The sequence below is a fragment of the Nonomuraea spiralis genome (assembly GCF_014648435.1).
In the GTDB taxonomy this organism is placed as follows: Bacteria; Actinomycetota; Actinomycetes; order Streptosporangiales; family Streptosporangiaceae; genus Nonomuraea; species Nonomuraea spiralis.
On the sequence record NZ_BMRC01000036.1, the window covers coordinates 1 to 54656 of the forward strand.

Here is a 54656-nt window from a genome sequence, read left to right on the forward strand (position 1 = left end):
CAGCATCGGAATGCACAGCCCCGTCACGTTCGAGGGCCTCTACAGGCCGTCAGACACCGTGGAGTGACCTCACCTCAGGTGTCCGTGCTACAGGGGGAAGCTCAAACTGTGCGTCGGCTTGCTAGTCGCCGGTTCCCCTCAGCCTTGCTGCCATGTCCAAATACTCCGCCACTTTCGGGTATTCGGCCTGAAGCCGTTGTTCGTCCTTCAGCAGCGCGGTGAGTTCATCCCATCGTCGTGATGTCATGGTCAGCTTGGCCATGGTGCGAGTTTCTCGCACTACACGCGCCCATGCCCCGCTTCGCGGGGTGTTGCCTGACTGTGCGGCCCCGCCGGGAGGCTGGGGCCGCACTGCATTCGTCAGACGCGGGTCGAGGGGCTGTAGCCGTGGTAGCGGATGGTGTTGTTGAGGAACGCCCACACATGGGACCTGACCAGCGTGCCCACGGGGATGTTCGCGTAGCAGGTCGTCGAGTAGGTGTCCTTCGCCGTGCACGCGATGACCTGGACCCACTCGCCGCGGTAGTACTTCTCAATGCTGCCGCTGATGCGCCAGTTGCCGAGGTCGGTGAAGTCCTGGACCTTCAGGTACGTCCGCCCGCCGCTCGGGCCGAGGTGGGCCTCGCCGTACACGCTTCCGCCGCCCACGGTGACGGCGACCACGTAACCTGTCGCGGCTGACGCCTGCGCCGGGGCGCTGGTCAGAGACAGGGCAAGGACAGACGCCGCGAGGGCGGGGAGCAGTTTCTTGATCTTCATGGAGGAATCATCCAGGGGTAACTGCCCATATGTCCATGGGTGGGCGGTTAGTCCGGGGCGAGGTCCATCCTGAGGAACTCAGTGGTACTCATCAACTTCGGCGGGCGGGAACTGTGAGCATTACGCGCCTGAGAGCGCCTATCACGAGACCAATTTGGCTTTGACGTCAGGACATAGCATCTCTAAACAGGCTTCTATGGCCGTTTCGGCGGCCCGGCATCCCCTGATCATTCGCTGGCTTGCTCTCGTGGCAGATCCGCCCCTGACAGAGCGCGAAGCGTGCCTGAGTGACCAAATGCGTGACAACGGCCAGAGCTGAACATGGACGTCGGTGGACGGTGGTAGACGACCAGGCCCAGTGAAGCCCCCCATGCCTGGATCGCGACACGTCAGGCTCTGCCGGTCGGGACGCGAGTGACCTGACGCGATCGGACTCGTGGAGATCGTCGGAATGCCTGCCGGCTACGAGCTTCCCGAGATCGGTGCCGTGGTCGAAGGCATCACCGAGTTCGCCGGGGCCTCGGCTGTGGCATTGCGTCTGACCAGGGATCCGGTGCTGAATGGCCCGAAGCAATGACAAAATGCGCAAGGCCGAATTAACCCCAGAGGCAACGTGAGGGGGAGGCGTGGAGCTGCGCGACATTGAGATCTTTCTGGCGCTGGCCGAAGAGCTCCACTTCGCCCGTACGGCCGATCGGCTGCACGTCACCCCGGCCCGGATCACCAAGGCGATTCAGAAACAGGAACGCCAGATCGGCGCCCAGCTTTCGAACGCACCCCGCGGTCGGGTATGCCTGACGCCACTCGGCCAGCAGCTCTACCGGGAGCTCAGCGCCGGGTACTGCCAGATCACGGACGGGATCGCGTCCGTGTCGGCCGCAGCCCGCGGTGTCTCGGGGACCTTGCGGCTCGGTTCCATGGGGGCGCGGAGGCGTCGATGGAGGAGGTCTTCCAGGCTTTCCGTACGCCTTCCGGGCGCCCGATCCCCCGGGGGCCCATGGTCTACAGCTGGGAGGACATCCTCAAGGTCGTCGGCGCTGGTCAGGGTGTGATCGCCACGGTGGAGGAGGTCACCCGCTTCTACCCATGACCCGACCTCGCCTACGTGCCCATCCGGGACGCCCCGCCGGTCTCCTGGGCATTCGCCTGGCGTACCGCGGCGGAGAACGACCTCATCCGCCGCTTCGCCGAGGCGGCCCGTGATGATGCCGAGTGTGAATCCGTCCCTGAGGTATGAGAGCGGGGGGCGGCTGTCGGGCTGGCCCCGCGGGGTGACCGGGTTCGTGGGTTCGTGTCCGCTGGTTCGACGGGCATGGGTCAGGCGGGCCAGCGGCCGGTGGTCTTGGCGCTCTCGATCGCGGCGTGGCCCGCCGGGCGCATCCGGCCGGCGGCCGTCAGCGCCTCGGCCTTGGCGACGTTGATCCTGGACCACGGGCTCTGGCGGGTGCGGGGCGAGTAGCGCTGCAGGTAGTAGTCGCCGTCGTATGCCCTGCGGTGGCTGTCGATCCAGCCGTGGCACAGTGCCTCGTCCAGGGCCTCGTCGAGGGTGACGGTGGTCGCGTTGCCGTTCTTCTTGGCGATCTTCAGCCAGACGTCGCGGGCGGATTCGTGGTGCTCGGTGAGCCATGCCTTCCAAGCGGCGGCGTCGTCCAGGATCAGGGTGTCGTCGGTCATCGTGGTCAGCCCTTCCGGCCCGCGAGGACGTTCATGTAGTGGTCGTTGATCATGATGCCGAGGATGTTGCCGAACGGGTCGCGTACCGAGGCGGTGACGAACCCGGGGCCGCGCTCGGTCGGCTTGTCGAACGGGCTGGCCCCCATCTCCAGCAGCCGTTCCCAGGTCGCCTCCAGGTCGTCGACGGCCCAGTAGGCGATCGCTCCGCCGTCCTCGGCGCTCCAGCCCTCCGGGGCGAAGCGCGCGTCGATGATGCCGAGCTCGTGCTGGTAGTCGCCGACGCGGAACTCCACGTAGACCGGGTCGCCCTGCTCGGGGCGCTGGAAGTAGGCCCCCATGCCGAGGAACTCGGCGTACCAGTCGCGGGCGGCGGCGACGTCCTGGGCGTAGAAGCTGATGGTGGTGAGTCCGCGGAGCATGTCTTTCGGCCTTTCGGTCGGTGGCTTGTGAGATCGATACTTCCAGGCAAAGTGCTCATCGAATGAGCACTTTTTGTGGCATCGTCGACATGTGAGAGCGGATCGTCTGGTGGCCGTCCTGCTGCTGATGCAGTCGCGCGGCCGGGTGACGGCGGCGGAGATCGCCGCCGAGATGGAGATTTCGGTCGCCACGGCCCGTCGTGACCTGGAGGCCCTGTCGGCCGCGGGCATCCCGGTGTACCCGCAGGCCGGGCGCGGTGGTGGCTGGGCGCTGCTCGGCGGTGCCCGTACTGACCTGTCGGGGCTCAAGGCGTCCGAGGCCAGGGCGCTGTTCCTGCTGCTCGGTCCGGCCGCTGCGATCGCGCCGGAGGCCAAGGCGGCGCTGCGCAAGCTCGTACGCGCCCTGCCGGCGACGTTCCGGCAGGAGGCCGAGGCGGCGGCGGACGCGGTCGTGGTCGATCCGGCGCGGTGGGGTGAGCACCGCCGTACGCGGCCCGTGTTCGTCGACCTGCTGGAGGACGCGGTGGTCCGGCGCCGGAAGGTCCGCCTCACCTACTCCGGACGGGAGCGCGTCGTCGCGCCGTACGGTCTCGTCGACAAGGACGACACCTGGTACCTGATCGCCGGAACCCCCGACGGACAGCGGACCTTCCGCGTCGACCGGGTCGACGACGTCGAGGTCATGGAGGAGCCGGCCGCGCGTCCGGCGCGCTTCGACCTGGCGGCGGCCTGGGACGAGGTCGTCATCGCGATGGAGGCGCGGCGTGCGACGACCACCGCCACCGCGACCGTCGAGGCCCGCTACCTGCCCGTCCTGCGCGACCGCTTCGGCCGCCACTGCGAGGTGATCCCCCAAGGCGGGCAGGGCGGGCAGGGCGAGCCCGGCGAGCGGGTTCGTGTCGCGCTCACCGCGCCGACCGCGCGGGACATCGCCCGCCAGCTCGCGGGCTGGGGCGATCTCGTCGTCGTGGAAGGGCCGCAGAGCGTCCGGGACGAGCTCACGAAGCTGGCCGTCCAGATCACCACCTTGTACGACCGCCAGAACCAGTAGCCCGTGAGGCGTTCGGGGCGATGACCGGAATCGGGCGGCAGGTCCGGTGCGCCGCGGGTCAGGAGTCCGGGTCCCACCAGCCGCGGGTCAGGAGTCCGGGTCCCACCAGCCGCGGCGGGCCGCGAGGAGGCCGGCCTGGAAGCGGGTACGGGCGCCGAGCCGGTCCATCAGCTCGCTGACCCTCCGATGTACGGTCCGCAGGCTCACCCCGAGCTGACGCGCGACCGACTCGTCCTTGAGCCCGGCCGCGAGCAGCGCGAACAGCTCGGGATCCGGCATGTCGGCCGGGCGGGAGTCCGCGTCGGAGATCGGCAGCGGCAGCGCCGACCGCCACAGGACCTCGAACAGGGTGACCAGCGCGTCGAGCAGCGACGAGGAGTGCACGATGACCGCGCTGTCCGAGTGGGCGGACGCGTCGGCGCTGAGCGGCAGGATGGCGGTCCTGCGGTCGGCGATGGCCAGCTTCATGGGCACTTCGGGGCTGACCCTGGCCTGCTCTCCGGCCGCCGCCGACTCCTGCGCGAGGCGCAGCTTGCCGGGGATCTCCAGGGCCGAGGCGTCGTAGATGCCGCGTACCAGGATGCCGTGCGCGAGACGTTCCATCTCGGGGGCGTTCTGCTGGGAGGGATCCTGCGCGTACGGCGGCCGGTCGAGCACCAGAAGTTCCTCGGTCGCCGTCTGCTGCAACTGCGTGAACCGCTGCACCACGGCCGCCTGTCCCTGCACGACCTCGACCAGTTCCTCGGGGGCCAGGTGCTCCGTTCGCGGTGTCTCGGCCAGCAGCGCGAGGGCGGCCAGCCTGGCCTGGGCCAGTCCCTCCTCGCGGCGGGAGATGAGGGCGGCCACCGCCACGTCGGGCCTGGTGGGGACGTACCGGATCGGGCGGCCGGCCATGCGGCTGACCAGGCCGAGCGACTCAAGCCGGGTGCACGCCCGGCGCAGGGCCACGGCGGTGCGGCCGGTGTGCGCGGCCAGTTCGGGCAGTGTCGCGCGCGGCCGGCGCAGCAGGTCGCGGTAGATCTGCTCGTCCTCGGCGTCGACGCCGACTGCCGCTAATGCGTTGTCCTCCGGTTTCATGATCAAACAGTGTGTCAGATACCTGCATTGGCGTATATCTGCCGCCCGGCAGACCTAGCCTGAGCATCGCGCTCACCGATAGGAACGAACCCGTAAGGCAATACCTGTCGGGGAGGCAGTCTTGAAGAAGGCGTTCACCATCGGACTTGCGACCGCGTTGACGGTCCTGTCGGCCGCCACGCCCGCCGTAGCGAGGGACCAGCCCTCCGGCGACGGTTTCGACGGCTCCGGTTGGAGCCGGCCGTCCTGTGAGACGGTCGCCGGTGACGGTTCGATGACGTACGGATGGAACGACGGCAAGAAGATCGCGCCCACCACCAAGCCGGTACGGCCGGTCGTCTACACCACCGGTCTCGTCGCGCTGGACCGGCCGAACCAGTTGCTGGCCATGTCCAACAGGCAGCTCCAGGCCTCGAACGACGCGGGCTGCACCTGGACCGTGGTCGACGAGGTGAAGGGCAATTACATCGAGCTGGTCGCGGCTCAGGGCGGCAAGGCCTATGCCTGGGACCGTGACGGCAACCTCTCGCTGGCCACGCCCGAGGGCGCCACGCCGCTCACCGGGCCGGGCGGCGACCTGATCGGGCTCGGCGTGGACCGGGGCAACGGCGACCGCCTGCGTACGTCCGACCTCGAAGGCCAGCTGCACGAGTCGCAGGACGGCGGGCGCACGTGGCAGCCCGTCGGGGTGCCGGCCTGGACGCCGAGCAAGACCCGTATGTCCTACACCGCGGTGTTCGACCCGCGCGACCTGGACCACGTGGTGCTGGGCGCCTCGGACATCGGCGCCCGCGTCACCTTCGACGGCGGCCGCACCTGGACCTCGGCCGCGGGGCTGACCGACAACGGCGACAAGGTCAGCGTGTTCACCGCCGCGGTCTCCCCGGCGGCCGGGAACGTCGTCTGGGCGATGGGGCTCAACCTGACGGAGCTGGAGGCCGGCGTGCCGTCCGGCGGCCGGCACATCTACCGTTCGGACGACGGCGGCAGGAAGTTCACCCCGGTCGTGGACCAGGACCAGGCGATCACCATTCCCAACGGGCCGCTGCTCGCCCCGCACCCGAAGAACTCGGACGTCCTCTACTTCGACTTCGGGACCGGATGGTCGGGGATCGGTACGGACATCTACAAGTACGACTTCCGTAAGAACCGCGTCATCATCAACCACAACCCCTACGACCGGGTGCCGTCCATCGCCTTCAACCCCGCGCACCCGAACGTGATGTACCTGGGCGTGGCCGAAGAGGTCTAGCGGTCACCGTCCCGTCGGCCGGTCGTCCGCGTGGCGCGAGCTCCCGTGAAGTGCGGAGCCGGGCCCGCGGACGGCTCGCGGCCGAGAGCCCGCCCCGCTCCGCTCGGGGCGGGCTTTTTTGCATCCGCCGCCGTGGTCCCGGCCTCAGAACGGGCTGACCTCAGAAAGCGGCCGGTTTCAGAAGGGACCGGCCCCAGAAAGGATCGGCCTCAGAAGGGACCGGCCCCAGAAAGGATGGCCCCAGAAAGGATCGGCCTCAGAAGGGGCCGGATTCCGGGTAGCCGGCCTTGATGACGGCCTTGCGGGTCTTCGTGTCGAGTTTCTTCTCGTTGATGACCTTGCCGGCCGCCGGTACGGCGATTTTCGCACTGGTTCCCCAGCCCGAATACCTGGTGTCGGTGTGGAAGGCCATTGTGTCGTAGGCCGTGCTGTCGTCGTCCGGGCTGGTCGTGCTGTCGACGACCGTACGGGTGAGCAGGTTGTTCTTGTCGAAGTACAGGTGAAACTCGACGTCGCCCGAGCCGACGGACTTGTCGTGCCGGAATTCGGCCAGTGTGGCGGTGCCCTGATATTCGCCGGTGGTCACTTCGGACGACTTGCCGAGCATGAACTTCAGATCCGCCGGCGTGATGGCCGACCCGAAGAGCGGGTTTCTGCGCTCACTGGTCCGCGACCCGATCCAGGAACGACCGGACGGCAGAGCCTTGGCGATGCCGGCGTTGGTCACGTAGGCGTTCTTGCCCTCGGCGACGACCCGGTAGGGAGGGTTGTCCCCCTTAGGGCGGGAGGACATGCGGACACGGAAGTCGGCCGCCGCCACGCCGCCCTTGCCGAAAGCCAGGGTGCCGGTCATGGAGGTGTTCACCTTCACCTGCATCGCCTGGTCGTTGACGGTGAAATCCAGGGTGATGCTGCTTAATTCGTTGATCTTCACACCTTTGCCGGGGAGCAGCTGGGCCTTCAGGGCTTTCACCGGATCCGCCGGAGCGGCCTGCACGGAAGTCGCGGACGCCGCCTGAGCCGGTACGGCCACCGCGCACACGACCGAGGCCGTCGCCGCGAGACCTGCGAAGAAGAGCTTCATCAGTTTCCTTACTCGGGAAGATACAGCCGGGAAAAGAGTAGGAGCCTGATGCCGACGGGATAGGGGAAATCTCGTAACGATCCGATGCAGGCCGGTAATCGCGGGCGACGGATAAGTGCTCGTGCGTGCTTTCGTATTTACGTTCAGTGGTGGAAGAGGGCGTTGAGTTCGCCGAAGTCCATGGAGTCGTCCAGGGTTTCGAGGGTTCCGGTGCCGAGCAGTTCGGCGGCGGCTCTGCGGGCGGCGGTGTAGGCGGTCTGGGCCAGGGCGGTGCCGAGGCTGATGCGGCGTACTCCGGCTCGGGCCAGCTCGGGGACGGTCGGGCCGCCGGCGACGGCCATCGCGTTGACCGGGAGCGGGGACTCGGCGCAGAGGGTGCTGAGTGTGTCCAGGTCGAGGAGGCCGGGGACGAAGATGCCGTCGGCTCCCGCCTCGGCATAGGCGGCCGTACGTGCGAGCACCTCGTCCAGCCGGGCCTCGGACGGGCCGACGGCGAACAGGTAGACGTCGGTGCGGGCGTTCACGAACAGTTCCGGCAGACCGGCCGCGGCTGCGGCGTCCCTGGCGGCGCGCAGTCTGGCGCTCTGCTCGGCGAGGTCGAACAGCGGGCCGCCGACGGCCCGGGAGTCCTCCAGGTTGACGCCCACGGCGCCGGCCTCGGCCACCGCGCGGACGGTCGCGGCGACGTCCTCGGGAGTGGGGCCGTAGCCGCCCTCAACGTCGACCGTCACCGGCAGGTCGACCGCGTTCACGATGCGCCGGGCGGCCCGCGTCATCTCGTCCCGGTCGAGGTGCTGCCCGTCGCCGCGGCCCAGCGACCAGGACACGCCGCCGCTGGTCGTGGCGATCGCCGTGGCGCCGGCGGCGGCGATCACCGCCGCGCTGGCGGCGTCCCAGGCATTGGGCAGGACCAGTACGGAATCGTCGCTGAGCGAGCGGAACAGACGGGCCTTTTCCGTCACCGCGGCCTCGGCGGCGGGGAAGTTGTCCACAGACATGTGCGTGACCGCCTTCGGGTTGTTCTGGTTCGGGCATCCTGGCTCGCGGACGCCTGCTCCGGGGATGTTGCCGGGCGGGAAACGCAGGCGTCCACTGATTAAGCTCATACCGAATCGTCTGGAGGTGGCATGAAGACGCGGCTGGCCTTTTCGGTGAACGATCTGGCCGAGACCCGGTTCGCCGTCTCACCCATGTGGGAGGTCGTCACCAGCCGGAGGGTGCTGGCGGGCGCCACGGTGCCGGATCCCCATCGCGGGTGGGCCGAGCAGGTGCGGCCCCGGCTCGCGGCGGCGGGGCTCGATCGCGGCTGGCTGGCCGAGATGATCCCGTCCGCCGGGCATCTTCCCGATTTCCTCAACCCGACGACCACGTCCCACGAGCTGCCCGACGAGCTGGCCGCCGTCGAGGCCACCGACCCCGAACAGGTACGGCGGGACCTCGACCTCCTGGCCGCCGATTCGGACGGCCGGCTGTCGCCCCGGTTGCGGAGTCTGCGTCGCAACCCCCAGGCGCACCTGCCGCGGATCGTCGCGGAGATCGAGGCCTACTGGCAGCTCGCGATCGCGCCGTACTGGGCGCGGATCCGTTCGGTGCTGGAGGCGGACGTCTTCCACCGGGGCCGTCAGGTGGCCGAGCACGGCACGGCCCGGACGCTCGGCCGGCTCCACGACACCGTGCGCTGGGACGGCGGCGCTCTTCACCTGGTCGAGCGACACTGTCCCATCACCAGGATCGAGACCGGCGCGGGGTTGCTCCTGGTGCCGTCGGTCTTCGCGTGGCCGCGGGTGCTGACCCGGTCCGTACCGTCCGAACCGCCGCAGCTCGCCTATCCGGCCCGGGGCATCGGCACGTTGTGGGAGTCCCGCGGGCACGCGCCCATGGACGCGCTCGCCGCCGTGATCGGCCGGTCCCGGGCGCTGCTCCTGGCCGAACTGGACACGCCCGCCTCGACGACCGAGCTGGCCCAGCGGTCGGGGCTCTCCGCGGCGGGCGTCTCGCAACATCTCACCGCGTTGAGGGCGGCCGGGCTGACCAGTACGCACCGCGCGGGCCGTACGGTGTTCTACGCCCGTACCGGCCTCGCCGACGCGCTGCTCACGGCGCAGGCGCAGGTCTGAGCGGCCGGTGTGGTGGCGGTGGGACGAGGTTGACGGCGCACCGGGTTCCGGGCCGGGGCGCTGACCTTCCTCGTCCGGATCTTTCCTGACTATTGTGATGCCCATTGTTCGACGGGGGAGGGCGGGCGATGGACGCGGGCGGGTCCGAGGCGTTCCTGGGCAGCCGGTACGTGCTGCTCGACGAGATCGGCGCCGGGGCGATGGGGACCGTCTGGCGCGCGCGGCACCGGGAGACCGGGGAGACCGTGGCGGTGAAGATGTTGCGCAGCAATCTCACCGGTGACCAGGATCTGGTGCTGCGGTTCGTACAGGAACGCAACGTGCTGCGTACCCTCACCCATCCCAACATCGTCACGATGCGCGACTTCGTCATCGAGGGCGAGCGGCTCGCCCTGGTGATGGACCTCGTCGAGGGCGGAGACCTGCGCGGCCTGCTCCGGCGGCACGGCACGCTCCCGCCGGCGACGGCCGCCGAGCTGATGGCCCAGGTCGCCGACGCGCTGGCGGCGGCGCACGCGGTGGGGGTCGTGCACCGCGACGTCAAGCCGGGGAACGTCCTGATCGACGGGCCCACGGGGCAGGTGCGGCTGACGGACTTCGGGGTGGCCCGGATCGTGCTCGGCCCCGGGCTGACTCAGACCACCTCGATCATCGGCACGCCCACGTACCTGTCGCCGGAGGTGGCCGACGGCGGCGCCCCGACCCCGGCCGTCGACGTGTACGCCGCCGGGTTGATCCTCTACGAGTTGCTGGCCGGGCGTCCGCCGTTCGTCGGCGACCATCCGATGGCCCTGCTGCGGCAGCACGCGATGGCCATGCCCCGGCGGTTGCCCGGGATGCCTGACGCGTTGTGGGCCCTGGTCGTGGCCTGTACCGCGAAGGATCCGGCCGGGCGTCCCGCGGCGGGGCAGGTGGCGGCGGCCTTACGGGAGGCGGTGCCGTCGCTCAGGGGGCTGGCCGCCTTGCCGCCGGTCGCCAAGGGGGAGGCGCCGGCGGCCACCTCGGAGCCGCTGCCCGCGCGGCCCGTACCAGCGGGTGGGGCGCAGGGTCCGGCTTCTCCCGATGCGAGGCTCCCGTCCGGCGCGGGACCGGCTCCCGGTGACGGCGGGCCCCGCGCGGAGGCGGGGACGGTTCCCGGCGCGGGTGGGGCCTTGGGAGAGCGTGGTGCGGGGCCTGGTACGGGTGGAGGGCCCGGCCGTGCGGGGGCGGTGGCGTCGGGGCGAGGTGGACGGGATGGGCGGGGGCGTCGGAGAACGGTCGTCGTCGCGAGTACCGCCGCGGCCGTCGTGCTCACCGCGGTCGCGGTGGCCGTCGTGGCGCCGTGGCGCACACCGGATGCCGGCGCCGTGAACGACGCGGCCGGGTTGCCCGCGGCCAAGCCGGTCGAGGTGGCCGGGACGGCGACACCCGTGACACCCGTGACGCCCGTTCCGTCCGCCAGTGAGGGGGAGGCGCTCAAGTCCTCGCCGAAGAAGACGTCGAAGCCGTCGAAGGAGCCGACCCGGACCCCGGAGCCGGCCGTCTCGAAACGGTCGACGCCGCCGAGCGCGACGGCGAAACCCTCGACAGGACGTACCGCCGACCCGAGTCGATCGCCCACCGGCCGCAAGACGGAGACGCCGCACACCGTGGACCCGGGGACGGACAAGCAGACCGCTCCGCCGCGGAGTTCGGAGCCGGTCTGGAAGTGCCGTTCGTGGATCTCCACGGGCAACGGCACCGGGACCGAGATGTCGCCCTGCATGGCCATGGTGGGGGACGTCTTCTACCTGATGGGCCGGATCAGAGGGGCGAGTTCGGTGCGGTCGGACGTGCACGTACAGCTTTTCGACACCGACGCCGACCGGAACGTCTCCCAGCCCTTCGTCTGCTCGGGGATGTCGCCGCGGAAGGACGGGGAGGTCGCCACGTGCGGCCCGTTCACCACCACGGCGCCGCACACGCAGACCAAGCACGACGTGCGCCAGCGGTGGCGACGGGCGGGCGCACCGGCGTTCGGCGGCGGCGCGGAAAGCCCCTGGATCCTCTGGTGACCCCCGCCCTGACCGCCCGCCCCTGACCGCCCGCCCCACCCCGGCCCCTGACGGGCCACCCAGATGGCGGCCCGGGGCGGAGGGGGCGTTCGGCGCGGGGGCGGTGTGTAGGGGCCGTCGGGGGAGGACGGCCCCCTGCGTTAGTTCCTGGTTGTGCAGGTTGTGCCGTTCAGGGTGAAGGTGGTGGGGAGCAGGTTGGGGCCGGTGTAGTTGGCGACGAAGCCGATCGTGGCCGACGCGCCCGTCGCCAGCGTGCCGTTGCCGGGTTCGTTCACGGCCTTGACGTTCGAGCCGGTCTGGGTCCAGACGGCGCTCCAGCCGCTGCCCAGGCTCTGCCACGGACGCGGCCAGGCGAAGTTCAGGGTCCAGCCGTTGAGCGGGGCGCCGTTGTTGGTGATCTCGACGGCGCCGACGTACCCGCTGGCCCAGTCGGTCTGGTCGGTGAAGCGGACGGCGCACGAGCTGGTGGCGGGGGTGCCGGTGGTGAAGGTCAGGGGCGGCGAGGCCCAGGAGACGCCGCCGCCGCTGTCGCGGGCGATCACGTTCATGGTGTAGGCGGTGCCGGGCCTGAGGTTGCCCACCGTGTACGACGTGCCGGCGCTCTCGCCCAGTTGCTCGCTGACGGCGCCGTTCTGGCGGTGGAGCTCGTACTTGACGATGGGACGCGCGCCGGGGGCGGCGGCGGGCCAGGAGACGGTGGCGGACCTGTCGGTCACGTTCGAGGCCACGGGCCTTCCGGGCGCGCCCGGAAGGCCCGTCTGTGCCGCGGCGGGGTGCAGGACGACGGTGGTCAGCGACAGCGGCGGGAGCGTCTGGCCGGTGGCGGTGCCGGTGGTCGCGGTGGTGATGGCGGTCGCGCCGTTGGTGTGGGTCAGTACGGTCGGCGCGCCCGCGGCCGGCGTGAAGCCCGCGTAGTCGACGGCGACCGGGTACGACGTGTCCGACGAGGTGTTGATCAGCATGACGGCCAGGTCGCCGTCCGGCCGCCGGACGGCGTGGGCGCTCACCTTGGGCTGGTCGGTCGCGGCCCTGACGAACTGGTCCCCGGGACGGGCGAACCTGCTGACCATCTGCAACGCGTGGTACGGCGCGAACGGCGTGTTCAGCGGCGGCTCGCAGACGTTGCCGCCGGAGTCGCAGACCCCGCTGGACAGCAGGCCGAAGTCGCCGTAGTCGGTGTGTCCCTCGACCTGGGTGACGTTGCCGATGCCGTTGTGCACGTTCCACCAGTCGACGGTGAACACGCCGCCGGCCAGCAGGCTCGCGTAGGCGTCGGCGGCGGCCAGGGCGCCGGGCTGGGTGTTCGTGCCGTTGCTGCTGGAGCCGGTGTTGAACTCGGTCATCGCGAGACCGATCCGGTCGGAGCCGGGCCCGGCGTACGCGGCGATCTGCTGCCGGGTGAGCTGGAGCATGTCGGGGATCTGCCCGGCCTTGTCCAAGGCGCCGGGGTACCAGTGGAGGATGACGAAGTCGATCTTCGGTCCGGCCAGGGACAGGACGACCTTGTTCCAGCTCCCGTCGTCGCCTTCGGCGGTGATGGCGTCGGGCCAGTTGGCAGGGGTGGTCAGCACCGCGCCGATCTTGATGGTCGGGTCGGCCGCCTTCATGGCGTCGGCGTACGCGACGACGTTGCGCGCGTACTCGGCCGGGCTCTTGTCGGCGTGGTCGTCGGCCTCCCAGGCGCTGCCGTAGTGGCCGTTGCCGTAGTTCTCGTTGCCGATCTCCCAGTACTTGACGCCGTAGCCCTTGGTGACGTTGGCGTGCCGGACCCAGGCCGCGGCCTCCTCGGCGGTGCCGGTGCCGTAGTTGGCGGTCACCATGGCCTGCGCGCCGGTCCGCCGTACGCCGCGCATGAAGGTGTCGAAGTCGGTGTCGGGCGCGACGTACCCGCCAGGGGCGGTGTGGGTGGCCCAGTGGTAGATGTCGGAGTAGGAGCCGCCGGGGTAGCGCAGCAGCTTGACGCCCGCGTCCTTGAGCAGGTCGGCGGTCTGGTCGGTGCCCAGGTTCGAGTCCCAGATGGCATGGTTGGAACCGATGCCGGTCTCGGGGGCGGTGGCCAGGGCGGCGCGGGCGTTGACGGTCACCGCGACGGGGGTGACGTCGGCGGCGTGCGCCGGGGGAGCGATCAGCGCGGTCAGGGTCAGCAGGGCCGCGCACGCGGCCCGGGGCAGGATCTTGCCAGGCATCGGAGGTACCTCGCCGTGGGTAGCGGTATGACTCGACGCCCCCTCCTGACCAGGAGGCAAGCATGATCATGCGGCGTGCCGTCCGGCCCGTCAACCGGCGCTGAAACTTTCATCCGGCCGGGCCCGCTAGGCGGGCTTGAGCAGGCCCTTGTCGTACGCCGCCGCGACGGCCGCCGCCCGGTCCTTGACCTCCAGCTTGGCGAAGACGTGCAGCAGGTGCGTCTTCACGGTGGCCTCCGTGATGAACAGCCTCCTGGCCACCTCGCGGTTGGTCGCACCGCGCGCGATGAGCCCGAGCACTTCGAGCTCGCGTGGGCTCAGCGGGCTCAGCGCGCGCTGCTCCGGCGGTTGCGCGCGGCGTGTCAGCGCCCCGGCCACGGCCGGCGACAGGACGGTCTCGCCGCGGGCCGCCGCCAGCACGGCCTGCCGCAGCTCGGCGCGCGGCGTGTCCTTGAGCAGGTAGCCGGTGGCGCCCTGCTCGATCGCGGGCACCACGTCGGCGTCGTCGCCGAAGGTGGTCAGCACGAGCACGTACGAGCCGGGGCACTGCTCGCGCAGCCGGCGGATGAGCTCGGCGCCGCTCGGCCCCGGCATGCGCAGGTCGAGGAGCACGACGTCGGGGCCGGTGCGCAGGGCCACCGCGAGCGCCTCGGCGCCGTCGGCCGCCTCGCCGACCACCTCGAAGCCGTCGGTCTCGAAGATCCCGCGCAGCCCGTCGCGGACGACGGGGTGGTCGTCGACGATGATCAGGCGTACCGGCATGGCTCACGTTCCCGGGTCGGCGGGGATGGCCGGAACGGTAGCGGAGATCCCCGTACCCTGGCCAGGGGCGCTCTCGACGGCGAGGTCGCCGGCCAGGCGGGTGACCCGCTGCCGCATCGCCATCAGGCCGAACCCGCCTTCGGGGCCGGCGCCGCCTTCCGAGCCGGTGGTGAAACCGGACCCGTCGTCACGTACGTCGAGTGCCACCACGTCCTCCATGTACGACAGCGTGAGCCCCACCCGCGCGGCCCGCGCGTGCTTGGCGACGTTGGCCAGCGCCTCCTGTGCCACCCGCAGCAGCGTGTTCTCCACCTCGGCGTGCAGCGGCCGGGCGTCGCCCGTGATCGACACCGAGGCCGGCACCCCCGAGGCCCGCGACCAGGCCGCCGCCACCTCCGACAGCGCGCTCCCGAGTTGCGCCGCCGCCAGCGGCGCCGGGCGCAGCGCCTGCACGGAACGGCGGGCCTCGGTCAGGCTCTCCCTGGCCAGCTCACGTACGGTCGCCAGCCGCGCGCGCACCGCCGGTACGTCGTCGGCGGCCTCGTCGGCGGCCTCCACCTGGGTGAGGATGCCGGTCAGCCCTTGGGCCACGGTGTCGTGGATCTCCCTGGCCATCCGCTGCCGCTCGCCGAGCACGCCCGCCTCGCGGGCCTGGACCAGGAGCCGGGCCTGAAGGTCGGCGTTCTCCTGCGCGAGCGCGGCCAGCCTGGCGCTCTTCTCCTTGAGCTGGGCGTTCTGCTCGGAGACGGTCTGGAAGACGAACCCGGTCATGGACGCGACCAGCACCCCGACCACGACCGAGGCCAGCAGCTCGACCGGGGTGCGACCGGCCGGAGGACGGGCGGCGACCAGCGTCCCGACCGTCACCGCCACCCCCGCGTACGCCCACAACCCCGGCAGCAGCGCGAAGCACTGGACGAACACCCCGACCCCGGTCACGGTGAACACCGTGTCGATCCGCACCAGCGCCGCGACCACCGCCAGCAGCACCACGAAGTAGCCGGCCACCACCCACGCCCGCGCGGTCCAGCCGGGCCGGCGGTCCACCGCGAACCAGTGCCAGCCCGCCGCGAACAGGGCCAGGGCCAGCACCTCCACCCGCCACGTCCGCAGCAGCGAGAACAGCGCGGGCAACAACACCAGCAGGTACGGCAGCGCCGCCGTGACCCGGTCCCACCGGCTCACCACCGCAGGGCCTTCACCGCGACGCCGCCCGCGACGGCGCCGACCGCCAGCATGATCCCGAGGGCGAGCGGCGGCAGCGTGCCGGTCGACCACCCGTCGCGGATGGCCTGGACCACGGGCGCCATGGGCGTCAGGTCGCCGATCGCCCGCATCGAGCCCGACATGCTCTCGCGCGGGATCATCGCCCCGGACAGGAACACCATCGGGAAGAACAGCGCGAGCCCGATCACCGTCGCCGCCCGGCCGCTGGGGGCCAGCGCGCCCAGGAGCAGTCCGACGGCGCCGAGGCTGAGCGCGCCGAGCAACCAGGCCAGGAGCACGCCGGGGAGGCTCGCGGGCGCGCTCAGCCCGCAGCCGGCCACACCGAGGACGATCAGCAGCACGCTCCCGAGCACGGCCAGCAACATGTGCGCGGCCCACTGGGCGCCGCACAACATGAACGGCGTGGCCGGGGTGGCCCGCAGCCGCTTGAGCACCCGGCGTTCCCGGTACTGGGCCAGCGTGGCGGGCAGGACGACCAGCCCGGCCAGCCCGACGACGAAGACGGTCAGCATCGGCACGGTGGCGTCGACGAGCCGGACGCCACCCGGCAGCGGCCGGTCGCCGCCGCGCAGCTTGACCCAGAGCATGACGAGCGGGAAGGCCAGTGCGAAGTAGGCCGACATCGGGTCGCGCAACCCCAGCCTGAGCTCGACGGCGATGACGCGGGAGAAACCCTTCATGTTTCGCGTGAAACCGTTCATGCCCGCGCCCTCCCGGTCAGTGTGAAGTAGGCCTCGTCCAGGGAGGTGGCCCGCGCCGCGCCGATGAGCTCGCGGGGGCTGCCCTCGGCCACGACCCGGCCGCGGTCGATGATCGCGATGCGGTCGCACAAAGCCTCGGCCTCGTCCATGAAGTGGGTGACCAGGACGACGGTCACCCCGCGGTCGCGCATGGCCCGGATCAGGCCCCAGGTGGTGCGGCGGGCGTCGGGGTCGAGGCCGGTGGTCAGCTCGTCGAGCAGGACCACCTCCGGGTTGCCGACCAGCGCCAGCGCGATGAACAATCGCTGCTTCCAGCCGCCGGACAGGCCGCCGAAGCGGCTGTCCTTCCGCTCGGTCAGACCCCATTCGTCCATGATGGTCCGCCAGTCGGCCGGATGGTCGTACAGGGAGGCGTAGAGCCGCAGGGCCTCGCCGACCTTGATGCCGTCGGGGAGTGCGGCCTCCTGTAACTGGGCGCCGACGCGCTGCAGCAGCGCGCGCCGGTCGCCCTGCGGGTCGAGGCCCAGTACGCGCACCCTGCCGCCGTCGGGACGCCGCAGCCCGGACACACACTCCACGACCGTCGTCTTCCCCGCGCCGTTGGGCCCGGCGAGCCCGAAGATCTCGCCGCGTGCCACGGTCAGGGAGACGCCGTCGAGCGCCCGGTTGTTCTTGTAGGTCTTGCGCAGGTCGTCGATCTCGATGACTGTCATGATCTGAGGATCACGGCAGAGCGGCGCCCGCGATATCCACCGATCGGTGGATGGATCCCCCCGGGTACGGGCGCCGCCCGAAGCGTCACTTCGACAGGTAGAGAACCTTCCAGGTGCCCGCGTACAGGCAGTTCAGGGACGGCTTGGAGCCCCGGCCCTCGGCGCAGACCTTGAGCTCGACCTGGTAGACGTCGTGGGACTCGAAGGAGAACTTCTTGGTCGAGCCGAAGGAGCAGTTCCGGACGCTGCGCTCCTTGAAGGGCAGGTTGCTCCCGTCGCGGTAGGTGATCCGGAACACCGCCCAGCCGCAGGCCGAGTCCTTGCGGGTGCGGTCGGTCAGCTTGCCGGTGATCCGTACCGAGCCGGCGGTGGGCAGGTCGGCGTGGTCCTCGCCGGTCGCGGTCAGCGAGCCCACCGCCTTGGCGGCCTGCCCGGGGGCGTAGTAGGGGCCCCAGGAAGCGGCCGAGGCCGCCTGGGCGGGGGAGGAGACGAGCGCGACGAGGGCGGCGGCGGCGACACCGGTCAGTACGGCCGCGGTACGGGAGGTGGTCATCGAGGGGTTCCTTCCTCTCTGGCGATGACCAGAACTGTGCATTGGACCGATTTCAACCGCCTTGCGAGCCCGCTTGCAAACTAGTTGTACTTGTACTGCCGCGTAGCGACCCGATGGGTGCCGTTGTAGACCGAGGCGCGGAACATGCTTATCGTCTGGTCGCCGTGCTCGGCCTTGCCGCAGGTGTTGAGGCCGGCGAGCTGGTGGATCTCGTACCGGGCGGTCGGGTCGCCGGCCACGAAGTACTCGGCGCGCGCCTGGTACTCGTCGGCCCTGGTGTCGCAGGCGAAGACGTACGTGCCGCGCTCGCGGAAGCACAGGCTGGCCCCGCCCCCGGTGTACGTGCACAACGTCGAACGGGCCCGCGCGCCGGCCGGCGTGACGCGGGTGTCGCGCTTGACGGGGTATTTGGTGAGGTTGCGGACGGTCTTCCAGCGGCCCACCCGGACGCGGTGGTTGCCTTCGTACACGGCGGCCCGGAAGGTCACGGTCCGGCCGATCTCGCGGTTGCCGCGGATCTCGCCCTTGCCGCCGAGGTTGTGGATGACGTACTTGGTGCCGAGGTATTCGTTCAGGTGGTACTCGACGACGGCGTGCAGCTTGTCGTTGCGGGTGTCCTCGATCCAGATCCCCGGCCGGTCGCTGCCGTCCGGGCCCACGCACGCCTCGGCGCCCTTGACGCGCATGCAGGTGGGCTCGGCGGTGGCGGCGACGGCCGCGGGCGTGACGGCGGCGGGCGGAGCCGGCACCGGCTCCGTGACGGCGGCGGCCTGGCGGGTCTCGCCCTGAGCCACGGCCCCTTCTGTGGTGAGCACGGCGGCCGCCAGCACGACCATGGTCACGAGTTTCCGACCTAAAGCCACTTCGGTCTCTCCAGTCTCGGGGGTCACACACCCGGGTGGTGCATGAGTGTGACGCGAAAAATGTCGGAGTAGTTCAGAAATATGCAAGATGAGGTTGGCGGCCGTTCATCGGTAGGGTGGCCGGATGGTTGCCCGGATACGGTTTGGGCTCGACGAGGCGGCCTTGGAGCCGTACGTGAAGAGGGCCGCAGATGCGTGACGAGCGGCTGCGGGAGATCGCCGGGCGGCTGGCCGGAGTGTCCGGGGTGGTGGCCGTCGTCCTCGGCGGAAGCCGGGCGCGCGGCACCCACCGGCCCGATTCCGACTACGACCTCGGCCTGTACTACCGGGGCCCGCTCGCCGTCGGCGACCTGCGCGCGCTGGCCCTGGAGATGACGGGCGAGCCGACCGAGGTGACCGAGCCCGGCGGCTGGGGCCCGTGGGTCGACGGCGGCGGCTGGCTCACCGTGGACGGCCGGCGGGTCGACTGGATCTACCGCGACCTCGACCGCGTCCACCGCGTCTGGCACGACTGCCGCGCCGGACGCTACGAGATCGGCATCCAGCCGGGCCACCCGCTGGGCTTCTACTCCCACGCCTACGCCGGCGAGGTGGCGCTGTGCAAGGTGCTGGCCGACGGCTCCGGCGAGCTGGCGGCCCTGCGCGCCGAGACCGCCGAATACCCGCCCGCGTTGCGCGAGGCGCTGGTCCAGGGCCTGTGGGAGGCCGGCTTCTCGCTCATGACCGCCGGGTACGGCGCCGTCGGCGAGGACCCCGTCTACGCGGCCGGCGCGCTGTTCCGCGCGATCGGCGTCGCCTGCCACGCCCTGCACGCGGCCGACGGAGCCTGGCTGATCAACGAGAAGGGCATGGTCGCCGCCACCGGCCGGCTGCCCTCGGCGCCGGACGGGTTCGCCGAACGGGCCCAGGCGCTGCTCGCGTCCGTCGGCGGCACCCGGGAGGAGATCACCCGTACGGTGGCCGCCGCCGAACGGCTCCTGGCCGACGTACGGGCGGTCTGCGGCGGTTGATCAGGCGGCTGATCAGGCGTTCTCCTTGGCCCTGGCGGGGGCCAGGGAGGTCAGCAGGAGGAGCAGCGCGCTCTGGGCGAGCATGCCGGGCGCGAGCGGCGGGGCCGGGCCGACCGACTTGGTCAGCGCGTACCACCATTGGGTGAGGGGCGAGAGGGTTTCCCAGGTGTCGGCGTAGCGCGGGTCGAAGGCGCCCATGTCGTGGTTGGCCGCGATGTGCGCGTACACGCCGTAGGCGGAGGCCAGCAGCACGACCAGTGCGATCCCGCGGACCGTCTTGAGCGTGAGCCGGGAGGCGTCCAGGGCGAGCAGCACGAGCGCGGCCGCCAGTGCCAGCAGCGCCACCCAGGGGATGAACTGCTGCCAGGTCTGCCAGTGGCGTTCGAAGGCCAGCTCCAGGGCGGCGCCCAGGATGCCCAGCGCGACCAGCGCGAAGAGCCCCAGGCGTACCGTGACGGCGCTGAACCGTGCGGTGCGGTTTTGCGCGTTCGTTGAAGGCACGGGCACCACGCTGTGCCCGCGGTCTCAGAGACACCTCAGGAATATATGAAACTTCAATGAGAATCCCGGGCGGGCACGGCAGAAGGCTTGACGCTCATCGCGATCCGGACTTACGGGATCATAGGGGGCGTGAGCGTAGTCGCAGTCGTCTTCTCGGTGCTCGCCCTGGTCCTGAACGGGCTGATGGCGGGCGTGTTCTTCGCCTTCTCCACCTCGGTGATGCCCGGCCTGGACGCGGTGGGGGAGGAGGCCGCGGCGGCGGCCATGCGCAGCGCCAACAGGAAGATCCTGAACCCGGCGTTCCTGTCGACGTTCACGCTGGCGCCCGTGGCCTCGCTGCTCGCCGGTGTGTTCCTGCTGGTCGCCGGGGCCACCGGGCCCGCGGTCCTCGCGTTCGCGGCGGCCGTGGCCTACATCCTCGGCTCGTTCGTCGTCACGGCCGCGATCAACGTGCCGATGAACAACGCCCTCGACGCGGGCGAGCTGGCCTGGAGCGCGTACGCGCCACGCTGGACCCGCTGGAACACCCTGCGCGGATGGGCCTCGGCGCTGGCCGTGGCGCTGCTGGGCGTGGCCCTGTACGTCTGGAACTGACGAGGCCGGACCGGCCGGATGCATCCCGATGGACGGGCACCGGGATGCGCATCCCGCGGCGGATCACATGTTGATCATGTGGCCCGCGAGGCCGTGGATCGCCTCCTTGACCGCTTCGCCGAGCGTCGGGTGCGCGTGCACGTTGCGCGCGACCTCGTGCACGGTGAGATCCCACTGCTGGGCCAGCGTGAGCTCGGGCAGCAGCTCGGTGACCTCGGGGCCGATCAGGTGGGCGCCGAGCAGCTCGCCGTGCGTGTTGTCACTGACGATCTTGACGAACCCGGCCGTGTCGCCCAGGCCGTGCGCCTTGCCGTTGGCCGTGAACGGGAACTTGGCCACCTTGACGTCGTAGCCCAGGTCGCGGGCCTGCGCCTCGGTGTAGCCGAAGCTGGCCACCTGCGGCTGGCAGTACGTGGCCCGCGGGATCATCACGTAGTCGAGCTCCATCGTCTCGGCGTTGCCGATGGTCTCGGCGGCGATGATGCCCATCGACTCGGCGGCGTGGGCCAGCATGAGCTTGGCCGTGACGTCACCGATCGCGAAGATGTTCGGCACGTTCGTCCGGCAGCGGCCGTCGACGGCGATCGCGCCGCGCTCGGTGAGCTGCACGCCGGTCTTCTCCAGGCCGTAGCCGTCGACGCGCGGCTGGAACCCGATGGCCTGCATGACCTTGTCGGCCTCAAGCACCTGGGTCTGGCCGTCGCGGGTGACGGTGACCTTGACCGAGGCGCCGGTGTCCTCGATGCCGTTCACGCGGGTCGAGGTCAGCACCTCGATGCCGAGCCGCTTGTAACGCTTGGCCAGCTCGGCCGAGACCTCTTCGTCCTCCAGCGGCACGACCCGGTCGAGGAACTCCACGATCGTCACCTTGACGCCGTAGTTGTGCAGCACGTAGGCGAACTCCACGCCGATGGCGCCCGCGCCCGCGATGATGATGCTGCGCGGCAGGTCCTCCGTGAGGATCTGCTCCTCGTACGTCACCACCCGCTCCGAAAGCTGCGTGCCCGGGATGAGCCTGGTGGTGGCCCCGGCCGCGATGATGCAGTGGGAGAAAGTGATCGTCTCGCCGTTCACCTGGAGGGTGTTGGCGTCGAGGAACGTGCCGCGCCCGTCGTACTCGGTGATGGCGTTCTTCTTCATCAGGTAGTGAACGCCCTTGACCCGGCCGTCGGCCACCTTGCGGCTGCGCTGGAAGGCCGCGCCGTAGTCGAAGGTGACCTCACCGCTGATCCCGAACGTCTTCGCCTCGTTGTGGAAGATGTGGGCCAGCTCGGCATTGCGCAGCAGCGCCTTGGACGGGATGCAGCCCACGTTCAGGCAGACGCCACCCCAGTACTTCTCCTCGACGACCGCGGTACGCAGCCCGAGCTGGGCGGCACGGACGGCGGCCGTATATCCTCCGGGACCCGCGCCGAGAACGACGACGTCATAGTGAGTGCTCATGACTCGGACCATACCGCCCACCCCAAGCCACCCTTGACGCTAGACCTCCACCTTGTACGACAGCGTCAGCTCGTCGGCCGGAACCCCGCGGATCCCCCAGTTCACCTTGGGCATCTCGATGATCGTGATCTCCACGTCCTCGGGGTCGAGATCCGACTTCTCGTAGATCGCCCGGATCAGCGCGCGCTTGGCGTCGTCACTGCGTCCCGTGAAGCACACGACTTCGACGATCAGGTAGTTCTCGCTCCGCCCGGGGCAGACGAAATCGTCGGCGTCCAGCAGCAGGAACCGGTGGAACCGCTTCTCCTCGGGCACGCCCCACGCGCTCACCAGGCACGACTGCAGCAGATCGGAGATCTCCCGCTGCCGTCCGCCCCACACGTCGCGTCGTCCGTAAATCTTCACTTGTGCCATGTCGGCAATATAGAGGGCGTGATTCGCGTACTTCTCGCCGACGACGAGGCCATGATCCGGGCCGGGGTCAAGGCGATCCTCGACTCCGACCCGTCCCTGGAGGTGGTCGCCGAGGCCGGCGACGGCCGGCAGGCCGTCGATCTGGCCCTCGCCCACCGCCCTGACGTCGCATTGCTCGACATCCGCATGCCGCGGCTCGACGGCCTGGCCGCGGCGGCCGAGCTGCGCCGCGTGGCGCCCGCCACGGCCGTGGTGATGTTGACCACGTTCGGCGAGGACGACTACATCGCCAGGGCGTTGGAGGTCGGGGCGAGCGGGTTCCTGCTCAAGTCCGGCGACCCGCGCGAGCTGATCGCCGGGATCCACGCGGTCGCCGACGGGGCGGCGTACCTGTCGCCCAAGGTGGCCCAGCGGGTGATCGCCCGGCTCGCGGGCGGCCGGATGAGCCGTGAGGCCCAGGCCCGTGACCGCGTCGCCGGGCTCACCGACCGCGAGCGCGAGGTCCTCGCCCTGCTCGGCGCGGGTCTGTCCAACGCGGAGATCGCCCGGCGGCTGCACATCGTGGAGGGCACGGTGAAGGCGTACGTGAGCACGATCCTGACCCGGCTCGACGTGCGCAACCGCGTCCAGGCCGCGATCATCGCCCACGAGGCCGGGTTGGTAGCCTGACCCGTGATGTATCGCCTTGTGTTCACGCAGGTCTTGCGGCGTTTCGACGCCGAGGCCGTGCACCGTCTCACCGTCAGTGGCCTCGCCGTGCTCGCCCGGCTGCCCCTGCTCAAGCGGCTGCTCCACCGAGCGTTCGCCCCGCACGACCCGGTCCTGCGGGTGACCGCGTTCGGCGTGCACTTCCCCGGTCCGTTCGGCCTGGCCGCCGGGTTCGACAAGGACGCCGCCTGCGCCGAGGCGGTCGCCGCGCTCGGCTTCGGCCACGTCGAGGTCGGCACCGTCACCGCGCACGCCCAGCCCGGCAACCCGCGCCCGCGCCTGTTCCGGCTGGTGGGGGAGCGGGCGGTGATCAACCGGATGGGCTTCAACAACGACGGCGCCCGCGCCGCCGCCCGCCGGCTGCGCCGAACCCGCGGGGTGCCCGTCGTGGTCGGGGTGAACATCGGCAAGACCAAGGTGGTGCCCGAGGCGGAGGCGGTGGCCGACTACGTCGCCGCCGCCAGGGAACTGGCCCCGCTGGCCGACTACCTGGTGGTCAACGTCAGCTCGCCCAACACGCCCGGCCTGCGCAACCTCCAGGCGGTCGAGCTGCTGCGCCCGCTGCTGACCGCGGTCAAGGAGGTCGCCGACGCGACGCCGCGCCGTACGCCGCTGCTGGTGAAGATCGCCCCAGACCTGGCCGACGAGGACGTCGACGCCGTCGCCGAGCTGGCCGTGGAGCTGGGCCTCGACGGCATCATCGCGACCAACACCACCATCAGGCACGGCGGCGAGACCGGCGGCCTGTCCGGTCGCCCGCTCAAGCGGCGCTCGCTGGAGGTGCTGCGCCGGCTGCGCGCCAAGGTCGGCGACCGCCTCACCCTGGTCTCCGTGGGCGGCGTCGAGGACGTCGACGACGTCTGGGAGCGCCTGCTGGCCGGAGCCACCCTGGTCCAGGGCTACACCGGCTGGATCTACGGCGGCCCGCTGTGGGCCTCCCGCATCCACCGCCAGCTCGCCCGCCGCGTACGCCGCCACGGCCTGTCCTCCGTCACCGAGGCGATCGGCCGCACGGCGTAGGGGCTCCCCCTATCGTGGGACGCATGATCAATCCCCCGGTGAAACTCACCGATGACGTCGTCATGCGGGCGATAGCCAAGTCCGACGCGCACGCGCTGGCCGACGCCTACCAGCGCAACCGCGACTTCCTGCGCCCCTGGGAGCCCCGCCGGCCGGACGACTTCTTCACCGCCGCCGGCCAGGCCGCACGCCTCGAAAGACTGGCCGTGGACCGTGCGGCCGGGTTCGTGATGCCGTGGGTGCTCATGGACGGCGACCGGCTGGTCGGCCGGATGAACCTGAACAGCATCATCCGGGGCGCCGCCCAGAGCGCGTCGCTGGGCTATTGGGTGGACGCCGAGTACAACGGGCGGGGCCTGGCCACCAAGGCCGTGCTGGAGGCGTGCCGGGCCGCCGACGAGGATTTCGCCCTCCACCGGGTCGAGGCGGGCACCCTCCTGCACAACACGACCTCGCAGGCGGTCCTGCGCAGGACGGGCTTCGAGGAGTACGGCATGGCCCCCCGCGCCATCTGCATCGACGGCGAATGGCAGGACCACACGCTGTTCCAGCGAATCCTCAACGACCGTCCCGCGCCGATGTGACCGGCGGTCAGACGCTCGGCCGGGTCGACTCCGCGTCGTGCGTCATGCCGTCGATCCGCGCCATCACGTCGGTGACCTTCACCCCGCTCGGCCGGTGCGGACGCCGCCGCTGCCACGGACGCGGACCCGCCGGCGGCCGGTACTCCACGCCCATCGCGTCCAGCCGCCCGAGGTGCTCGCGCAGCCGCTCGTCGAACCCGTCGCCGCCCGAGCCGGCCCACGCCACCTCGGCCAGCGCGCACGAGCGCGGCCACAGCCGGTAGTCGACCGTCCGCGGGTCGGGCACGCGCTCGGTCCAGAGCTGCGCCTGCACGCCCATCACGCGGGCCCGCTCCTCCTCCGTCCAGTCGGCCGGGGCCGGGTCGAACGCGGCCACGTCCGCCATCGTGGTGGTGTCGCCGATGGCCATCGGCTCGTCGGCCGAGGCCGCCTCGGCGTAGTCGAAGTAGAGCGGGAACACCGGCGTGGCCACCACGTCGTGCCCCGCCGCGGCGGCCCGCCGTCCCACGCCCATGCCGCGCCACGGCATGACCACGGTGTCCTGGCGCAGCCCGCCGGCGACGAACGCCTCGTCCCACACCACCGTACGGGCGCCGCGCTCGGCGAGGGCGTCGGCCAGCGCGCGCAGGAACCACGCCTGGAGGTCCGGGCTCGTGGCCAGCCCCAGCGAGTCGCGGTAGGCCGTGATCTCCGCCGACTGCGCCCAGTGGTCCAGCACGACCTCGTCCCCGCCGATGTGGAAGAAGGGCACCTCGCCCAGCGCCCCGATGATCTCGTCGAAGACCGTGGTCAGGAACTCGATCGTCGGCGGCAGCGGCGACAGGATCGCCGGCGAGATGCCCCACCGGTCGAGCACGTCGTAGCGCTCGCCGGTCGCGCCGAGCTCGGGGTAGGCGGCCAGGATCGCCGAGGCGTGCCCCGGCACGTCGATCTCGGGCACCACCGTGACGAACCTGGACCGCGCGTACGCCCCGATCTCGGCCAGGTCGTCCAGCGAGTAGTAGCCGCCGTGCGGGATGTCCTCGTACGCCTCCGGCTCCCGGTAGTAGTTGACGGCCGTCCGCGGCCGGTGCGATGAGACCTCCTGCAACAGCGGGTACGCCTTGCTCTCCACCCGCCACCCCTGGTCGTCCACCAGGTGGAGGTGCAGCCGGTTCAGCTTGTGCGCGGCCATCAGGTCGATCAGCCGGAGCACCTCCCGCTTGGTGGAGAAATGCCGCGCAACGTCGAGGTGCAGCCCGCGCCAGGCGAACCGCGGAGAGTCCTCGATCCGCACCCCGGGCACCCGCCACGACGCCCTGTCCGAGAAGCGGTAGGAGGCGTCCGGCAACAACTGGTGCAACGACTGCGCCGCGTAGAACGCGCCCGCCGCCCCGCCGGCGACGATCTCGACGCCGCGCGACCCGGTGGTCAGCCGGTAGGACTCCTCGCCGAGCGCGGGATCCTGGCGTACCTCGATCTCGCCGGAGTCTCCCGGGCGCAGGTCGAGAAGGGGGAGTGCGCGACGTACCGCGTCCGCGAAGGGACCGGCGACGGTCGCGCCCGAGGCCAGCTCGAAGGAGCCGGAAAGATCACTGAGCAGCTCTGGGCGAGGAATCATGCTTCGAGATAGTGCTGCAATCCGTTCGAGAGCGCCAATGCGATCCGCTGCCTGAACTTCGGGTCCTGGAACTTCGCCGCGTCGATGGCGTTGCGCATGTTGCCGCACTCGACGAGGACCTTCGGCACGGTCGAGAGGTTGAGCCCGCCGATGTCGTTACGGAAGTCCAGTGCCTTGCTGCCGATGTAGTTGGAGTAGGGGATGCCGGTGCCCTTGAGGTAGGCGTCGCGTACGTCGATCCCCAGCTTGGTCGAGGCGCCCACGACCTTGTCGACCGGCCCGTTGATCTTCTTCGGGATGATCACGTGGAACCCCCGGTTCGAGGGGTTGTCCGAGCCGTCGCCGTGGACCGAGATCGCGACGTCGGCATGGGCCTTGTTGCCGATCGCGGCCCGCTTGTCGATGCACGGGCCGACGCTGTCGTTGTTCGACCTGGTCAGCTTGACGGTCGCGCCGCGCTGCTTGAGGATCTTCACCATGCGGTTGGAGACGTCCCAGGTGAAGGCGGCCTCGCTGTAACCGCTCTTCGTGGCCGTGCCGGTCGTGTCGCAGGCCTTCATCTGGGTCAGCACGTTGACCTTGCGGTTGATCTCGTCCGGATGGCGGTAGTTGCCGCCGTTGTGCCCGGGGTCGATGACGATGACCTTGCCGGCGAGCGGTTTGGCCCCGGGCGGCGCCTGCTGCGCCGTGGCCGTCTCCGTCGGCCCGTCCTGGACGGACGCCTTGCCGGGCCCCTGGGCGGAGGAGGCGGCCTGACCTGCCGCGGCGCCACCGGGCTCGGTGCCGCCGCACGCGGAGGCGATCAGGCCGCAGACGGCGAGGACGGTGGCTGGTAGAGCACGCATGCGCTCCAACTTACGTGAAGCCACGCGTTCAGGCCGGTATGACCAGGAATCCTGCGCGTCGGTCGTCGCCTCACCAGACGTGCTCGCCGACCTCCTGCCTTTCCAGCAGGGCGGCCAGCTCCCGCGCGTCCTCGGCGTCGAGGCCGAGGACGACGCGGGGGCGGCCCCACGGGTGGTCGAGGGAGTGCGCCACGTAGCTGGCGACGGACTCGGCGCCGACGTCGGTGCCCCGCCCCCTGCCCGCCCGCCAGTGCCCCCAGGCGCGTTCGAGCTCGGCCGCCGCGCGCTGGGCGCAGGACACCAGTTCTGGATCACGCATGACTGTCCCCCGGATCAGATCGTGACCGAACCAGATTCGGCCACAATTAGCATGACCCTGTCGAGTAAACCGCCGTGCGGCGACGCTGCCGTACGGCTTGACCCAGGCTTTGGGCGGGCTTGCCGACGAGAGACCTGCACATTGGCCCGCCGTGCCATTGCGGCGCCCGACGAAGGCCCGCAACGGCAGCGCAACCGGCAGATTTCCCCTCAGGCAGGTCCCGTGCTGCTTTCCCCTCAGGCGGGTCCCGTGCTGCGACGCACGATCAGTTCGGGCTGGATCTCGCGCAGCCGGGCGCCCTTGGCCGGCTCGCCGATCCTGTCGCTCAGCAGCGCCGCCGCCGACCTGCCCATGGCGCGGCGCGGCTGGTCGACCGAGGTGAGCGAGATGTGTCTGGAGGCCGACAGGTGTGTGTTGTCGTAGCCGACCACGGACAGGTCGTCCGGCACCCGCAGCCCCAGCTCGGCCGCGGCCGCCAGCACACCCAGCGCGACCTCGTCGTTCGCCGCGAACACGGCCGTCGGCCGCGGGTCGCGGGTCAGCAGCGCGATCGCCGCCTCCCGGCCGCTCTCCTCGCTCGCGTCCGCGGCCTCGACCATGATGTACGGCGCCAGCGAATGCCGCCGCATCGCCACGAGGTACCCCTCGCAGCGCGAGGACCGGGGGCCCTCGATGTGCGCGATCCGCTTGTGCCCGAGGTTCACCAGGTGGTCGATGGCCAGACGGGCGCCGAGCTGGTCGTCGTCGACCACGATGTCGACGCCGTCGAGCTCGATGTCACGTTCCCCTACGACGACGGTCGGGGTGTAGGCGGTCGCCTCGATCAGCGTCTCGCTGGTCGGTGCGATGCCTAAGAGCACCAGCCCGTCGACCCGCAGCTCCAGGAAGGCCTCGACGGCCTCGTCCTCGAACGCCGGGTCCCACTGGCTGTTCCCGATCAGCATGCGCAGCCCGTCGCCGTGCAGGCTCTCCTGCAGGCCGTCCAGGAACTCGGCGTAGAACGGGTTGTGCAGATCGGCGACGAGCGCGCCGACCAGATGCGTACGACCTTCCACCAGGCTGCGCGCGACCGCGTTCGGCCGGTAGCCGAGCTCGCGTGCCGCCTGGAGTACTGCCTGCCGCCGATGCTCACTCACGTGCGGGGATCCGCGCAGCACGAGTGAGACCAGCGACTTGGAGACGCCGGCTCGCTCGGCGACGTTGCGGATGGTGGGTCGTGGCCGAGGCAATGGATCTACCTCGCGGAGCTCGGCGATGGTTGAAGTGTTGACGGGCGGTCCTGACATGTGTCTCCCCCGCGATGCGGATATGGGCACCTGTCTCACCAAACGATCGAGCAAGCCGCAGGGTACGGCTTCGGGTTAGGGAAGCCTGATATTGACCCATTCGCCACACGTCCGCTATTGGGCACGGCGTCGGATACTGTGCTGGTGTGACACCCGGGAAGTCAGCCGAGACGGCACGCCCCGCACGCCGAAGGCTGAGTGTGGACCGCCGTCGCGAAGAGCTCATGGCGGCTGCGCTGGAGCTGTTCAGCACCCGTGACGCCGAGGACGTCTCGATCGACGACGTCGCCTCGGCGGCCGGCGCCTCACGGGCGCTCGTCTACCACTACTTCGGCGGCAAGCAGGAGCTCTACGTGGCGGCGCTGAAGAGCGCGGCCGAGCAACTGGAGTCGCGGCTGCGGCCGACCGGGGGCGGCAGGCCGCTCGACGAGCTGGCCGCGGGCCTCGGGCGTTACTTCGACTTCGTCGAGGAGCACGCCGCCGGCTTCGCCGCGCTGCTGCGCGGGGGGCCCGCCAACCGGGCGGGCGAGGTGGGGGAGATCGTCGACGGCGTGCGCCGGAGGCTGTTCCGCCTCATCCAGAAGCAGATGCGCGTCGACGAGCCGAGCCCGGTGTTGCGCACCACGCTGCGCTCGTGGATCGCCTCCGTGGAGACGGCCGGTCTCGACTGGCTGGAACACCGCGACGTCGAGCGGCCGACGCTGGAGAAGATGCTCGTCGATCACATGGTGGCGCTGCTGGGCGTCGCCGCCGCCTACGACGGCGACGTCGGCCGGCTGCTCGAACTTCTCACCAGGGAGCAGCTGGCGTAGCGGGGGAAGAGTGGCGCCGGGCGGGCGACGCCAACTTCCCCGTGCGACGTCACGTCGGTGGACCGGGCAAGCGTACCTGGTCCACCCTCAACCCCCCTGAGGTTCGTGACGACCCTCTCGACTACTCGGAACGCTGCTGCGGAATGCCCGCCAGCAGTGCGCGAACCTCGGTCTCCCGGTAACGCCGATGACCACCGAGGGTACGAATCGACGTCAACTTGCCCGCCTTGGCCCACCGCGTAACGGTCTTGGGGTCGACCCTGAACATGGTCGCGACCTCAGCGGGCGTGAGCAGCGGCTCGGCCTCGGGTGTACGAGCTGACATTTGTGCGGCCTCTCCTCCGTGTGGACCGGCTTAGCGATCCTGTGACTGCTTTTGCGCGTGTCACGGATGTCCCCCTATGGCACAGAGCGTGCGGCTTTTCTGAGCCATATGCGGCATCACCCGATGTGACCATACCGCCACGCAGAGCGATTGGCGAGCCCTTCTTTGACCCAACTGCCCGCCCCCGTGGCGATGTCACGCTCGGTGATTCTAGCGACACGGTTCGTGGTATCGCAGTGAAAACGGCAAACTACTCAGTTCGCAGAAGAGAGCAGCCGGGAGACGTGACCTACTCATGCAGGTCAGACGGTTGTTTTGGGGCTCAGTTGGCAGATTCCAGCTGTTGCATTGACTTCCACCGAAGGATGACGCGCTGGTACATGGCATAGGCAAGTTCTTCTTGACCCGTGTCCAGACCGGTCAAAGCGGCCGAAAGCTCAGCAACCGACTGGTCGGCCTGCAAGGCGTCGTCGTTCATCAGGTGGACCAGGCCGCCGTAGTCGAGTTCCACCAGCGAGTGCGGGTGGAACTCCTCCAGCCACCGCGCGATGTCCTCCACGTCGAAGTTGGACGACACGTCGCCGAGATGCCTGCGCAGCACGTTGAGGGCGCGGGCGGCCCGCCTCCTGGCCTGTGCCATGGAGGTGACGTAGATGAGGTTACGGCCCGTAGTGGTCGTCACGTCCTGTCCCGGGGTGGAGGAGCCGAGCACCAGCCAGCGCTCGTTCCCATCAAACGGCACGAACCACGATGGCGGCACATGCCACGCCGTGGTGCGAATGTGCGTACGCAAGGCGGACGAACCGGCCTGCCGCTTGAACCGGTCGAAGTCGTCGGCCGTCTGCTCCGCGATGGCTTTCGGCACGAGCCGGTCCATCAGCTTCACCGGAGTGGCGCCACGAAGCCGTGAGAACGCCAGCCACGAGCGCAACCGGGTCTGCCAAGGGCAAACGTACAAACGGTCCTCAACACGCCGCAGATAGGCGTTGGGGCTCTCCTGAGCGGGAACGGGCTGAGGGGGCATGCCGAGCAGTCGCATGACCGACTCGCCGTGCTCCGCATTGAGCGCGTTCGCCCGGCGCGGACGGTCGCGTGAGTCGGCGTAGTCGGCCCACAGCTTGCGCTCGGACTCGGCGAACGCGGTCAGTGGCTCATAGACGCGGAGGTAGGCGGCATAGGGCAGCACGGAGGCATCGTGTCACGAAGAGCACCTGCGTGCACCGTTGAGGCTTACTACTCTGAGAGTGATCTCCGCCGCAAAGAAGCGGTGGACCGGACAGGGAGTCACTACCGTGACCGACGTCTTCGGCACGTCCCACAAGGACGTCCACGAGCAGGTCGTCTTCTGCGCCGACGAGCAGAGCGGCCTGCGTGCCATCATCGCCGTCCACAACACGGCACTCGGGCCCGCGCTGGGCGGCACCAGGTTCTACCCGTACGAGAACGAGCAGGCGGCCCTGGCCGACGTGCTCAACCTGGCCAGGGGCATGTCCTACAAGAACGCGCTGGCCGGGCTCGACCTCGGCGGCGGCAAGGCCGTCATCATCGGCGACCCGGCGCGGCTCAAGAGCGAGGCGCTGCTGCGCGCCTACGGCAGGTTCGTCGAGTCGCTCGGCGGGCGCTACATCACCGCCTGCGACGTCGGCACCTACAGCGAGGACATGGACATCGTCGCGCGGGAGTCCCGCCACGTCACCGGCCGCACCCTGGCCCACGGCGGCGCCGGCGACTCCTCCGTCCTCACCTCGTTCGGCGTCTTCCAGGGCATGCGAGCCTCGGCCGAACGCGTGTTCGGCACCCCGTCGCTGCACGGCCGGCGGGTCGGTGTCGAGGGGGTCGGGAAGGTGGGCCACCGCCTGGTCGACCTGCTGCGCGAGGACGGCGCCGAGGTGGTGATCTGCGACGTCGACCCGAGGGCGATCGAACGGGTGCGCCAGAAGCATCCGGAGGTCGAGGTGGTCGCCGACGCCCAGGCGCTCACGACGTCCGACATCGACGTCTTCGCGCCCTGCGCGCTGGGCGGCGCGCTCGACGACACCACGGTGGCCGGTCTGCGGGCCAGGATCGTGTGCGGCGCGGCCAACAACCAGCTCGCGCACCCCGGGGTCGAGAAGCAACTGGCCGACCGAGGGATCCTGTACGCGCCCGACTACGTGGTGAACTCCGGCGGCGTCATCCAGGTCGCCGACGAGATCGAGAGGTTCAGTATGGAACGCGCCAGGGCGAAGGCGGCCCAGATCTACGACACGACTCTGAAGATCTTCGGGATCGCGTCCGACGAGGGCGTTCCGCCGGCCGCGGCAGCGGATAGGCTAGCCGAGCGCAGAATGTCGGAAGTCGGGCGTATAAGGGCCATTTGGCTGGGCCACTGACGCCCCACGCCCATACGACGTACCGAGCTGGGCACAAAACAGGTACGGTAATAGGCGAACGATAGGCTGACGTCCAAAGTCAGGCGGCGTCAGTGTGTGGTGCGTTAGCGACGAGGGGTCGGGGACGACCCCACACGAGGGGGTCGAGCCAATGGGGCGCGGCCGAGCAAAGGCCAAGCAGGTCAAGGTTGCTCGCCAGCTGAAGTACAACAGCGGTGGCACGGATCTTGACCGTCTTCGCGACGAACTCGGGGTCGGCGACTCCAGCAATGACGACGCCGACGACCTCAACGATGAGCTGGCGGATCGCTATGCCGATTACGCCGATGACTATGGCTCCGGAGACGACGACGACGGCCGTCCATCCGGCCGCCGATAGCCGTTCTTCAGAGTGACGTGGCCGAGGGTCCGGCGTTCTGCCGGATCCTCGTTCATGATCGTCGGGCCCCACGGGCAACCGTGGGGCTTTCGTCACGCTTGCGTGCGGTCGAGGAAGTCCGCGATCAGCGGTGCGATCTCGGGGAGTTTGTCCTCAAGCGCGAAGTGCCCGGTGTCGAGCACGTGCAGCTCGGCGTCCGGCAGGTCCCGCAGGTAGGCGTGCGCGCCCGCCTCCGGGAAGAAGGCGTCCTCGCGTCCCCACACGATCAGCGTGGGCGGCCGGTGGTCGCGCAGCCATGCCTGCCAGCCGGCGTAGAGCGCGAGGTTGGAGCGGTAGTCCAGCGCGAGCGCGAGCTGGGCCTCCTGGCGTCCGGGCAGGTCGAGGAAGTGCTGGTCGAGGGTCCATCCGTCGGGTGCGACCGCTGAGACGTCCGACGCGCCGCCCTCGTACTGGCCGCGGGTGACGGGCAGGGTGAACAGGTCGCCCAGGTTCTCCGCCGGGGCGTGGATCGTGGTGCGCGCCAGGTCGGACAGGCCCTCGTCGTAGGCGTTGGCGTTCTGCACGATCAGGCCGGAGATCCATTCGGGGTGCCTGGTGGCCAGGCGGAAGCCGACCGGGCCGCCGAAGTCGAAGGCGTACCAGGCGAACCGCTCAAGGCCGATCCGCTGCACGAAACCCTCGACCACGTCGGCGAGGCGGTCGAAGGAGTAGACGAAGTCGTCAGGTGCCTGGGTGTGGCCGAAACCGGGGTAGTCCGGCGCGATCAGGCGGTAGCGGGTGCCGCCCAGGGCGTCCATCAGGCGCCGGTACTGGTGCGAGGCCGAGGGGAAGCCGTGCAGCAGCAGTACGGGCAAACCGTCCCGGGGGCCGGCCTCCCGGTAGAACACCTGTACGCCGTCGACGTCCACGAAACCGTGGCGGATCTGCGGGATCTCCATACCTAACGCCCCTCTCGCTCGGTGATGCATTAGTTATAGCGAGCATGTTTCTAACGGGTCAAGTAGGCGATGTAGCATTAGAGCCATGGAGCTCCTGATCGGCGAGCCGCTCGCGCTGGACCTGGTGAACACCCGTACCCGTGACTTCGACGCCCTCGACACGCCCGAGGGGTTCGGGATCTGGCTCGATCGTCAGGCGGGGCGGCTGACCCCGTCCGAAGGGCCGTTCACGGCGGACGATCTCGGCGCGGTGCGCGACCTGCGGGCGCACGTGGAGGCGGCGGTCGGCGCGGTGCGCCGGGGCGAGGGGCCGTCCCTGGAGACGGTCGAGGCGATCAACGTGGCGATGCGCGCCGCGCCCGCGTACGCGCATCTGGACGTCGTGGGCGACGCCCTGACCAAGGGCGCGCGCAGGGACGGCGACCGGCGGGCCCGGCTGCTCGCCCAGCTCGCCGAGGCCGCGGCCGACCTGCTCACCGATCCGGCGGCGGGCCGGATCCGGGCCTGCGAGGGCCCGGGATGCCGGATGATCTTCCTGCCCGCGCATCCCCGGCGCCGCTGGTGCTCGCCCGAGCTGTGCGGCAACCGGGTGCGCGTGGCCCGCCACTACCGGCGGCACAAGCCGGAGTGAACGCGGGTCAGCGGTAGCGGGCCTGGCCCGAGCCCGCGACGATCTCGCCCAGCACCCAGGCGTCGAGCCCGCGCCCGCCGAGCACCCGGACGGCCTCGTCGGCCGCCTCGGGAGCCACCACGGCCGCCATGCCCACACCCAGGTTGAACGTACGGTCCATGTCCTTCTGGGCGATCTGCCCGTGTCCGGCGAGCACGCCGAAGATCGCGGGAGGGGTCCAGGAGGACCGGTCGAGCAGCGCGTCGAGGTGGCCGGGGAGCGACCGCGACAGGTTGGCCTCCAGCCCGCCGCCCGTGATGTGCGAGAACGCGTGCACCTCGGTCTTCCGGGCCAGTTCGAGGCAGTCGAGCGAATAGATGCGGGTCGGCTCCAGCAGCTCCTCGCCGAGCGGGCGGCCCAGCTCGGGCAGCACCGCGTCGAGCGACAACGACGCCTCACGCAGTACGTGACGCACCAGCGAGTAGCCGTTGGAGTGGACGCCGGAGGAGGCGAGCCCGAGGACGACGTCGCCCTCCCTGACCCGGTCGGGGCCCAGCATGGCGTCGGCCTCGACCACGCCGGTGCCGGCGCCGGCCAGGTCGTACTCGTCGGGGCCCATGGCGCCGGGGTGCTCGGCGGTCTCGCCGCCGACCAGCGCCGCCCCGGCCAGGCGGCACCCCTCGGCCACGCCGCCGACGATCTCGGCGACGCGCTCGGGCACGACCTTGCCCACGGCGATGTAGTCGGTCATGAACAGCGGCTCGGCCCCGCAGACCACCAGGTCGTCGAGGACCATGCCGACCAGGTCGATGCCGATCGTGTCGTGCTTGCCGTAGCGCTGGGCGATCATGACCTTCGTGCCCACGCCGTCGGTGGAGGAGGCCAGCAGCGGACGCCGGTAACGCAGCAGCGCCGAGGCGTCGAAGAGCCCGGCGAAGCCGCTGGCGTCGTCGACCACCTCGGGCCGGCGGGCCCGCGCCACCTTGTCCTTCATCAGGGTGACGGCGCGCTCGCCCGCCTCGATGTCGACGCCGGCGGCCTCGTATGTGCTCACGCTTTGCTCTCCAACACGAACTTGCCCACGTTGTCCTGGTCGATCGGGATCGGGTACGAGCCGTCGAAGCAGGCTCGGCACAGGCGCTCGGCGGGGATGGTGGTGGCCTTGGTCAGGCCCTCCAGGGAGATGTACCCCAGCGAGTCGGCGCCCAGCGAGGCCCGGATCTCCTCGACCGACAGCGAACCGGCGATCAGCTCGGCCCTGGTCGCGAAGTCGATGCCGTAGAAGCAGGGCCAGCTCACGGGCGGCGAGGAGATGCGTACGTGCACCTCGCGCGCCCCCGCCTCGCGCAACATCTTCACGATCGCGCGCTGGGTGTTGCCGCGCACGATCGAGTCGTCGACGACCACCAGGCGCTTGCCCTCGACGACCTCGCGCAGCGGGTTGAGCTTGAGCCGGATGCCCAGCTGGCGGATGGTCTGCGAGGGCTGGATGAACGTGCGGCCCACGTAGGAGTTCTTCACCAGGCCCTGGCCGTAGGGGATGCCGCTCTCCTCAGCGTAGCCGACGGCGGCCGGGGTGCCGGACTCGGGCGTGGGGATGACCAGGTCGGCCTCGACCGGGTGCTCGCGGGCCAGCACGCGGCCGACCTCGACCCGGGTGACCTGCACGCCGCGGCCCGCGATCGTGGTGTCGGGGCGGGCGAGGTAGACGTACTCGAACAGGCAGCCCTTGGGCTCGGCCAGCGCGAAGCGGCGCGACCTGACGCCGTCCTCGTCGATGGTGAGCAGCTCGCCGGGCTCGATCTCGCGGACGAACGTGGCGCCCACGATGTCGAGCGCCGCCGTCTCCGAGGCCACCACCCAGCCGCGCTCCAGGCGGCCCAGCACCAGCGGGCGGATGCCCTGCGGGTCGCGGGCCGCGTAGAGGGTCGTCTCGTCCATGAAGACCAGCGAGTAGGCGCCCTTGACCTGCGGCAGCAGCTCGGCGGCCGACTCCTCGATGGACCGCGTGCGGTCCTGGGCCAGCAGCGAGGTGAGGACCTCGGTGTCGGTGGTCGCCCTGGTGGAGCCGGGGGCCAGGCGCTCGGCCAGCTCCGGCGTGTTGATCAGGTTGCCGTTGTGCGCGAGCGCGAGCCCGCCGACCTCGGTGGAGCTGAGGGTCGGCTGGGCGTTCTCCCACACGCTGGAACCGGTGGTGGAGTAACGGCAGTGGCCGATGGCCAGGTGGCCGCGGAGGGTGCCGAGCACCGACTCGTCGAAGACCTGGGCCACCAGGCCCATGTCCTTGTAGACGAGGATGCGGCTGCCCTCGCTGACCGCGATGCCCGCGGACTCCTGGCCGCGGTGCTGCAACGCGTACAGCCCGTAGTAGGTGAGTTTGGAAACTTCCTCGCCTGGAGCCCATACGCCGAAGACGCCACAGGCGTCTTTGGGTGCGCGGTCGTGGGGGTCCAGGTCATGGCCGAGCCGGCCGTCGCCCTTCAGCACATGCCTCAGTTTAGGTTGAGAGCTTCCGTGCTTGCACACCCGGGTGCGACATCTGCTGATGTGAGGGCATCTGCCTGGTGTTGGACGGCGGTCAGCGGGGCATCGCGCGTACGAGGCGGGTGAGCAGGTCGCGTTCGGTGTCGTTCAGGCCGCGCTGGAGTTGTTCGTCCGTTCTCGTCCAGATCTCCTCGACCGGCTCGCGCAGCGCCTTTCCGGCCTCGGTCAGGTGGACGCGGGCCACGCGGGGGCGTTCGGGGTCGGGGGAGCGGTAGACGAGGCCGGAACGTTCTAGGCGCTGGAGGGTCTTGGTGACGGTGGGCGGCTCGACGCCCAGCCGGGAGATCAGCTCGCCCTGGGTGAGGCCGTCCTGCCGCCAGAGCTGGTTGAGCAGCAGCTCCTGGCCCACGTGCAGGCCCAGCGGCACCAGGGCGGCGGCCATTCGGTTGCGGTGGGCCTTCACGACCTTGATCAGGGCGTACGTCAGGGTCTCGTCCAGCATGCACTCATCTTGCCCAGCGCCTGCCGCTTTGGCGCATGGTGACCCAAGGATGGCGGCCGTCTTACCGTGTCGTGCGCTTTTGCCGATGCCCTCCGCGAAAAGGTGAAGTATCCGGCATGCATACCCGTCGGGAGACGCAGACGTGACCACACCTGGGGACCCCAACGAGCCCCGCGAGGGGCAGGACCCGTACCGCGAAGGCCAGGACCGAGAGGGCCGGCCCGAGCAGACGCCGCCGCAGCACACGCCCGAATGGTGGCGGGAGGGCGCGGCTGAGGAAGATCGGCCGGCGAGCGGCGCAGAGCCTCCGGAGGGCGGGCCGCACGAAGCTAGACCGCACGAAGCTAGACCGCACGTAGCTGGACCGTACGAGGGCGGGCCGTACGAAGGCGGGCCCACGAGCGGTGAGTGGAGTCCGGAGCAGTGGGCCGTCGGTGGCCCGCCCGGCGCGGGGCCCACCGGCGGAGGGGAGACCCCGGAGGAGTGGACCACGCCCGACCACGAGCCCGGCCACGAGAGCGCGCCTGGGCGCGAGAGCGCGCCGCACGGCAGCCACGCCCGCCCGCCGGAGCCCGGAGGCGCTGAGCCTGGCGCTCAGGCCGGTGCTCGGCATGCTGAGGGGGGCGGGGAGCGTCCGTCTGAGCGGGCTGAGGGTGAAGGGGCTCCCGGGGCCGCCGGGGGTGGGCGGGACGAGAATGAGTGGATCTTCGAGGAGCGTGGGGGTGGCGAGCGGGAGGGCGAGGAGCCGATCGCGCCCGTGCCGCCCGTGGTGCCGCCGCCCGACGTGCCGCCGACGCACGAGCCCAGGCCGGCGGGCCAGCCTGACCACCCGGACCTGCCCACCTCCCCCGAGACTCCGAGTCCGACCGAGGGTGACGCCGGGACGCGGAGGCCGTTCGGGGGGGATGCCGAGGCGACGCAGGTCTATCCGCGGCCTGGGGCGACGCCGTCCTACCCGGGCTGGGGTACGCAGCCCGACGAGGAGCCGGGGCGGCCCGCGCCGTCCCGTTACGAGTACGGCGACGTGCCCACCTTCGAGCCCCCGGTCACCGGCACCCACGCCGCCGCCGCGGGACCGCAGGAGCCGGGCGCCGGGCCGGGAGGGACACCGTCGGAGACGCCCCGCGGAGAGGCGGCCGGATCAGGCGTGCCGGGCCCGGGAGGCACCGCCGGAACAGGCGCGCCCAGCGGGGGTGCGACCGGTGCGGGCGGGCCTGGGGCGCCGTACGGGGGAGAGGCGTCGTACGGGGGGACGGGCGCGGCCGGCGGGCATTACGAGGGCCCGGCGGGATCGTACGAGGGAGGCCGCGAGCCGTCCGCCCCCGGCGCCACCCCGTCAGTGCCCGGCACCACCCCGTCCAGTCCCTACGGCGGTCCGCCCGGCTACGGCCCCCCTGGAGGCCCCCCATACGGCCAGTACGGCCCCTACGGCACCCAGCCGCCCACACCCCCGGGCAGCGGCCTGGCCACCGCCTCACTGGTGCTGGGCGTGGCCAGCCCGTTCCTGGTGTTCGTCTGCTTCACCGGCGTGCTCACGGCCATCCTGTCGATCGTCTTCGGCTGCGTGGCCCTGGCCAAGCACGTGGGCAAGGGCCGCGCCATCGCCGGGATCGTGATCAGCGTGCTCTCGCTGGTGTTGTTCGCGATCGTCGCGATCTGGTTCTGGAAGGTGGTCAAGGAGTGTGGCGAGCTTCCTGGCCAGCTTGCCGACCAGTGCTTCGAGAGCAAGTTCCCCTGGATGAGCAGGGGTCACTAGAGCGGCAGGTGGGCTGACAGGTCGGCGCGGGAACCGCTCGCCGCGACCGAGCCCCTGGCCATGGCCTCGTCCCAGGTCAGCCGGCCGAGCGCCAGCTCCATCCAGGTACGGGCGTCGGTCTCCACCACGTTCGGCGGCGTGCCGCGGGTGTGTCGGGGGCCGGGTATGGCCTGGACGGCCGCGTACGGCGGCACGCGCACCTCGACCGTGCGGCCGGGCGCCGCGGCGGCCAGTTTCTCCAGCAGGTGGCGCACCGCCTGCCTGGCCGCGTCGCGCTCGGGGACGAGCCCGCGGTCGTAGGCGGTCAGCACCGCCGCGACCAGGGCGTCGGGCAGGGCCGAGGCCGGGCCGTCGTAGGGCGGCTCGTCGAGGGCGACGAGCTGGCCGTCGAGGGCCGCGCGCAACTTCTCCGGGTCCATCTTGCGTGGTGGCACGGGCCCATTGTCTCGCGGGAAGCGTTCACCGGGACGGAGGTCGTCGTTCACCTGGGGTTTCGCCGGTGACCGTAACGTCCCCGCCGTACAACTGCGCATAAATCTGGAGGACCTGTGGCGAACCCCGAGGCGGGACGGCTGCTGCCGCTGCTTTCCACCCCGCACAAAGGCGGCCGATCCGCGCTGACCTGTCAGTTCCGCTGCGGGAACGCGTGCGCGCACGACGTGGCCAACACGACAGGCAACGCCTATTTCGGCGACGTGGTGAAGGAGGCGCTGTCGCGCCGCGGCGTGCTGCGCGCGGGCGCGCTCGGCGCGCTGGCGGCGGGCGTGGGCGTGGCGGGCGCGGTGCCGGCCTTCGCCGACGAGCCCCTGGCCCAGCCTGAGGCCGCCGCCGCGCCGCTCGACGAGGGTTTCCACGGCCGCGGCGGGATCGCCTTCACCCCCGTGCCGCCCAACAAGGACGACGCGCTGCGCATCCCCGACGGCTACGCCTCCTCCGTGGTCGTGCGCTGGGGTGACCCGGTGCTGCCCGACGCGCCGGCCTTCGACTTCGACAACCAGACGGCCGACGCCCAGAACAAGCAGTTCGGCTACAACTGCGATTACGTGACGTTCTTCCCGATGGGCAACAACCGCGGCCTGCTCTGGGTGAACCACGAGTACACCGACGAGAACCTGATGTTCCGCGGGTACACCGGCGGCGCGGCCGCGACCGAGGAGCAGATCAGGATCGCGCTGGCCGCGCACGGCGGCTCCGTCGTGGAGATCGAGCGGGTGCGCGGCACCGGCGAGTGGAAGCTGACCACCAAGGGCCGCCGCCGCTACAACCGGCGCGTCACCGCCCAGACGCCGATGCGTTTCAGCGGCCCGGCCGCCGGTCACGCCCTGCTCAGGACGGCCGCCGACCCCAAGGGCCTGGCGCCGGTCGGCATGCTGAACAACTGCTCGGGCGGCTTCACCCCGTGGGGCACGGTCCTGACCGCCGAGGAGAACTTCGACCAGTACTTCGTCAACGGCGACAAGGTGCCCGAGGCGCAGCGGCCGTACATCTCCCGGTACACGATCACGACCGGCACCCCGGCGAGCAGCCGCCGGTTCGACCGGATCGAGGAGCGCTTCGACCTGGCCAAGCACCCGAACGAGGCCAACAGGTTCGGGTGGATCGTGGAGATCGACCCGTTCGACCCCGACTCGACGCCGATCAAGCGCACCGCGCTCGGCAGGTTCAAGCACGAGGCCGCCAACACCACCCTGGCCAGGGACGGCCGCCTGGTCGTCTACATGGGTGACGACTCGCGCTTCGAGTACATCTACAAGTTCGTCTCCAAGAACCGGTACATCCCTGGCTTCGACCGGCACAACCGCACGTTGCTGGACGAGGGCACCCTGTACGTCGCCAAGTTCACCGGCGACAGCCCGGCCGCCGAGATCGACGGGTCGGGCAGGCTGCCCGCCGACGGGCAGTTCGACGGCTCGGGCCAGTGGATCCCGCTGGTGTCGGGCGACAGGTCGTACGTGGACGGCATGACCGCCGCCGAGGTGCTGGTCTACACCCGTACCGCGGCGGACAAGGTCGGCGCGACCAAGATGGACCGTCCCGAGGACATGGAGCGCAACCCGGTCACCGGCGGCGTCTACGTGGCCCTGACCAACAACTCCAACCGCACCGCCGCCCAGGTGGACGAGGCCAACCCGCGCCCGTCCAACAAGCACGGCCACATCCTGGAGGTGACCGAGCGGCGCGACGACGCCGGCGAGACCACCTTCGCCTGGTCGCTCCCGCTCGTCTGCGGCGACCCGAACGACCCCACGACCTACTTCGCGGGCTTCGACAAGAGCAAGGTCTCGCCGATCTCGTGCCCGGACAACGTGACGTTCGACGCCGACGGCAACCTGTGGATCTCCACCGACGGCAACCAGCTCGGCAGCAACGACGGCCTGTTCGTCATGCCGGTACGCGGCTCCGACCGCGGCCACCTGCGGCAGTTCCTCACGGTCCCGCTCGGCGCGGAGACCTGCGGCCCGCTGGTCACCGCGGACCAGAAGAGCGTGTTCGTGGCCGTGCAGCACCCCGGTGAGATCGACGGCGCGACCCCGGACAGCCCGGCCAGCCGGTGGCCCGACGGCGACCAGCCGCGCCCGTCGGTGGCGGTGGTCTGGCACGGCAGGGGCAGGAAGATCGGCAGTTGACCTCAAGTTAACTTGAGGAAATAGTCTCCATGCCATGAGCATGGAAGTGACCGCCTGGCATCAGCTTTATTCGATGAACAACCGTCCTGAGCGTCGCCCGCTGAACCGGGCGACGCTCCGGCGTATCGGCGCGTTCGCCCGCCCGCACCGCCGCAGGATCACGCTGTTCCTGCTGCTCAGCGTGGTGCTGGCGGGCTTGGCCGTGGTGTCGCCGCTGCTCGCGGGGCGGGTGGTCGACGCGATCTTCAACAGTGAGCCGTTCGGCGTGGTGGCCTGGGTCGCGCTGCTGATCGCCGGCCTGGCCCTCGCCGAGGCCGGGCTCGGCCTGGTGAACCGCTGGCAGTCGGCCACCATCGGCGAAGGACTGATCCTCGACCTGCGTACGGCCGTCTTCGACCACGTGCAGCGGATGCCGGTCGCGTTCTTCATGCGGACACGTACCGGGGCGCTGGTGAGCCGGTTGAACAACGACGTGATCGGGGCGCAGCGGGCCTTCACCGACACCCTGTCCAGCGTGGCGGGCAACCTGGTGCAGCTCGTGCTGACGCTCACCGTGATGATCGGCATCTCGTGGCAGATCACGCTGCTCGCGCTGCTGCTCCTGCCGGTCTTCGTCCTGCCCGCGCGCCGGATGGGCGTCCGGATCGCGCGGCTGCGGCGCGAGGCCGCCGACCACAACGCCGCCATGGGCACCCAGATGACCGAGCGGTTCTCCGCGCCGGGCGCGACGCTGGTGAAGCTGTTCGGCCGGCCGGCCCGCGAGTCGGCCGAGTTCTCCGCGCGGGCGCGGCGGGTGCGCGACATCGGCGTGCGTTCGGCCATGAACCAGTCGGTGTTCGTCACGGCACTGACCCTGGTCTCGGCGCTCGCCCTGGCCCTGGTCTACGGCCTCGGCGGTTTCTACGCCCTGCGCGACCAGCTCGAACCCGGCGCGGTCGTGTCGCTGGCCCTCTTGCTGACCCGCCTGTACGCGCCCCTGACGGCCCTCGCCAGCGCCCGCGTGGACGTGATGAGCGCCCTGGTCAGCTTCGAGCGCGTCTTCGAGGTGCTCGACCTCAAGCCGCTCATCCAGGAGCGCCCTGACGCCCGCGAGGCGCCCGAGGGCCCGGTCGCGGTCGAGTTCGACGACGTGCGCTTCGCCTACCCCTCGGCCGACAAGGTGTCGCTGGCCTCGCTGGAGGAGGTCGCCACGCTGGACTCGCGGGGCGGCGAGGAGGTGCTGCACGGCGTCTCGTTCACGGCCCTGCCGGGCCAGATGGTGGCGCTGGTGGGCTCGTCGGGCGCGGGCAAGTCCACGATCGCCCAGCTCCTGCCCAGACTGTACGACGTCGACTCCGGCGCGGTCCGCCTCGGCGGCGTGGACGTACGGGACCTGAGCTTCGACGCGATCCGCGACACCCTCGGCATGGTCACCCAGGACGGCCACCTCTTCCACGACACGATCAGGGAGAACCTGCTGCTGGCCAGGCCGGAGGCGAGCGAGGAGGAGATCTGGGACGCCCTGACCAGGGCCAGGTTGCGGACGCTGGTCGAGTCGCTGGCCGACGGGCTCGACACGGTGGTCGGCGAGCGCGGCTACCGGCTGTCCGGCGGCGAGCGCCAGCGCCTGACGATCGCCCGGCTCCTGCTGGCCAGGCCGCGCGTGGTGATCCTGGACGAGGCCACCGCCGCGCTCGACTCCACCTCGGAGGCGGCCGTGCAGGCGGCGCTGGGGGAGGCGCTGGAGGGCAGGACCGCCGTGGTGATCGCGCACCGGCTGTCCACCGTACGGGCGGCCGACCAGATCCTGGTGATCGAGGACGGCCGCGTGGCCGAGCGGGGCACGCACGCCGAGTTGCTGGCCCTGGGCGGGCGCTACGAGGAGCTGTACCGCACTCAGTTCGACGAGCCCACGGTGGAGGCGGTGGAGGCGGTGGCCTGAGGGTCGTCCTGCTCGGGCAGGCTCCGGGCCGGGCGCAGGGCGTACAGGCTGAGCGGGATGGCCGCCAGCACGATCACCGCGGCGATCACCAGCGTGAACTGGTAGGCGTCGAGGAAGGCGACCAGCGGGGGCTGGTCGCTCCCGCTCTGGCTGGAGCTCAGGATCGCGCCGAGCACGGTGATGCCGAGCAGGCCGAACACCTCGCGCGAGACGTTCAGCACGCCTGAGGCCACGCCGGTCCGCTCCTTGGGCAGGCCGCCGAGGATCGCCGAGGTCAGCGGCACCAGCATGCCGCCGCCGAGGCCGTAGAGCAGGAACCAGGGCGCGACGTCGGCGTAGTCGCCGTCGGCCCCGACGCCGGAGATCAGGTAGATCGCCGCGCCCATGAGCGCCATGCCGAGCGCCACCGTCGGGCCGGTGCCGAGCCGCGCGGAGATCCGCTGCGACAGGATGGCGACGACCGCCATGACCAGGGCCATCGGTACGAACGCCAGGCCGGCCTGCGTGGGGGAGAAGCCGAGCACGTTCTGCAGCCACAGGGCGCTGAAGAAGTAGATGCCGAACACGCCGAACGACCAGATGCCCATGGTGAGCGCGCCGCCGCTGAACACGCGGGAGCGGAAGAGCGACAGGTCGATCATCGGGCTCTCGGCCCGCGTCTCGACCAGCGCGAAGGCAAGTGCGGCCGCCGCCGCGAGGCCGAACGCGGCCAGGATCTCGGCCGACGCCCATCCGGCGCGGTCGCCCTCGATGAGCGCGTACGTGAGGGAGACCAGCGCGAGCGCCGAGGTGGCCAGGCCGGGCAGGTCGAGCCGGTGCCGCAGGCGGGTGAACGCGGGCCGGACCGCCCAGAACGCCAGGCCGAAGGTGGCGATCCCGATCGGCACGTTGATCAGGTAGATCCAGCCCCAGTGCAGGTTCTCGCTGATGAAACCGCCGGTCGCCGGGCCGAGCGCCATGGACAACGCGCCGGACGCGCTCCAGATGCCCACGGCCCTGCCGCGCTCGCCGGGGTCGGGGAAGAGCTGGCTGATCAGGGTGAGTGACGTGGGCGTGAGCAGCGCGGCCCCCACGCCCTGGACGGCCCGCGCCGCGATCAGCATGCCGCCCGAGGTGGCCAGTCCGGCGGCCAGCGAGGCCACGGTGAAGACGGCGAGCCCGGCCAGGAACACCCGGCGGGCCCCGAACAGGTCCGCGAGCCGGCCGCCGACCAGCATGAGCCCGGCGAAGACCAGGATGTACGAGCTCACGATCCACTCCAGCCCGGAGATCGTCAGCCCGAGCTCCCGCTGGATCGTCGGCAGTGCGACATTGCCCACGTTGTTGTCGAGATAAGTCATGAAAGTGCCCAGTGTCACGGCACCCAGCGCCCACCATCGCATGCCACAGCCTCCTATACGCCGTACTTGTACGTCGTACAGTTCAACTTGTACGACGTATAGTTGTCAACCGTGATGGGAAAACTGACCGCGCAGGCCATCGCCGAGCGGGCTCTGGAGATCGGCGACGGCGAAGGGCTCGACGCCGTGACGATCCGGCGGCTCGCGACCGACCTGGGCGTGACGCCGATGGCCCTCTACTGGCACTTCAAGAACAAGGACCAGCTCCTGGTCGGCATGGCCGACCACCTGATCGGCGGCTTCGTGCCCGAGCCGGCCGACGAGCGGCCCTGGCAGGAGCAGTTGCGCGACCTGACCCAGGGCCTCATCAGGACCCTGCGCACCCATCCCTGCGCCAAGAACGTGATCGAGCAGATCGACCCCATCTCCGTCCCGAACTTCCTGGTCGTCTGGGACAAGGCGCTGGGCCTGACCCGTACGGCCGGGTTCGACGTCGAGGAGAGCTGCCTGATCACCAAGTACCTGCTCCAGAGCGCCCTGGCCATCGCCGACGCGCCCGTCCATCACCTGGCCGGCCATACCGGCGAGGAGATCGCGGAGATCGTCAGGGTCAAGCGGGTCGGTCTCCAGTCGTTGTCCGCCGAGAAGTACCCGTACCTGGTGGAGATGGCCTCGCCGCTGGTCGCGGGGGCCGACCCGGCCTTCTACGACTCCTTCGGCGTCGATCTCGTGCTGCGCGGCATCGAGGCGCTGGCCGCCTCCCGTTAAAGTCTGGATCATGCCCTTCGAGCTGGTATGTGAGATCGAACCTCCCACCAAGCCCGACCTCAAGCGCGTACGCCACCAGATCGGCACGCTCAGCCAGGTCGCCCATTCCTTCCTCATCCCCGACAACCACATCGGCCGGGCCACCGTGTCGAGCGTGGCCGTGGCGCACGAGGTCGAGGCGATGGGCGGGCGCAGCATCGCCTGTCTCAACTCGCGCGACCGCAACCTGCTCGGCTTCCACCGCGACCTGCTGACGGCGGCGGCCTACGGCGTCGGCCGGTTCCTGTTCGTCTACGGCGACAAGCCCGCGAGCGGCAACCGTACGGGCGATCTGACGGTCCGTACGATGATCGAGGAGGCCAGGGGCTTCTCGGCGGACTTCCGCGTCGGCGCGGCGGCCGGGCTGCGCCCGCTGCCCGCCTGGAAGCGCGCGGCCGACTTCCTGTTCTCGCAGGTCAGCTTCTCGGTCGAGGCGCAGGTGCGCTGGCGTGAGGCCAACCCGGTCGACGTGCCGGTCTACGCCGGCGTCATGGTGCTGGCCAGCGAGCGCCACGCCCGTACGCTGGCCGCCGCCATCCCCGACATCGCGCTGCCCGCCGACCTGGTCGAGCGGGTGGCCGCCGACCGCATGGCGGGGGTCGAGGCCGCCTGCGAGCAGGTGTTCGCGCTGCGCGACTCGGGCGCGTTCGACGGCGTGCACCTCATCCCGGTCACCCGCTACCGCGACGTGGAGTCGAGGCTCGCCGGAGCCCTCTGAGACCTCGCGAGCGCGGCCAGCACCGCGCCGGTCAGCGCCACGGCGAACAACACCGCGTACGCCCGCTGGAAGCCGTCCATGAGCTGCCCGACGGCGACCGGGGAGAGCGTGGACAGCGTGCCCGCGTACACCTGGGCGCGCAGCGCCGGGCCCACCGAGCTGGTCACGACGCTGAGCGACAGGCCCACGCTGATCACGATGCCGACGTTCATGATCATGACTCGGAAGCCGTTGACCACGCCCAGGCTGCCGCTCGGCAGCGCGGCCATGACCTGGGTGGTGTTGCCGGTCAGGAACGTCCCGCTGCCGCACCCGGCCACGAACAGGGCGATCCCGGTCACCCAGTACGGCGTCGCCGGATCGGCCGTCAGCATCAGCGTGCCCAGCCCGAGCGCGCTCATCACCGCGCCGCCGATCGACAACCCGTACGGCGAGACCCGGGGCCCGAGCAGGCCCGCGATCGGCGAGGCCAGGCCGATGCCCACCGGCACGGGCAGCACGCTCAGCCCGGCCGAGAACGCGTCCAGCCCGCGCGCCGCCTGGAAGTAGAGCGCGACCACCAGGATCAGCGCGGAACGGGCGAGCGCGTTGCAGAACGAGGCCAGGTTCGCGTAGGCCAGCAGCCGGCCGCCGAACAGCCGCAGGTCCAGCACCGGGTTCGGCGCCCGCCGCTCGGCCAGCATGATCAGCGGCACCAGCAGCACGAAGAGCGCCGCCCCGGCCAGGACGACCGGGCTGGTCAGCCCGCCGGACCCGGCCTCGTTGACGGCCAGCAACACGGCCGACAGCGCGGCGAACACCAGCACGTTGCCGAGCGCGTCCACCGGTTCCTTCGGGCGCTTCGGCATCTTCCGTAAGATCACCGCGCCCCAGCCGAGCGCGATCAGCCCGGCGGGCACGTTCACCCAGAAGATCCACTGCCAGCCGGCGGTCTCGGCGATCAGGCCGCCGAGCGTCGGACCGGCGAGCTGGGCCACCGACAGCGTGCCGATGTAGACGCCCATGCCCTGGCTGAGCCGTTCGGGCGGGAACGCGTCGGTGATGATCACGGTGCCGTTGGCCAGGATCATCGCCGAGCCGATCGCCTGCACGACGCGCATCCCGACCAGGAACCAGACGTTCGGCGACAACCCGGCCAGCAGCGAGGCCACGGTGAACAGGGCGAAGCCCGCCAGATACACCTCGCGCCTGCCGAGCAGGTCGGCGATCCGGCCGAAGAACACCAGGCTCGCCGTGTTGACCAGCAGGAACGCCAGCAGGATCCATCCCGACTGCGTCGCGTCGGCGTGGAAGTGCCGGACCACGGTCGGCAGGGCGACGTTGAGCGTGCTGCCCGCGATGCCGATGAGGACGAGGCCCAGGCTGGTGACCGAGCACACGCGCCAGGCGTACCGCATGGAGGTGCCGGTTTCGGGGGTGACCGCGACCATGACTCCCACTATGACGTACGTCGTACGTCCGTTTTGCGCCAAGGGTCACCTGGCTCGCTTGCGTAACCCTTCGACGTCGTGGATGACCACCCGCCGCCGCCCGGTCTCGATGAGCCCGCGGTCACGCAGGGTGCGCAGAGCCTTGCTGACCGCCTCGCGCGAGGAGCCGGTCCAGCCGGCCAGCTCGTCCTGGCTGAGCGGCAGGGCCACGCGCACGCCGGTGGTGGTCTGCTCGCCGTACCGGTCGGCCAGTTCGAGTAGCCGGGTCGCCACCCGGCCGGTCGTGTCGAACGCGCCGTACTCGACGCGCTTGCGGTCCGCGTCGCGCAGCCGGCCGACGACGAGCTGCATGAGCAGGACGGCGATGCGGCCGTGCGCGGCCAGGAAACTGCTGAAGTCGCGGACCACGAAACCCTGGACGGGCTCCAGCGCGGTCACCGTGGCCGAACGCGGCGAGCCGTCCACGGCCGACATGTCGCCCAGCAGCGCCCCGGGGCCGCGTACCGCGAGGACGACCTCGGTGCCGCTGCTCGTGTGCGAGGACACCTTGACCCTGCCGTGCGTCAGCACGAGCACCCAGTCGGCCGTGTCGCCCTCGGTGATCACCGTCGTGCCGCGGTCCCAGCGCCGCGGGCGTCCGGCGGCTCGCAGCGCCTCGATCTCCTCGGCGGTGAGCATGGAAAGGAACTCGCCGGGCTCAGGATCCATGCGCCGATTATGTACGTACGGGCACGGCCCTTCTATGGCATTCCGGCCTTCTACGGCATCCCGGTCAGAACGTACGCGGCCACGGGCTCTTCCTTGCCCTTCAGGCTGAGCCGTCCAAGGGCGTTCACCGAGGCCCCGCCGCCCAGTTGCCTGAGCGTCGTCTCGCCGATCACCACGGTCCCCGGCTCGGCCAGCGCCTGGAGCCTGGCGGCCACGTTCACGCAGTCGCCCATCGCGTTGAAGCCGCGCAACTCGGGGCTGCCGATGTTGCCGACCAGGGCCGGGCCGGTGTTGACGCCCACCCGGAAGGTCGGCCACTCCACGTCGTCCACGCGCTTCCAGGCCATCTCCTCGGCCACCTCGGCGGCGGCCCGCTGCATCTCCAGCGCGGCCCGGCAGGCCGCCCTGGCGTGGCCCGCCTGCGTGGCCGGCGCGTTGAACAGGGCCAGCATCGCGTCCCCGACGAACTGCACGATCGTGCCGCCGTTGTTCAGCACGCAGGGGACCGCGGCCGTGTGGTAGCGGTTCAGCATCTCGACGATCTCGCCGGGCGTGACCTTCTCGGAGAACGAGGTGAAGCCCTTGAGGTCGGCGAAGAGCGCGGTCAGCTCCTTCAGCTCGCCGCCCAGTTCGGCCCGCGCGGGGTCGGCGAGCAGGGCGTTGGCCACGTCGGGCGACATGTACTGCCGGAAGAGCGTGTCCAGCTCCTGGTAGAGGCGGGCGTTCTCCAGCGAGATGGACAACTGGCCGGCGAGGGTGGCGGCCAGCGCCTCGTCGTGGCCGGTGCGGCCCACCGGAACCTCCAGCACGCCGGCCAGATGGCCTCTGACGGTGAGCGGGTAGGCGAGCAGGTGGTCGCGGCGGATCGGCGTGCCGCCGTCGAACTCGTACGCGCGGGAGCCGATCTGGGTCCTGCCCTCCGACACCAGCGCGATCTTGACGTCCCCGTACGCCTGCCGTACCCGGTCGAGCGCCGTGGCGAGCAGTTCGCCCTCCGGCAGGCCCACCCGCGTCTGCGCGCTCACCGCCACCAGGGCGGCCAGCCGTTCCGACAGCTCCCGCTCGTGGGCCAGCGCCTCGCCGGCCCGGTCGAGCACGGCGACCTGGCTCTCGTTCAGCCGGAACTTGCCCGACAGCCGGGTCGCGGCCAGCGGCTCGCCCCTTCGTACGTGCTCGACCAGCTCCTCCAGCGCCTGGTCGTAGTCCTGCTGGATACGCGCGACGGTCGCCGCCAGCGTCACCGAGTCGAACAGCCCGGCGCTCGACCCCTCCCGCCTGAACTGCAGGTAGGCGCTGTAGGCCACGAACACGAAGGCGAGGGTGAGCAGCACGTGCCACTCCCACCACGACAGGTGCCAGTTGAGCTGCGACATCCCGGCGATCATCGCCTCGGCCAGCAGCGCGTACGCGGTGATCAGGCTGACCAGCATGGCCGAGGGGCGGCGGCGGTGGAGCAGGAACATCATCACGCCGGCCGCGCCGTACAGCAGGACGCCGGGGATCGAGGCCGGGCCCAGCCAGCCCACCGGCGCGACCGGCGGCGGCTCGCTGAGCGCGGTCAGCTCGGGCACCAGCGAGACCAGCCCCCACAGCAGCATGAAGCCGAGCAACATCGCCCGGACGAAGTGCTGGGAGTCCAGGACGCCCTTGGCGGCCCGCTCGCCCAGCGGCAGGGCCGAGGCGAACGCGAACACCGAGGCGATCGTGAGACCCACCTGCTGCCCCAGGTCGAACCCCAGCGAGCCGGTCGGCAGGATGATCCCCGGCGTGGCCAGGCCGTGCAGGAGGAAGAAGCCCGCGCTGCTCAGGAACACCATCGACACCAGGAACAGGCGGGCGTCCCGACGGCGGCGGGCGGCCTCGGTGATCATCGCGCCGAGCGCCACGTTGATCCCGGCCACCGTGAGGATCATCCAGAAGTGGCTCGCGTTGTGCTGCCAGACGACGTTGAGGTGCTGCTGCCCGAGCAGCAACCAGAGCCCCAGCAGGGGGAGGGCGAGGTGGATGCCCCAGACCACGCCTCGGACAGGCTGCGTGGCCGGCGGCAGGTAGGGGCTGGACACAGACCGATTATGCACGCGGGACCGCCGCCGCCAATGCGTCCTTTTACCCACTGCTCCCACGACAGCCGGTCAATCTGGTCAGTAACCCTCCGCTTCGTGACAAATACGTTATGTAGTTCTTGCCAACCTTTGGAACGGTTGAAACGTGATCCTCATGCACAACATGAGCATCACTTGTCCCTGGAAGGAAAGCCGTGGGTATCAAGGTTCGCGGTGGGCGCACGCTCACCCTCGCCACTGTCGGAGCGCTCGCCGCCTCGCTCCTCGCTGTCGGTGGCGTGGCCACCGCCTCGTCGGCTGCGAGCGAGGTGTACGCCTGCGTGCACAAGAAGACGCGCTACGTCCGCATCGTCAACCCGACCACGCCGTGCCGCAAGACCGAAGAGCGCGTGGTGATCGGCGGCAGCACGACGCAGCTGAACGGTGGCACGTCCGGCCCCAAGGGTGACACGGGCGCTCCCGGCAAGCCCGGCGCTCAGGGCCCGCAGGGCCCCAAGGGCGACACCGGCGCGGTGGGCCCCCAGGGCAAGCAGGGCTTCCCCGGCAAGAACGGCCAGGACGGCAAGAACGGCCTCCCGGGCAAGGACGGCGAGCGCGGCCCGCAGGGCCCCCAGGGCCCGAAGGGCGACGACGGCAAGGACGGCCTCCCCGGCAAGAACGGCCAGGACGGTCAGGACGGCAAGCAGGGCCTCCCCGGCAAGGACGGCAAGGACGGCCTCCCGGGCAAGGACGGCAAGGACGGCAAGAACGGCCTTCCGGGCAAGGACGGCAAGGACGGCGAGCGCGGCCCGGCGGGCCCCCAGGGCCCGCAGGGCCCCAAGGGTGAGCCCGGCAAGGACGGCGGCGGCGCCGCCTACGCCACCTACACCAACGACGCCTCCATCACCGGGCTCGGCTCGGTGACCGCCACCTGCGACAAGGGCGGCTCGCCCACCGGCGGCGGCTTCTCCTTCGGCACCCTGAAGAACGCCGTCGTCATGGGCAGCTACCCCGGCGCCTCCGGCTGGACGGTCACCGTGGCCAAGGACGACAACGGCGGCGGCAACAACCTCACCGCCGAGACCCAGACCCACGGTGGCGGCAACAACGGCACCAGCGTCTCCGGCAAGGTCTACGTCGTCTGCATCAAGAAGGTCTGACGACGCTGAAAGGGCCGGTGCGGGGCGACCCCGCACCGGCCCTTCTCGTTGAGCCTCAGCCGAACAGCGTTGAGCCTCAGCCGAACAGTGCGGGCAGCGTCGCCGCGTGCGTCTCGCGGATCTCCTCGACCGGCACCTCGAACACGTCCTCGACCACCAGCGACTCCCCGCCGGTGACCCCGAGCCCGTAGCAGGGCACCTCGTGGCGCCCGCACAGCGCCGCGAACTCCTCGAACGCCTCAGGCCGCACCACGACCAGCGCCCGCCCCGCCGACTCGCTGAACAGGTCGGTGAACGCGTCGCCGCTCAGCGCGACCGTGGCCCCGATCCCGCGCGCGAGGCACGACTCGGCCAGCGCCACGGCGAGCCCGCCGTCGGACAGGTCGTGCGAGCCCTCCAGCAGCCCCTGGGCCGCCGCCTCCACCAGCACGGTCGCCAGCGCCTGCTCGGCCTCCAGGTCCGCGTGCGGCGGCAGGCCGCCCAGGTGGCGGTGCGCCACGTGCGCCCACTCCGAGCCGCCGAACTCCGCGCCGGTGTCGCCGAGCAGCACCACCCGCAGCCCCTCGGCGGTGAACCCGGACGGCACCCGCTTGGCCACGTCGTCGATGACGCCGAGCACGCCCACGACCGGCGTGGGGTGGATGGCCGTCGAGCCCGTCTGGTTGTAGAAGGAGACGTTCCCGCCGGTCACCGGCACGCCGAGGGTGCGGCAGGCGTCGGCGAGACCGCGTACGGCCTCGGCGAACTGCCACATGACCTCGGGGTCCTCGGGCGAGCCGAAGTTGAGGCAGTTGGTGACGGCGAGCGGCTTGGCGCCGGTCACGGCCACGTTCCGGTACGCCTCGGCCAGCGCCAGCTGCGCCCCCGCGTACGGGTCGAGCTTGGCGTAACGGCCGTTGCCGTCGGTGGACAGCGCGATGCCCCTGGTCGTCGGCTCGGCCCCGGCCATGACCTCGGAGATGCGCACCATCCCGGCGTCGGCCGGCTGGGCCAGCACGGTGTTGGCACGGACGTACCGGTCGTACTGGGAGGTCACCCACTCCTTGGAGGCCAGGTTGGGCGAGGCGAGGAGCTGCAGCAGGGTGGCCCGCAGGTCGTCGGGGCGCGCCAGCCGGTCGGGGGTGTCGGCGTTGAGCGCGGCCTGACCGGACGGCTCGTGGTAGGGACGCTCGTAGACCGGGCCCTCGTCGGCGGCGGTGCCCGGCGGGATGTCCACGATGACCTCGCCGTCCCACGTCATGACGAGGCGGCCGGTGTCGGTGACCTCGCCGATGACGGTGGCCGGAACATCCCACTTGGCGCAGATCGCCATGAACGCCGGGATGTCGTCCGGCCGCACGACGGCCATCATCCGCTCCTGGGACTCGCTCATCAGGATCTCCTCAGGCCGGAGCGAGGAGTCGCGGAGCGGGACCAGGTTGAGGTCGACCTTCATGCCGCCGGTGCCCTTGGCGGCCAGCTCGGTGGTGGCGCAGGAGACGCCGGCCGCGCCGAGGTCCTGGATGCCGACGACGACGTCGGCCGCGTAGAGCTCCAGGCAGCACTCGATGAGCAGCTTCTCCATGAACGGGTCGCCCACCTGCACGGCGGGCCGCTTGGCCTGCGACTCGTCCTCGAACGTCGCCGAGGCCAGCACGGACGCTCCGCCGATGCCGTCGGGGCCCGTGGACGCGCCGAACAACACGACCTGGTTGCCCGGCCCCGGCGCGGTGGCCAGCTTGATCTGGTCCTTGCGCAGCAGGCCGACGCAGAGCGCGTTGACCAGCGGGTTGCCGATGTAGCAGGGGTCGAAGACGACCTCGCCGCCGATGTTGGGCAGGCCCAGGCAGTTGCCGTAGTGGCTGATGCCCTCGACCACGCCGGGCAGCACCCGCCGCGTGTCGACGGCGTCGGCGCCGCCGAAGCGCAGCGCGTCCATGACGGCGATCGGGCGGGCGCCCATCGACATGATGTCGCGTACGATCCCGCCGACGCCGGTGGCCGCGCCCTGGTGCGGCTCGACGTAGGACGGGTGGTTGTGCGACTCGATCTTGAACGTGGCCGCCCAGCCGTCGCCGATGTCGACGACGCCCGCGTTCTCGCCCATGCCCACGAGCAGCGCCTCGGACTTGGGCGCCTTGGTGGCGAACTGCCTCAGATGCACCTTGGACGACTTGTACGAGCAGTGCTCGGACCACATGACGCTGTAGATGGCCAGCTCGGAGCCGGTGGGACGGCGGCCCAGGATCTCTTTGACCCGGTCGTACTCGTCCTGCTTCATCCCCAGCTCGGCGAAGGGCATCGGCTCGTCGGGGGTGTCGGCGGCCCGCTTGACGCTGTCGGTGCTCATGCGTTCACCAGATTCTTCAAAATGGACGTGAAGAAGCCGAGCCCGTCGGTGCTCGGCGCGCCGACCAGCTGCTCGACGGCGTGCTCGGGGTGCGGCATGAGGCCGACCACGTTGCCCGCCTCGTTACGGATGCCGGCGATGTCGTTGAGCGAGCCGTTGGGGTTGCCGCCGGCGTAGCGCACGACGACGTGGCCGCCGGACTCCAGCGCCGCCAGCGTGTCCTCGGACGCGACGTAGCGGCCCTCGCCGTGCTTGACCGGCAACACGATCTCCTGGCCCCGCTCGAAGGAGTTGGTCCAGGCGGTGGCGGGCTGCTCGATCGTGACCCGCTGGTCGCGGCAGACGTAGTGGAGCGAGGCGTTGCGGGTGAGCGCGCCGGGCAGCAGGTGGGCCTCGCAGAGGATCTGGAAGCCGTTGCAGGTGCCGATGACCGGCAGACCGGCCTTGGCGGCCGGGATGAGCTCGTCCATCAGCGGGGCGAACCTGGAGATGGCGCCGCAACGCAGATAGTCGCCGTAGGAGAAGCCGCCGGGCAGGAACACGGCGTCGACTCCCTTCAGGTCGTGGTCGGCGTGCCACAGCGGGACCGCCTGCGCGCCCA

The 54656-nt window shown here is 70.7% G+C and carries 55 protein-coding genes and 1 pseudogene (1 of these 56 running past the window's edge); 22 read left to right on the forward strand and 34 right to left on the reverse strand.

What is annotated here, in order from left to right; translation table 11 throughout:
* Positions 1-121 precede the first annotated feature (121 nt).
* Both IEZ27_RS46510 and IEZ27_RS46515 read right to left on the reverse strand, forming a co-directional pair.
* Complete coding sequence (locus IEZ27_RS46510) at positions 122-262, reverse strand: hypothetical protein (protein ID WP_189653108.1); 141 nt, start codon at positions 260-262, stop codon at positions 122-124.
* A gap of 98 nt (positions 263-360) precedes the next feature.
* Entirely contained in the window at positions 361-759 is a 399-nt protein-coding gene (locus IEZ27_RS46515) for a hypothetical protein (protein ID WP_189653109.1), read from the reverse strand.
* Positions 760-1195: 436 nt separating this feature from the next.
* Between IEZ27_RS46515 and IEZ27_RS46520 the strand changes: the two genes are divergently transcribed.
* From IEZ27_RS46520 to IEZ27_RS54550, 3 genes and pseudogenes are all read left to right on the forward strand, one after another.
* Positions 1196-1336: a hypothetical protein gene (locus IEZ27_RS46520; protein ID WP_189653110.1), complete on the forward strand. Its 141-nt coding sequence runs from the start codon at positions 1196-1198 to the stop codon at positions 1334-1336.
* A gap of 49 nt (positions 1337-1385) precedes the next feature.
* A pseudogene (locus tag IEZ27_RS54545) lies at positions 1386-1511 on the forward strand (LysR family transcriptional regulator); the annotation flags it as partial.
* A gap of 185 nt (positions 1512-1696) precedes the next feature.
* The gene (locus IEZ27_RS54550) at positions 1697-1849 is read left to right on the forward strand and encodes a hypothetical protein (protein WP_229824983.1); all 153 of its coding nucleotides are present in this window, start codon (positions 1697-1699) and stop codon (positions 1847-1849) included.
* Between the two features lie 227 nt (positions 1850-2076).
* Here the strand turns inward: IEZ27_RS54550 and IEZ27_RS46530 are convergent, their stop codons facing one another.
* Both IEZ27_RS46530 and IEZ27_RS46535 read right to left on the reverse strand, forming a co-directional pair.
* Positions 2077-2433 carry a YdeI/OmpD-associated family protein gene (locus IEZ27_RS46530; RefSeq protein ID WP_189653111.1) on the reverse strand — a complete coding sequence of 119 codons (357 nt, stop codon included), beginning with the start codon at positions 2431-2433 and terminating at the stop codon, positions 2077-2079.
* Between the two features lie 5 nt (positions 2434-2438).
* Positions 2439-2852, reverse strand: coding sequence for a VOC family protein (locus IEZ27_RS46535; protein ID WP_189653112.1), 414 nt, complete (start codon positions 2850-2852; stop codon positions 2439-2441).
* A 91-nt stretch (positions 2853-2943) separates the two neighbouring features.
* On the opposite strand from IEZ27_RS46535, the gene IEZ27_RS46540 reads away from it, so the two are divergent.
* Positions 2944-3903, forward strand: a complete 960-nt coding sequence (locus IEZ27_RS46540; RefSeq protein ID WP_189653113.1) for a helix-turn-helix transcriptional regulator — start codon at positions 2944-2946, stop codon at positions 3901-3903.
* Between the two features lie 87 nt (positions 3904-3990).
* Here IEZ27_RS46540 and IEZ27_RS46545 read toward each other — a convergent pair whose 3' ends face one another.
* The gene (locus IEZ27_RS46545; protein WP_189653114.1) at positions 3991-4980 is read right to left on the reverse strand and encodes a helix-turn-helix transcriptional regulator; all 990 of its coding nucleotides are present in this window, start codon (positions 4978-4980) and stop codon (positions 3991-3993) included.
* Between the two features lie 121 nt (positions 4981-5101).
* Here IEZ27_RS46545 and IEZ27_RS46550 point away from each other — a divergent pair, with 121 nt between their 5' ends.
* Positions 5102-6232, forward strand: coding sequence for a WD40/YVTN/BNR-like repeat-containing protein (locus IEZ27_RS46550; RefSeq protein ID WP_189653115.1), 1131 nt, complete (start codon positions 5102-5104; stop codon positions 6230-6232).
* 256 nt (positions 6233-6488) lie between these two features.
* Here the strand turns inward: IEZ27_RS46550 and IEZ27_RS46555 are convergent, their stop codons facing one another.
* Together IEZ27_RS46555 and IEZ27_RS46560 are read right to left on the reverse strand one after the other, a co-directional pair.
* Positions 6489-7316: a hypothetical protein gene (locus IEZ27_RS46555; RefSeq protein WP_189653116.1), complete on the reverse strand. Its 828-nt coding sequence runs from the start codon at positions 7314-7316 to the stop codon at positions 6489-6491.
* Positions 7317-7459: 143 nt separating this feature from the next.
* Positions 7460-8422: an isocitrate lyase/PEP mutase family protein gene (locus tag IEZ27_RS46560; protein WP_229824972.1), complete on the reverse strand. Its 963-nt coding sequence runs from the start codon at positions 8420-8422 to the stop codon at positions 7460-7462.
* A gap of 21 nt (positions 8423-8443) precedes the next feature.
* On the opposite strand from IEZ27_RS46560, the gene IEZ27_RS46565 reads away from it, so the two are divergent.
* Entirely contained in the window at positions 8444-9433 is a 990-nt protein-coding gene (locus IEZ27_RS46565) for an ArsR/SmtB family transcription factor (RefSeq protein WP_189653117.1), read from the forward strand.
* Positions 9434-9561: 128 nt separating this feature from the next.
* The gene (locus IEZ27_RS55190; RefSeq protein WP_189653118.1) at positions 9562-11466 is read left to right on the forward strand and encodes a serine/threonine-protein kinase; all 1905 of its coding nucleotides are present in this window, start codon (positions 9562-9564) and stop codon (positions 11464-11466) included.
* Between the two features lie 140 nt (positions 11467-11606).
* On the opposite strand, the gene IEZ27_RS46575 is transcribed toward IEZ27_RS55190, so the two are convergent.
* The 7 genes from IEZ27_RS46575 to IEZ27_RS46605 all read right to left on the reverse strand — a co-directional run bounded on the left by IEZ27_RS46575 (position 11607) and on the right by IEZ27_RS46605 (position 18450).
* Positions 11607-13652 carry a cellulose binding domain-containing protein gene (locus tag IEZ27_RS46575; RefSeq protein ID WP_189653119.1) on the reverse strand — a complete coding sequence of 682 codons (2046 nt, stop codon included), beginning with the start codon at positions 13650-13652 and terminating at the stop codon, positions 11607-11609.
* A 126-nt stretch (positions 13653-13778) separates the two neighbouring features.
* Positions 13779-14414, reverse strand: a complete 636-nt coding sequence (locus IEZ27_RS46580) for a response regulator (RefSeq protein ID WP_125645626.1) — start codon at positions 14412-14414, stop codon at positions 13779-13781.
* A 3-nt stretch (positions 14415-14417) separates the two neighbouring features.
* On the reverse strand, positions 14418-15599 hold the full coding sequence (locus IEZ27_RS46585; protein WP_229824973.1) for a sensor histidine kinase: 1182 nt from the start codon (positions 15597-15599) through the stop codon (positions 14418-14420).
* The gene (locus IEZ27_RS46590) at positions 15596-16342 is read right to left on the reverse strand and encodes an ABC transporter permease (protein WP_229824974.1); all 747 of its coding nucleotides are present in this window, start codon (positions 16340-16342) and stop codon (positions 15596-15598) included. Before IEZ27_RS46590 ends, IEZ27_RS46585 begins: the two co-directional genes overlap by 4 nt.
* Complete coding sequence (locus IEZ27_RS46595; protein WP_189653122.1) at positions 16339-17055, reverse strand: ABC transporter ATP-binding protein; 717 nt, start codon at positions 17053-17055, stop codon at positions 16339-16341. The genes IEZ27_RS46590 and IEZ27_RS46595 overlap by 4 nt, the downstream gene beginning before the upstream one ends.
* An 85-nt stretch (positions 17056-17140) precedes the next feature.
* Positions 17141-17608 carry a hypothetical protein gene (locus tag IEZ27_RS46600; RefSeq protein WP_189653123.1) on the reverse strand — a complete coding sequence of 156 codons (468 nt, stop codon included), beginning with the start codon at positions 17606-17608 and terminating at the stop codon, positions 17141-17143.
* Between the two features lie 80 nt (positions 17609-17688).
* The gene (locus IEZ27_RS46605; protein WP_189653124.1) at positions 17689-18450 is read right to left on the reverse strand and encodes a hypothetical protein; all 762 of its coding nucleotides are present in this window, start codon (positions 18448-18450) and stop codon (positions 17689-17691) included.
* Between the two features lie 212 nt (positions 18451-18662).
* Here IEZ27_RS46605 and IEZ27_RS46610 point away from each other — a divergent pair, with 212 nt between their 5' ends.
* Positions 18663-19481 (forward strand): nucleotidyltransferase domain-containing protein, encoded by an 819-nt coding sequence (locus IEZ27_RS46610; RefSeq protein ID WP_189653125.1) that lies wholly within the window; start codon positions 18663-18665, stop codon positions 19479-19481.
* Positions 19482-19493: 12 nt separating this feature from the next.
* On the opposite strand, the gene IEZ27_RS46615 is transcribed toward IEZ27_RS46610, so the two are convergent.
* A complete protein-coding gene (locus tag IEZ27_RS46615; RefSeq protein ID WP_221762633.1) occupies positions 19494-19982 on the reverse strand; it encodes a hypothetical protein in 489 nt (162 codons plus the stop codon).
* 129 nt (positions 19983-20111) lie between these two features.
* On the opposite strand from IEZ27_RS46615, the gene IEZ27_RS46620 reads away from it, so the two are divergent.
* A complete protein-coding gene (locus IEZ27_RS46620) occupies positions 20112-20576 on the forward strand; it encodes an anthrone oxygenase family protein (protein ID WP_229824975.1) in 465 nt (154 codons plus the stop codon).
* Positions 20577-20639: 63 nt separating this feature from the next.
* Here IEZ27_RS46620 and lpdA read toward each other — a convergent pair whose 3' ends face one another.
* Positions 20640-22019 (reverse strand): dihydrolipoyl dehydrogenase, encoded by a 1380-nt coding sequence (gene lpdA / locus IEZ27_RS46625; RefSeq protein WP_189653126.1) that lies wholly within the window; start codon positions 22017-22019, stop codon positions 20640-20642.
* Positions 22020-22058: 39 nt separating this feature from the next.
* Positions 22059-22433: a tautomerase family protein gene (locus IEZ27_RS46630; RefSeq protein ID WP_125645641.1), complete on the reverse strand. Its 375-nt coding sequence runs from the start codon at positions 22431-22433 to the stop codon at positions 22059-22061.
* Positions 22434-22451: 18 nt separating this feature from the next.
* Here IEZ27_RS46630 and IEZ27_RS46635 point away from each other — a divergent pair, with 18 nt between their 5' ends.
* Genes IEZ27_RS46635 through IEZ27_RS46645 form a run of 3 tightly spaced genes read left to right on the forward strand, consistent with a single transcriptional unit; the run spans position 22452 to position 24745 of the window.
* Positions 22452-23102, forward strand: a complete 651-nt coding sequence (locus tag IEZ27_RS46635; protein WP_189653127.1) for a response regulator — start codon at positions 22452-22454, stop codon at positions 23100-23102.
* 6 nt (positions 23103-23108) lie between these two features.
* Positions 23109-24161, forward strand: coding sequence for a quinone-dependent dihydroorotate dehydrogenase (locus IEZ27_RS46640; RefSeq protein ID WP_189653128.1), 1053 nt, complete (start codon positions 23109-23111; stop codon positions 24159-24161).
* A gap of 23 nt (positions 24162-24184) precedes the next feature.
* Positions 24185-24745: a GNAT family N-acetyltransferase gene (locus IEZ27_RS46645; RefSeq protein WP_189653129.1), complete on the forward strand. Its 561-nt coding sequence runs from the start codon at positions 24185-24187 to the stop codon at positions 24743-24745.
* 7 nt (positions 24746-24752) lie between these two features.
* Here IEZ27_RS46645 and IEZ27_RS46650 read toward each other — a convergent pair whose 3' ends face one another.
* The 4 genes from IEZ27_RS46650 to IEZ27_RS46665 form a co-directional block, all read right to left on the reverse strand.
* Complete coding sequence (locus IEZ27_RS46650) at positions 24753-26345, reverse strand: beta-N-acetylhexosaminidase (protein ID WP_189653130.1); 1593 nt, start codon at positions 26343-26345, stop codon at positions 24753-24755.
* Positions 26342-27190, reverse strand: coding sequence for an N-acetylmuramoyl-L-alanine amidase (locus IEZ27_RS46655; RefSeq protein ID WP_189653131.1), 849 nt, complete (start codon positions 27188-27190; stop codon positions 26342-26344). The genes IEZ27_RS46650 and IEZ27_RS46655 overlap by 4 nt, the downstream gene beginning before the upstream one ends.
* Before the next feature lie 70 nt (positions 27191-27260).
* Positions 27261-27509 carry a hypothetical protein gene (locus tag IEZ27_RS46660; RefSeq protein WP_125645653.1) on the reverse strand — a complete coding sequence of 83 codons (249 nt, stop codon included), beginning with the start codon at positions 27507-27509 and terminating at the stop codon, positions 27261-27263.
* Between the two features lie 236 nt (positions 27510-27745).
* Positions 27746-28738, reverse strand: a complete 993-nt coding sequence (locus IEZ27_RS46665) for a LacI family DNA-binding transcriptional regulator (RefSeq protein WP_189653132.1) — start codon at positions 28736-28738, stop codon at positions 27746-27748.
* A 281-nt stretch (positions 28739-29019) separates the two neighbouring features.
* On the opposite strand from IEZ27_RS46665, the gene IEZ27_RS46670 reads away from it, so the two are divergent.
* Positions 29020-29607 (forward strand): TetR/AcrR family transcriptional regulator, encoded by a 588-nt coding sequence (locus IEZ27_RS46670; protein WP_125645657.1) that lies wholly within the window; start codon positions 29020-29022, stop codon positions 29605-29607.
* A 121-nt stretch (positions 29608-29728) separates the two neighbouring features.
* On the opposite strand, the gene bldC is transcribed toward IEZ27_RS46670, so the two are convergent.
* Entirely contained in the window at positions 29729-29932 is a 204-nt protein-coding gene (gene bldC, locus IEZ27_RS46675) for a developmental transcriptional regulator BldC (RefSeq protein WP_013133571.1), read from the reverse strand.
* A gap of 322 nt (positions 29933-30254) precedes the next feature.
* A complete protein-coding gene (locus IEZ27_RS46680) occupies positions 30255-31118 on the reverse strand; it encodes a hypothetical protein (protein WP_189653133.1) in 864 nt (287 codons plus the stop codon).
* 106 nt (positions 31119-31224) lie between these two features.
* Between IEZ27_RS46680 and IEZ27_RS46685 the strand changes: the two genes are divergently transcribed.
* Both IEZ27_RS46685 and IEZ27_RS46690 read left to right on the forward strand, forming a co-directional pair.
* Positions 31225-32304: a Glu/Leu/Phe/Val family dehydrogenase gene (locus tag IEZ27_RS46685; protein ID WP_189653134.1), complete on the forward strand. Its 1080-nt coding sequence runs from the start codon at positions 31225-31227 to the stop codon at positions 32302-32304.
* A gap of 151 nt (positions 32305-32455) precedes the next feature.
* Positions 32456-32683: a DUF3073 domain-containing protein gene (locus tag IEZ27_RS46690; protein ID WP_125645663.1), complete on the forward strand. Its 228-nt coding sequence runs from the start codon at positions 32456-32458 to the stop codon at positions 32681-32683.
* A gap of 92 nt (positions 32684-32775) precedes the next feature.
* Here IEZ27_RS46690 and IEZ27_RS46695 read toward each other — a convergent pair whose 3' ends face one another.
* Entirely contained in the window at positions 32776-33621 is an 846-nt protein-coding gene (locus IEZ27_RS46695) for an alpha/beta fold hydrolase (RefSeq protein ID WP_189653135.1), read from the reverse strand.
* Between the two features lie 85 nt (positions 33622-33706).
* On the opposite strand from IEZ27_RS46695, the gene IEZ27_RS46700 reads away from it, so the two are divergent.
* Positions 33707-34252 carry a CGNR zinc finger domain-containing protein gene (locus tag IEZ27_RS46700; RefSeq protein WP_189653136.1) on the forward strand — a complete coding sequence of 182 codons (546 nt, stop codon included), beginning with the start codon at positions 33707-33709 and terminating at the stop codon, positions 34250-34252.
* A 7-nt stretch (positions 34253-34259) separates the two neighbouring features.
* Here IEZ27_RS46700 and purM read toward each other — a convergent pair whose 3' ends face one another.
* From purM to IEZ27_RS46715, 3 genes are all read right to left on the reverse strand, one after another.
* Complete coding sequence (purM, locus tag IEZ27_RS46705; protein ID WP_125645666.1) at positions 34260-35285, reverse strand: phosphoribosylformylglycinamidine cyclo-ligase; 1026 nt, start codon at positions 35283-35285, stop codon at positions 34260-34262.
* On the reverse strand, positions 35282-36718 hold the full coding sequence (gene purF, locus IEZ27_RS46710; protein ID WP_125645668.1) for an amidophosphoribosyltransferase: 1437 nt from the start codon (positions 36716-36718) through the stop codon (positions 35282-35284). The genes purM and purF overlap by 4 nt, the downstream gene beginning before the upstream one ends.
* 91 nt (positions 36719-36809) lie before the next feature.
* On the reverse strand, positions 36810-37217 hold the full coding sequence (locus IEZ27_RS46715; protein ID WP_189653137.1) for a MarR family winged helix-turn-helix transcriptional regulator: 408 nt from the start codon (positions 37215-37217) through the stop codon (positions 36810-36812).
* Positions 37218-37974: 757 nt separating this feature from the next.
* On the opposite strand from IEZ27_RS46715, the gene IEZ27_RS46720 reads away from it, so the two are divergent.
* On the forward strand, positions 37975-38973 hold the full coding sequence (locus IEZ27_RS46720) for a DUF4190 domain-containing protein (protein WP_189653138.1): 999 nt from the start codon (positions 37975-37977) through the stop codon (positions 38971-38973).
* Here the strand turns inward: IEZ27_RS46720 and IEZ27_RS46725 are convergent.
* Entirely contained in the window at positions 38970-39392 is a 423-nt protein-coding gene (locus IEZ27_RS46725) for a sterol carrier family protein (protein ID WP_189653167.1), read from the reverse strand. The two genes, IEZ27_RS46720 and IEZ27_RS46725, sit on opposite strands and share 4 nt — an antisense overlap.
* Positions 39393-39521: 129 nt before the next feature.
* Between IEZ27_RS46725 and IEZ27_RS46730 the strand changes: the two genes are divergently transcribed.
* The gene (locus tag IEZ27_RS46730; RefSeq protein WP_189653139.1) at positions 39522-41600 is read left to right on the forward strand and encodes a PhoX family protein; all 2079 of its coding nucleotides are present in this window, start codon (positions 39522-39524) and stop codon (positions 41598-41600) included.
* Positions 41601-41634: 34 nt separating this feature from the next.
* The gene (locus IEZ27_RS46735) at positions 41635-43521 is read left to right on the forward strand and encodes an ABC transporter ATP-binding protein (RefSeq protein WP_189653140.1); all 1887 of its coding nucleotides are present in this window, start codon (positions 41635-41637) and stop codon (positions 43519-43521) included.
* Here IEZ27_RS46735 and IEZ27_RS46740 read toward each other — a convergent pair.
* Complete coding sequence (locus IEZ27_RS46740; protein ID WP_189653141.1) at positions 43476-44903, reverse strand: MFS transporter; 1428 nt, start codon at positions 44901-44903, stop codon at positions 43476-43478. The two genes, IEZ27_RS46735 and IEZ27_RS46740, sit on opposite strands and share 46 nt — an antisense overlap.
* Before the next feature lie 72 nt (positions 44904-44975).
* On the opposite strand from IEZ27_RS46740, the gene IEZ27_RS46745 reads away from it, so the two are divergent.
* Positions 44976-45629: a TetR/AcrR family transcriptional regulator gene (locus IEZ27_RS46745; protein ID WP_229824981.1), complete on the forward strand. Its 654-nt coding sequence runs from the start codon at positions 44976-44978 to the stop codon at positions 45627-45629.
* Positions 45630-45639: 10 nt separating this feature from the next.
* Positions 45640-46386 carry a methylenetetrahydrofolate reductase gene (locus tag IEZ27_RS46750; RefSeq protein WP_125645682.1) on the forward strand — a complete coding sequence of 249 codons (747 nt, stop codon included), beginning with the start codon at positions 45640-45642 and terminating at the stop codon, positions 46384-46386.
* Here the strand turns inward: IEZ27_RS46750 and IEZ27_RS46755 are convergent.
* The 3 genes from IEZ27_RS46755 to IEZ27_RS46765 are packed head-to-tail and all read right to left on the reverse strand — an operon-like array spanning position 46347 to position 50587.
* The gene (locus IEZ27_RS46755) at positions 46347-47816 is read right to left on the reverse strand and encodes an MFS transporter (protein ID WP_189653143.1); all 1470 of its coding nucleotides are present in this window, start codon (positions 47814-47816) and stop codon (positions 46347-46349) included. The two genes, IEZ27_RS46750 and IEZ27_RS46755, sit on opposite strands and share 40 nt — an antisense overlap.
* Before the next feature lie 45 nt (positions 47817-47861).
* Complete coding sequence (locus tag IEZ27_RS46760) at positions 47862-48524, reverse strand: Crp/Fnr family transcriptional regulator (protein WP_189653144.1); 663 nt, start codon at positions 48522-48524, stop codon at positions 47862-47864.
* Between the two features lie 50 nt (positions 48525-48574).
* Positions 48575-50587, reverse strand: a complete 2013-nt coding sequence (locus IEZ27_RS46765; RefSeq protein ID WP_229824977.1) for an adenylate/guanylate cyclase domain-containing protein — start codon at positions 50585-50587, stop codon at positions 48575-48577.
* 194 nt (positions 50588-50781) lie between these two features.
* Here IEZ27_RS46765 and IEZ27_RS46770 point away from each other — a divergent pair, with 194 nt between their 5' ends.
* Complete coding sequence (locus IEZ27_RS46770; RefSeq protein ID WP_229824978.1) at positions 50782-51726, forward strand: collagen-like domain-containing protein; 945 nt, start codon at positions 50782-50784, stop codon at positions 51724-51726.
* A gap of 76 nt (positions 51727-51802) precedes the next feature.
* On the opposite strand, the gene purL is transcribed toward IEZ27_RS46770, so the two are convergent.
* Both purL and purQ read right to left on the reverse strand, forming a co-directional pair.
* Positions 51803-54055 carry a phosphoribosylformylglycinamidine synthase subunit PurL gene (purL, locus tag IEZ27_RS46775; RefSeq protein WP_189653145.1) on the reverse strand — a complete coding sequence of 751 codons (2253 nt, stop codon included), beginning with the start codon at positions 54053-54055 and terminating at the stop codon, positions 51803-51805.
* Positions 54052-54656, reverse strand: the 3' portion of a protein-coding gene (purQ, locus tag IEZ27_RS46780) for a phosphoribosylformylglycinamidine synthase subunit PurQ (protein WP_125645692.1). 79 nt of this gene lie beyond the right edge of the window; 605 of the gene's 684 nt are visible here — the last part of the coding sequence; the start codon falls outside the window, past its right edge; its stop codon occupies positions 54052-54054. Before purQ ends, purL begins: the two co-directional genes overlap by 4 nt.

What these genes read in the sequence shown, in the direction of transcription:
- IEZ27_RS46640 (WP_189653128.1), top strand. Translation starts at nt 23,109, where the DNA reads ATGTATCGCCTTGTGTTCACGCAGGTCTTGCGGCGTTTCGACGCCGAG.
- IEZ27_RS46595 (WP_189653122.1), bottom strand. Translation starts at nt 17,055, where the DNA reads ATGACAGTCATCGAGATCGACGACCTGCGCAAGACCTACAAGAACAAC.
- IEZ27_RS46630 (WP_125645641.1), bottom strand. Translation starts at nt 22,433, where the DNA reads ATGGCACAAGTGAAGATTTACGGACGACGCGACGTGTGGGGCGGACGG.
- IEZ27_RS46580 (WP_125645626.1), bottom strand. Translation starts at nt 14,414, where the DNA reads ATGCCGGTACGCCTGATCATCGTCGACGACCACCCCGTCGTCCGCGAC.
- IEZ27_RS46515 (WP_189653109.1), bottom strand. Translation starts at nt 759, where the DNA reads ATGAAGATCAAGAAACTGCTCCCCGCCCTCGCGGCGTCTGTCCTTGCC.
- IEZ27_RS46740 (WP_189653141.1), bottom strand. Translation starts at nt 44,903, where the DNA reads ATGCGATGGTGGGCGCTGGGTGCCGTGACACTGGGCACTTTCATGACT.
- IEZ27_RS46510 (WP_189653108.1), bottom strand. Translation starts at nt 262, where the DNA reads ATGGCCAAGCTGACCATGACATCACGACGATGGGATGAACTCACCGCG.
- IEZ27_RS46650 (WP_189653130.1), bottom strand. Translation starts at nt 26,345, where the DNA reads ATGATTCCTCGCCCAGAGCTGCTCAGTGATCTTTCCGGCTCCTTCGAG.
- IEZ27_RS46565 (WP_189653117.1), top strand. Translation starts at nt 8,444, where the DNA reads ATGAAGACGCGGCTGGCCTTTTCGGTGAACGATCTGGCCGAGACCCGG.
- IEZ27_RS46645 (WP_189653129.1), top strand. Translation starts at nt 24,185, where the DNA reads ATGATCAATCCCCCGGTGAAACTCACCGATGACGTCGTCATGCGGGCG.
- IEZ27_RS55190 (WP_189653118.1), top strand. Translation starts at nt 9,562, where the DNA reads ATGGACGCGGGCGGGTCCGAGGCGTTCCTGGGCAGCCGGTACGTGCTG.
- IEZ27_RS46745 (WP_229824981.1), top strand. Translation starts at nt 44,976, where the DNA reads ATGGGAAAACTGACCGCGCAGGCCATCGCCGAGCGGGCTCTGGAGATC.
- IEZ27_RS46530 (WP_189653111.1), bottom strand. Translation starts at nt 2,433, where the DNA reads ATGACCGACGACACCCTGATCCTGGACGACGCCGCCGCTTGGAAGGCA.
- IEZ27_RS46735 (WP_189653140.1), top strand. Translation starts at nt 41,635, where the DNA reads ATGAGCATGGAAGTGACCGCCTGGCATCAGCTTTATTCGATGAACAAC.
- IEZ27_RS46670 (WP_125645657.1), top strand. Translation starts at nt 29,020, where the DNA reads ATGGCGGCTGCGCTGGAGCTGTTCAGCACCCGTGACGCCGAGGACGTC.
- purL (WP_189653145.1), bottom strand. Translation starts at nt 54,055, where the DNA reads ATGAGCACCGACAGCGTCAAGCGGGCCGCCGACACCCCCGACGAGCCG.
- IEZ27_RS46555 (WP_189653116.1), bottom strand. Translation starts at nt 7,316, where the DNA reads ATGAAGCTCTTCTTCGCAGGTCTCGCGGCGACGGCCTCGGTCGTGTGC.
- IEZ27_RS46695 (WP_189653135.1), bottom strand. Translation starts at nt 33,621, where the DNA reads ATGGAGATCCCGCAGATCCGCCACGGTTTCGTGGACGTCGACGGCGTA.
- IEZ27_RS46755 (WP_189653143.1), bottom strand. Translation starts at nt 47,816, where the DNA reads ATGGTCGCGGTCACCCCCGAAACCGGCACCTCCATGCGGTACGCCTGG.
- lpdA (WP_189653126.1), bottom strand. Translation starts at nt 22,019, where the DNA reads ATGAGCACTCACTATGACGTCGTCGTTCTCGGCGCGGGTCCCGGAGGA.
- IEZ27_RS46655 (WP_189653131.1), bottom strand. Translation starts at nt 27,190, where the DNA reads ATGCGTGCTCTACCAGCCACCGTCCTCGCCGTCTGCGGCCTGATCGCC.
- IEZ27_RS46560 (WP_229824972.1), bottom strand. Translation starts at nt 8,422, where the DNA reads ATGAGCTTAATCAGTGGACGCCTGCGTTTCCCGCCCGGCAACATCCCC.
- IEZ27_RS46600 (WP_189653123.1), bottom strand. Translation starts at nt 17,608, where the DNA reads ATGACCACCTCCCGTACCGCGGCCGTACTGACCGGTGTCGCCGCCGCC.
- IEZ27_RS46535 (WP_189653112.1), bottom strand. Translation starts at nt 2,852, where the DNA reads ATGCTCCGCGGACTCACCACCATCAGCTTCTACGCCCAGGACGTCGCC.
- IEZ27_RS46700 (WP_189653136.1), top strand. Translation starts at nt 33,707, where the DNA reads ATGGAGCTCCTGATCGGCGAGCCGCTCGCGCTGGACCTGGTGAACACC.
- bldC (WP_013133571.1), bottom strand. Translation starts at nt 29,932, where the DNA reads ATGTCAGCTCGTACACCCGAGGCCGAGCCGCTGCTCACGCCCGCTGAG.
- IEZ27_RS46725 (WP_189653167.1), bottom strand. Translation starts at nt 39,392, where the DNA reads ATGGACCCGGAGAAGTTGCGCGCGGCCCTCGACGGCCAGCTCGTCGCC.
- IEZ27_RS46715 (WP_189653137.1), bottom strand. Translation starts at nt 37,217, where the DNA reads ATGCTGGACGAGACCCTGACGTACGCCCTGATCAAGGTCGTGAAGGCC.
- IEZ27_RS46610 (WP_189653125.1), top strand. Translation starts at nt 18,663, where the DNA reads ATGCGTGACGAGCGGCTGCGGGAGATCGCCGGGCGGCTGGCCGGAGTG.
- IEZ27_RS46545 (WP_189653114.1), bottom strand. Translation starts at nt 4,980, where the DNA reads ATGAAACCGGAGGACAACGCATTAGCGGCAGTCGGCGTCGACGCCGAG.
- IEZ27_RS46750 (WP_125645682.1), top strand. Translation starts at nt 45,640, where the DNA reads ATGCCCTTCGAGCTGGTATGTGAGATCGAACCTCCCACCAAGCCCGAC.
- IEZ27_RS46660 (WP_125645653.1), bottom strand. Translation starts at nt 27,509, where the DNA reads ATGCGTGATCCAGAACTGGTGTCCTGCGCCCAGCGCGCGGCGGCCGAG.
- IEZ27_RS46590 (WP_229824974.1), bottom strand. Translation starts at nt 16,342, where the DNA reads ATGAACGGTTTCACGCGAAACATGAAGGGTTTCTCCCGCGTCATCGCC.
- IEZ27_RS46690 (WP_125645663.1), top strand. Translation starts at nt 32,456, where the DNA reads ATGGGGCGCGGCCGAGCAAAGGCCAAGCAGGTCAAGGTTGCTCGCCAG.
- IEZ27_RS46575 (WP_189653119.1), bottom strand. Translation starts at nt 13,652, where the DNA reads ATGCCTGGCAAGATCCTGCCCCGGGCCGCGTGCGCGGCCCTGCTGACC.
- IEZ27_RS46760 (WP_189653144.1), bottom strand. Translation starts at nt 48,524, where the DNA reads ATGGATCCTGAGCCCGGCGAGTTCCTTTCCATGCTCACCGCCGAGGAG.
- IEZ27_RS54550 (WP_229824983.1), top strand. Translation starts at nt 1,697, where the DNA reads ATGGAGGAGGTCTTCCAGGCTTTCCGTACGCCTTCCGGGCGCCCGATC.